45 protein-coding genes (2 of these 45 cut by a window edge) are annotated in these 57,671 nt (G+C 68.0%); 21 read left to right on the forward strand and 24 right to left on the reverse strand.

Annotation, left to right across the window (positions count from 1 at the left end; genetic code table 11):
- The 3 genes from GO592_RS29165 to GO592_RS29175 all read left to right on the forward strand — a co-directional run.
- Positions 1 to 585 carry the 3' portion of a DapH/DapD/GlmU-related protein gene (locus GO592_RS29165; RefSeq protein WP_007298350.1) on the forward strand. 135 nt of this gene lie to the left of the window's left edge, so 585 of the gene's 720 nt are visible here — the last part of the coding sequence; the start codon falls outside the window, past its left edge; its stop codon occupies positions 583 to 585.
- 69 nt (positions 586 to 654) lie between these two features.
- Positions 655 to 1,647 carry a lysylphosphatidylglycerol synthase transmembrane domain-containing protein gene (locus tag GO592_RS29170; RefSeq protein ID WP_007298349.1) on the forward strand — a complete coding sequence of 331 codons (993 nt, stop codon included), beginning with the start codon at positions 655 to 657 and terminating at the stop codon, positions 1,645 to 1,647.
- Positions 1,648 to 1,657: 10 nt separating this feature from the next.
- The gene (locus tag GO592_RS29175; protein WP_007298348.1) at positions 1,658 to 2,449 is read left to right on the forward strand and encodes a class I SAM-dependent methyltransferase; all 792 of its coding nucleotides are present in this window, start codon (positions 1,658 to 1,660) and stop codon (positions 2,447 to 2,449) included.
- On the opposite strand, the gene rfbB is transcribed toward GO592_RS29175, so the two are convergent.
- Positions 2,439 to 3,443, reverse strand: a complete 1,005-nt coding sequence (gene rfbB / locus GO592_RS29180) for a dTDP-glucose 4,6-dehydratase (RefSeq protein WP_039951739.1) — start codon at positions 3,441 to 3,443, stop codon at positions 2,439 to 2,441. The genes GO592_RS29175 and rfbB overlap by 11 nt on opposite strands.
- Before the next feature lie 63 nt (positions 3,444 to 3,506).
- Here rfbB and rfbA point away from each other — a divergent pair, with 63 nt between their 5' ends.
- The 6 genes from rfbA to GO592_RS29210 all read left to right on the forward strand — a co-directional run bounded on the left by rfbA (position 3,507) and on the right by GO592_RS29210 (position 7,963).
- Positions 3,507 to 4,382 carry a glucose-1-phosphate thymidylyltransferase RfbA gene (gene rfbA / locus GO592_RS29185; protein ID WP_007298346.1) on the forward strand — a complete coding sequence of 292 codons (876 nt, stop codon included), beginning with the start codon at positions 3,507 to 3,509 and terminating at the stop codon, positions 4,380 to 4,382.
- A 1-nt stretch (position 4,383) separates the two neighbouring features.
- Positions 4,384 to 4,971, forward strand: a complete 588-nt coding sequence (locus GO592_RS29190) for a dTDP-4-dehydrorhamnose 3,5-epimerase family protein (RefSeq protein WP_007298345.1) — start codon at positions 4,384 to 4,386, stop codon at positions 4,969 to 4,971.
- Positions 4,972 to 5,028: 57 nt separating this feature from the next.
- A complete protein-coding gene (locus GO592_RS29195; RefSeq protein WP_005248804.1) occupies positions 5,029 to 5,535 on the forward strand; it encodes a polyketide cyclase in 507 nt (168 codons plus the stop codon).
- 22 nt (positions 5,536 to 5,557) lie between these two features.
- Positions 5,558 to 6,367, forward strand: a complete 810-nt coding sequence (locus tag GO592_RS29200; RefSeq protein WP_007298344.1) for an enoyl-CoA hydratase — start codon at positions 5,558 to 5,560, stop codon at positions 6,365 to 6,367.
- A gap of 84 nt (positions 6,368 to 6,451) precedes the next feature.
- Positions 6,452 to 6,859 (forward strand): PPOX class F420-dependent oxidoreductase, encoded by a 408-nt coding sequence (locus GO592_RS29205; protein ID WP_007298343.1) that lies wholly within the window; start codon positions 6,452 to 6,454, stop codon positions 6,857 to 6,859.
- Positions 6,860 to 6,886: 27 nt separating this feature from the next.
- On the forward strand, positions 6,887 to 7,963 hold the full coding sequence (locus tag GO592_RS29210; RefSeq protein ID WP_007298342.1) for a S1C family serine protease: 1,077 nt from the start codon (positions 6,887 to 6,889) through the stop codon (positions 7,961 to 7,963).
- Here GO592_RS29210 and GO592_RS29215 read toward each other — a convergent pair whose 3' ends face one another.
- The 3 genes from GO592_RS29215 to GO592_RS29225 all read right to left on the reverse strand — a co-directional run bounded on the left by GO592_RS29215 (position 7,964) and on the right by GO592_RS29225 (position 10,669).
- On the reverse strand, positions 7,964 to 9,001 hold the full coding sequence (locus tag GO592_RS29215) for an alpha/beta hydrolase (RefSeq protein WP_039951738.1): 1,038 nt from the start codon (positions 8,999 to 9,001) through the stop codon (positions 7,964 to 7,966).
- A gap of 170 nt (positions 9,002 to 9,171) precedes the next feature.
- Positions 9,172 to 10,068: a PIN domain-containing protein gene (locus tag GO592_RS29220; protein ID WP_039951737.1), complete on the reverse strand. Its 897-nt coding sequence runs from the start codon at positions 10,066 to 10,068 to the stop codon at positions 9,172 to 9,174.
- A gap of 124 nt (positions 10,069 to 10,192) precedes the next feature.
- Positions 10,193 to 10,669, reverse strand: coding sequence for a GtrA family protein (locus tag GO592_RS29225; protein WP_005253223.1), 477 nt, complete (start codon positions 10,667 to 10,669; stop codon positions 10,193 to 10,195).
- Between the two features lie 98 nt (positions 10,670 to 10,767).
- Here GO592_RS29225 and GO592_RS29230 point away from each other — a divergent pair, with 98 nt between their 5' ends.
- From GO592_RS29230 to GO592_RS29245, 4 genes are all read left to right on the forward strand, one after another.
- Positions 10,768 to 12,201 carry an FAD-binding oxidoreductase gene (locus GO592_RS29230; protein ID WP_005253221.1) on the forward strand — a complete coding sequence of 478 codons (1,434 nt, stop codon included), beginning with the start codon at positions 10,768 to 10,770 and terminating at the stop codon, positions 12,199 to 12,201.
- On the forward strand, positions 12,201 to 12,962 hold the full coding sequence (locus GO592_RS29235) for a decaprenylphospho-beta-D-erythro-pentofuranosid-2-ulose 2-reductase (protein ID WP_005248822.1): 762 nt from the start codon (positions 12,201 to 12,203) through the stop codon (positions 12,960 to 12,962). Before GO592_RS29230 ends, GO592_RS29235 begins: the two co-directional genes overlap by 1 nt.
- Before the next feature lie 11 nt (positions 12,963 to 12,973).
- Complete coding sequence (locus GO592_RS29240; protein WP_172649703.1) at positions 12,974 to 14,866, forward strand: galactan 5-O-arabinofuranosyltransferase; 1,893 nt, start codon at positions 12,974 to 12,976, stop codon at positions 14,864 to 14,866.
- Between the two features lie 112 nt (positions 14,867 to 14,978).
- On the forward strand, positions 14,979 to 15,254 hold the full coding sequence (locus tag GO592_RS29245; protein WP_007298338.1) for a hypothetical protein: 276 nt from the start codon (positions 14,979 to 14,981) through the stop codon (positions 15,252 to 15,254).
- Here GO592_RS29245 and GO592_RS29250 read toward each other — a convergent pair.
- Entirely contained in the window at positions 15,251 to 15,952 is a 702-nt protein-coding gene (locus tag GO592_RS29250) for an MspA family porin (protein WP_039951733.1), read from the reverse strand. The two genes, GO592_RS29245 and GO592_RS29250, sit on opposite strands and share 4 nt — an antisense overlap.
- Positions 15,953 to 16,166: 214 nt before the next feature.
- Here GO592_RS29250 and GO592_RS29255 point away from each other — a divergent pair, with 214 nt between their 5' ends.
- Entirely contained in the window at positions 16,167 to 17,957 is a 1,791-nt protein-coding gene (locus GO592_RS29255) for a hypothetical protein (protein ID WP_007298336.1), read from the forward strand.
- Positions 17,958 to 17,964: 7 nt separating this feature from the next.
- Here GO592_RS29255 and map read toward each other — a convergent pair whose 3' ends face one another.
- Positions 17,965 to 18,729, reverse strand: coding sequence for a type I methionyl aminopeptidase (gene map, locus GO592_RS29260; protein WP_007298335.1), 765 nt, complete (start codon positions 18,727 to 18,729; stop codon positions 17,965 to 17,967).
- Between the two features lie 52 nt (positions 18,730 to 18,781).
- Here map and GO592_RS29265 point away from each other — a divergent pair, with 52 nt between their 5' ends.
- The 4 genes from GO592_RS29265 (at position 18,782) to GO592_RS29280 (ending at position 26,921) form a co-directional block, all read left to right on the forward strand.
- Entirely contained in the window at positions 18,782 to 19,042 is a 261-nt protein-coding gene (locus GO592_RS29265) for a helix-turn-helix domain-containing protein (RefSeq protein WP_005572349.1), read from the forward strand.
- A 58-nt stretch (positions 19,043 to 19,100) separates the two neighbouring features.
- Positions 19,101 to 22,337, forward strand: a complete 3,237-nt coding sequence (locus GO592_RS29270; protein ID WP_007298334.1) for an arabinosyltransferase domain-containing protein — start codon at positions 19,101 to 19,103, stop codon at positions 22,335 to 22,337.
- A 66-nt stretch (positions 22,338 to 22,403) separates the two neighbouring features.
- Positions 22,404 to 25,727 (forward strand): arabinosyltransferase domain-containing protein, encoded by a 3,324-nt coding sequence (locus GO592_RS29275; protein WP_007298333.1) that lies wholly within the window; start codon positions 22,404 to 22,406, stop codon positions 25,725 to 25,727.
- Between the two features lie 219 nt (positions 25,728 to 25,946).
- A complete protein-coding gene (locus GO592_RS29280) occupies positions 25,947 to 26,921 on the forward strand; it encodes a hypothetical protein (protein WP_007298332.1) in 975 nt (324 codons plus the stop codon).
- A 20-nt stretch (positions 26,922 to 26,941) separates the two neighbouring features.
- Here GO592_RS29280 and GO592_RS29285 read toward each other — a convergent pair whose 3' ends face one another.
- The 14 genes from GO592_RS29285 to glf form a co-directional block, all read right to left on the reverse strand.
- Entirely contained in the window at positions 26,942 to 28,486 is a 1,545-nt protein-coding gene (locus tag GO592_RS29285; RefSeq protein WP_007298331.1) for an acyl-CoA carboxylase subunit beta, read from the reverse strand.
- On the reverse strand, positions 28,483 to 33,459 hold the full coding sequence (gene pks13 / locus GO592_RS29290) for a polyketide synthase Pks13 (protein ID WP_007298330.1): 4,977 nt from the start codon (positions 33,457 to 33,459) through the stop codon (positions 28,483 to 28,485). Before pks13 ends, GO592_RS29285 begins: the two co-directional genes overlap by 4 nt.
- Before the next feature lie 73 nt (positions 33,460 to 33,532).
- Positions 33,533 to 35,428, reverse strand: a complete 1,896-nt coding sequence (fadD32, locus tag GO592_RS29295; protein WP_007298329.1) for a long-chain-fatty-acid--AMP ligase FadD32 — start codon at positions 35,426 to 35,428, stop codon at positions 33,533 to 33,535.
- A 187-nt stretch (positions 35,429 to 35,615) separates the two neighbouring features.
- Positions 35,616 to 36,605 carry an LLM class F420-dependent oxidoreductase gene (locus tag GO592_RS29300; RefSeq protein WP_007298328.1) on the reverse strand — a complete coding sequence of 330 codons (990 nt, stop codon included), beginning with the start codon at positions 36,603 to 36,605 and terminating at the stop codon, positions 35,616 to 35,618.
- A 193-nt stretch (positions 36,606 to 36,798) separates the two neighbouring features.
- The gene (locus GO592_RS29305) at positions 36,799 to 37,779 is read right to left on the reverse strand and encodes a cutinase family protein (RefSeq protein ID WP_007298327.1); all 981 of its coding nucleotides are present in this window, start codon (positions 37,777 to 37,779) and stop codon (positions 36,799 to 36,801) included.
- Between the two features lie 6 nt (positions 37,780 to 37,785).
- Positions 37,786 to 38,361 carry a DUF732 domain-containing protein gene (locus GO592_RS29310; protein WP_007298326.1) on the reverse strand — a complete coding sequence of 192 codons (576 nt, stop codon included), beginning with the start codon at positions 38,359 to 38,361 and terminating at the stop codon, positions 37,786 to 37,788.
- 126 nt (positions 38,362 to 38,487) lie between these two features.
- A complete protein-coding gene (locus GO592_RS29315; RefSeq protein WP_039951809.1) occupies positions 38,488 to 40,374 on the reverse strand; it encodes an alpha/beta hydrolase-fold protein in 1,887 nt (628 codons plus the stop codon).
- A 131-nt stretch (positions 40,375 to 40,505) separates the two neighbouring features.
- Positions 40,506 to 41,501, reverse strand: coding sequence for an alpha/beta hydrolase (locus tag GO592_RS29320; protein ID WP_082324944.1), 996 nt, complete (start codon positions 41,499 to 41,501; stop codon positions 40,506 to 40,508).
- 288 nt (positions 41,502 to 41,789) lie between these two features.
- Complete coding sequence (locus GO592_RS29325) at positions 41,790 to 42,800, reverse strand: alpha/beta hydrolase (protein WP_039951731.1); 1,011 nt, start codon at positions 42,798 to 42,800, stop codon at positions 41,790 to 41,792.
- Between the two features lie 337 nt (positions 42,801 to 43,137).
- Positions 43,138 to 45,057, reverse strand: coding sequence for a flagellar motor control protein ZomB (gene zomB, locus GO592_RS29330; RefSeq protein ID WP_039951729.1), 1,920 nt, complete (start codon positions 45,055 to 45,057; stop codon positions 43,138 to 43,140).
- A gap of 1 nt (position 45,058) precedes the next feature.
- Positions 45,059 to 45,964: a decaprenyl-phosphate phosphoribosyltransferase gene (locus GO592_RS29335; protein WP_005248842.1), complete on the reverse strand. Its 906-nt coding sequence runs from the start codon at positions 45,962 to 45,964 to the stop codon at positions 45,059 to 45,061.
- A complete protein-coding gene (locus GO592_RS29340; protein ID WP_005248843.1) occupies positions 45,961 to 46,479 on the reverse strand; it encodes a phosphatase PAP2 family protein in 519 nt (172 codons plus the stop codon). The genes GO592_RS29335 and GO592_RS29340 overlap by 4 nt, the downstream gene beginning before the upstream one ends.
- Positions 46,460 to 48,376, reverse strand: a complete 1,917-nt coding sequence (locus GO592_RS29345; protein ID WP_007298321.1) for a glycosyltransferase — start codon at positions 48,374 to 48,376, stop codon at positions 46,460 to 46,462. Before GO592_RS29345 ends, GO592_RS29340 begins: the two co-directional genes overlap by 20 nt.
- On the reverse strand, positions 48,373 to 49,590 hold the full coding sequence (glf, locus tag GO592_RS29350) for a UDP-galactopyranose mutase (RefSeq protein WP_005260443.1): 1,218 nt from the start codon (positions 49,588 to 49,590) through the stop codon (positions 48,373 to 48,375). The genes GO592_RS29345 and glf overlap by 4 nt, the downstream gene beginning before the upstream one ends.
- A gap of 147 nt (positions 49,591 to 49,737) precedes the next feature.
- Here glf and GO592_RS29355 point away from each other — a divergent pair, with 147 nt between their 5' ends.
- The gene (locus GO592_RS29355) at positions 49,738 to 50,862 is read left to right on the forward strand and encodes a glycosyltransferase (protein ID WP_007298319.1); all 1,125 of its coding nucleotides are present in this window, start codon (positions 49,738 to 49,740) and stop codon (positions 50,860 to 50,862) included.
- On the opposite strand, the gene GO592_RS29360 is transcribed toward GO592_RS29355, so the two are convergent.
- Positions 50,859 to 52,433, reverse strand: coding sequence for a SpoIID/LytB domain-containing protein (locus GO592_RS29360; RefSeq protein ID WP_007298318.1), 1,575 nt, complete (start codon positions 52,431 to 52,433; stop codon positions 50,859 to 50,861). The genes GO592_RS29355 and GO592_RS29360 overlap by 4 nt on opposite strands.
- Positions 52,434 to 52,669: 236 nt before the next feature.
- Here GO592_RS29360 and GO592_RS29365 point away from each other — a divergent pair, with 236 nt between their 5' ends.
- Positions 52,670 to 54,808: an N-acetylmuramoyl-L-alanine amidase gene (locus tag GO592_RS29365; protein WP_039951727.1), complete on the forward strand. Its 2,139-nt coding sequence runs from the start codon at positions 52,670 to 52,672 to the stop codon at positions 54,806 to 54,808.
- Between the two features lie 31 nt (positions 54,809 to 54,839).
- Here GO592_RS29365 and GO592_RS29370 read toward each other — a convergent pair whose 3' ends face one another.
- From GO592_RS29370 to GO592_RS29380, 3 genes are read right to left on the reverse strand one after another with little or no spacing between them, the layout of a single operon-like run.
- Positions 54,840 to 55,661 (reverse strand): Cof-type HAD-IIB family hydrolase, encoded by an 822-nt coding sequence (locus GO592_RS29370; RefSeq protein WP_007298316.1) that lies wholly within the window; start codon positions 55,659 to 55,661, stop codon positions 54,840 to 54,842.
- 44 nt (positions 55,662 to 55,705) lie between these two features.
- Positions 55,706 to 56,437: a lysophospholipid acyltransferase family protein gene (locus GO592_RS29375; RefSeq protein WP_007298315.1), complete on the reverse strand. Its 732-nt coding sequence runs from the start codon at positions 56,435 to 56,437 to the stop codon at positions 55,706 to 55,708.
- A 9-nt stretch (positions 56,438 to 56,446) separates the two neighbouring features.
- The gene (locus GO592_RS29380; RefSeq protein WP_007298314.1) at positions 56,447 to 57,202 is read right to left on the reverse strand and encodes a lysophospholipid acyltransferase family protein; all 756 of its coding nucleotides are present in this window, start codon (positions 57,200 to 57,202) and stop codon (positions 56,447 to 56,449) included.
- Positions 57,203 to 57,291: 89 nt separating this feature from the next.
- On the opposite strand from GO592_RS29380, the gene GO592_RS29385 reads away from it, so the two are divergent.
- A protein-coding gene (locus GO592_RS29385; protein ID WP_007298313.1) for a hypothetical protein crosses the window boundary here: on the forward strand, positions 57,292 to 57,671 show its start. The gene runs 448 nt beyond the window's last position; only the first 380 of its 828 coding nucleotides appear in the window; the start codon lies at positions 57,292 to 57,294; the stop codon falls past the right edge of the window.

Here is a 57,671-nt window from a genome sequence, read left to right on the forward strand (position 1 = left end):
GGCGCCCACGCGACGCTCGGGGCGCCGCCGGAGTGGATAGGGAAGACGCATCCCCGCACGTGGACGGAGATCAGTCCACATCAGGGTGTCGTGATCGGCGCGGGCACCGTGATCCGCGAGATGAGCGCCGTCCAGCAGGGGGCCGAACGGCCGACGACCATCGGGCGCGGCGGATTCGTCATGAACCACACGTCCGTCGAGCACGACGTCCGGATCGGCGACGACTGCGTCCTCTCGCCGTCCAGCACCCTCGGCGGTCACGTGACTCTAGGCGACGGCGTCAACCTCGGTATGAGCGCGGTGGTGCATCAGCGGCGGGTGATCGGTGCGCGGGCGATGGTCGGAATGGGATCGGTCGTCGCCAAGGACATTCCGCCGTTCGCCACGGTGTTCGGCAACCCCGCCGCCCTACGCGGCACCAACCGGGTGGGCATGAGCCGCGCCGGGATCACCGACCGGGACATCGCGGCGGTGGCAAAGGTGTATGCCTCGGGGCGGCTCGACGCCGACGCGGAACTCCCGAAGTCGCTCGCCGACACGTTCGCCTGGTGGCGGGAGCTGGCGGTGAAACCGCTCGTTTCCTGATCCGGCGCCCTCCGATTGCTATCGTCGGAAACGAACGCTGCACTGCCGCAGCGCACTGCCGGTGAGGGGGTGGTCCTCGTGGACGCCGATCCCGAGATCGTCCCGTACCGCGGCGGTCGCGCCGTCCTGATGAACGCGCTGCGGATCCTCGTCACCCTCGTGATCGTCGTCGCCGTCGTGTTCGCCGTGAAATCGCAGTGGGCCGAGGTCAGGGACACGATCACCCAGCTGGACTGGTGGGCGCTCGCCGTCTCCGCGGTCTTCGTCTTCCTCGGCATGGGCGCGGCGGTGCGCGCATGGCAGCACGCGCTCGGCGCCCTCGAACACCCGATTCCCGCCTTCGACGCCGCCCGCTGCTACCTGGTCGGTCAGCTCGGCAAGTATCTGCCGGGCAGTGTGTGGGCGTTCGTTCTCCAGACCGAGCTCGTGCGCCGGGCCGGGGTGTCGCGGGCCAACGGATTCGTCGCCGTCCTCGTCACCGTCGGGCTGAGCATCACGTCGGCGCTGGTCGTCGGGCTGCTGGCGCTGCCCGCCCTGTTCCACATCAGCACCGTCGCGGCGGTCGCGGTGATCGTTCTCGTCCCGATCGCACTCGTCTGCTGCTACCCACCGGTCCTCACCCGGCTGGTGAACCTGGCCCTGCGGATCCTGCGGCGGGCCCCGCTGCAGCGGCAGCTGACCATGCACAAGATCGGGCTGGCCCTCGGCTGGTGCGCCGTCAGCTGGGTCCTCTACGGCGTGCATCTGTGGTTCCTCGCGTCGAGCTCGGCGGGATTCGAGGCGGGCACCCTGGTGCAGTGCATCGGCGCGATCGCCCTCGGCATGTGCGTCGGCGTGCTGGTGGTCGTCGCGCCGTCCGGCATCGGGGTCCGCGAAGCCGTCGTCGTCGCGGCTCTGTCCCCGTTCATGGACAGCGGGGTCGCGCTCGGGCTGGCCCTCGCGTCTCGCCTGGTGTTCACGCTGTGCGAGGTGCTCGCCGGCTTCGTCGCCGCGATCGCCGGTTCGCGTTCGCTGCGCAACGCCCTCGTCCACGAGGATTCCCGGGTACCGCAGCCGTCCTGAGGAGATCGCGATGACGGACGCCTGGGAGATCGATCCCGCGTACGAGCGCTACATCGGCCGCTGGAGCCGGCCGGTCGCGACGCAGTTCCTGCGGTGGCTGGCCGCCGGCCCGGGCGGCGCATGGTGCGACGTGGGTTGCGGGACGGGCGCCCTCGCCCACACCGTTCTCCGCACGGCGGATCCGGCCCGGGTGGTCGGCGTCGAACCGTCGCAGCCCTTCGCGGCGGCGGCTCGGGCGGGCGCGGACGATCCCCGCTTCGACGTCCGGTCGGGCACCGCCGAATCCATCCCCGCCGAGGACGGCGAGTTCGACCGCGTGGTGTCCGGGCTCGTCCTCAATTTCGTTCCCCATCCGATCGACGGGCTCGCCGAGATGCGCCGAGTCACGCGAACCGGCGGGACGGTCGCCGGGTACGTGTGGGACTACGCCGAGGGAATGCAGATGATTCGCGCGTTCTGGGACACCGCCCGCGCACTCGACGATAAGGCCGCGAACCTCGACGAGGGCGTCCGCTTCCCGCTCTGCCGGCCGCAGCCGCTCCGCGATGCACTGTCCACCGCGGGGCTGGCCGGGGCGGAGGTGCACCCGCTCGACGTACCCACCGTGTTCGCCGACTTCGACGATTTCTGGCGGCCGTTTCTGGGCGGGCAGGGACCGGCACCCGGATACTGCGCGTCCCTGTCCGCCGTGCGCCGAGACGAGCTTCGCGACCTGCTCGATGCCCGCTCGAGGCGCGACGAGGCAGGCCGCATCGCACTGACGGCGAGAGCCTGGGCGTTCCGCGGAACCGTCAGCCGATGACGGATTCCGAGGCCGCGTACGCCTTCTCCGCGGATTCCTTCTGCGCCCGCCACCACGACTCGTTGTCGCGGTACCAGCGCACGGTGGCCTCGAGCCCGCTGCGGAAATCCTTGTACTGCGGCGTCCAGCCCAGTTCAGTGCGCAGCCGCGTCGAATCGATCGCATAGCGCAGGTCGTGGCCCGGGCGGTCCGTGACGAAGTCGAGGTCGTCGGCGTCGCGGCCGAACAGTTCGAGCAGCGTTCCGACGACGGTCCGGTTGTCGACCTCGCCGTCCGCGCCGATCAGATACGTCTGACCGAGACTCCCCCTCTCCAGGATCGTCCAGACGGCCGCGTTGTGGTCGTCGACGTGGATCCAGTCGCGCACGTTCTTCCCGCTGCCGTACAGACGGGGGCGCACCCCGTCGATCAGGTTGGTGATCTGACGCGGAATGAACTTCTCGACGTGCTGGTACGGGCCGTAGTTGTTGGAACAGTTCGACAAGGTGGCCCGCACCCCGAACGACCGCGCCCAGGCCCGCACCAACAGGTCGCTGGACGCCTTGGTGGCCGAGTACGGGCTCGACGGGTTGTACGGGGTCGACTCGGTGAAGCGCTCGGGGTCGTCCAGTTCGAGGTCGCCGTACACCTCGTCGGTGGAGATGTGGTGATACCGGACGTCGTGGGCGCGGACGGCCTGCAACAGCGAGAACGTGCCCATCACGTTCGTCTGCACGAACGGCGTCGGATCGGCCAGCGAATTGTCGTTGTGCGATTCCGCGGCGAAGTGGACCACCGCGTCCGAGCCCGCGACCAGACGGTCCACCAGCGCGAAATCCGCCACGTCGCCGTGCACGAACTCGATGCGGTCGGCCACCGGGTCGAGCGACTGCCGGTTGCCGGCGTACGTCAGCGCGTCGAGCACCGTCACCTGCGCGTCCGGGCGCTCGGCGACCGTCTGGTGCACGAAGTTCGCACCGATGAACCCGGCGCCGCCTGTCACGAGAAGCCTCATGTGCACCCACCCTAGTGGCGCGCCCGAGTTTCTATCCGACGCGAACACTGGAACACTGCGCACATGCGCGGAATCATCCTGGCAGGGGGCACCGGGTCCCGATTGCACCCGATCACTCTCGGAGTGAGCAAGCAACTGGTCCCGGTGTACGACAAGCCGATGATCTACTACCCGCTCTCCACCCTGATGCTGGCCAACATCCGGGACATCCTCGTCATCACCACCCCGCACGATGCCGAGCAGTTCCGCCGGCTCCTCGGCGACGGCTCCCAGTTCGGGGTGAACCTCACGTACAAGGTGCAAGAGGAACCGAACGGCCTGGCGCAGGCGTTCGTGCTCGGTGCCGACCACATCGGCGACGAGTCCGTGTCCCTCGTGCTCGGCGACAACATCTTCTACGGCCCCGGTCTCGGTTCCCGGCTGAACCGCTTCGAGAACATCGACGGCGGCGCAGTGTTCGCCTACTGGGTGTCCGATCCCAGTTCGTACGGTGTGGTCGAATTCGACGACACGGGCCGGGCGATGTCCATCGAGGAGAAGCCCGCCACCCCGAAGTCGAACTTCTCGATCCCCGGGCTGTACTTCTACGACAACGACGTCGTCTCGATCGCGCGCGATCTGAAGCCGTCGGACCGCGGCGAGTACGAGATCACCGACGTCAACCAGGCGTACCTGCAGGCCGGACGGCTGCAGGTCGAGGTGCTTCCCCGCGGAACCGCGTGGCTCGACACCGGCACCGTCGATTCACTGCTCGAGGCGTCGAACTTCGTGCGCACGCTCGAACACCGGCAGGGGCTGAAGATCGGCGTCCCGGAAGAGGTCGCGTGGCGCCGCGGTTTCATCACCGACGCCGAATTGTGTGCCCGCGCCGAGACTCTCGGCAAGTCGGGATACGGCGACTATCTCCTCGAACTTCTCGAACGCGGCAAGGACTGGTGACGTGGAGTATCGGGAACTGAAGGTTCCGGGCGCCTGGGAGATCACCCCGCGGCAGTTCGGCGACGACCGCGGCGTGTTCCTCGAATGGTTCAAGGGCTCGGAGTTCGAGGCCGCCGTCGGGCACCGCCTCGAACTCGCGCAGGCCAACTGCTCGGTGTCCGCCGCCGGTGTCCTGCGCGGCATCCACTTCACCGACAACCCGCCCGGGCAGGCGAAATACGTCACGTGCGTCAAGGGTGCGTTCCTCGACGTGATCGTCGACCTTCGGGTCGGGTCGCCGATGTTCGGGCAGTGGGATTCGGTGCTCATCGACGACGTCGACCGCCGTGCCGTCTACCTTCCGGCCGGTGTCGGCCACGCGATCCTGTCCCTCGAGGACGCGTCGACCGTGATGTACCTGTGCTCGATCGAGTACACCCCGGCCCTCGACCACGACCTCCATCCACTCGATCCCGAACTGGGAATCGACTGGCCAACGGTGGGCCGGGACGGCAGCCCGCTGACGTTCCAGCTGTCCGAGAAGGATTCGGCCGCACCGTCGCTGAAGCAGGCCATGGACGCCGGAGTGCTGCCCACCTACCCCATGTGAGTGTTTTTGCGTGCCCGAGCACTCGATGGCACTCACATGGGGTGGCAGGATGCGGACATGACAACTGACACCGGCGAGCGGTTGGAGGTCCGGCGGGCTGTCGCCGCGGACCCGGCGACGATCTTCGGCCTTCTCTGCGATCCCGAGGGACATGTGGCGATCGACAGTTCCGGAATGCTGATGTCCGCGGAAGGGGACCGCGTCACGGCGGCCGGCGACACGTTCGTCGTGCACATGGACCGCGACGCGTTGAACGACTTCGACCTCGGTCTCTACGACGTGACGGTGACGATCGAGACGTTCGTGCCCGACCGGGAGATCTCCTGGAAGGTCCTCGGGCAGATCCGGCCGCAGATCGGGCACGTGTACGGCTACCGACTCGAGCCGATCGACGAGGGAACGATGGTGACGTCGTTCTACGACTGGTCGTCCATCGACCCGGTGTGGCGCGAGTCCGGGATCTTCCCGGTGATTTCCGAGACCGCCCTGCGCGCGACGCTGGGCATCCTCGCGCGCACGGTCGCCCCCGGGCGTCCGCGACCGCAAATCGATCCCGAGAATTGAAACGTGTTCTAGTATCGAGGGCGTGAACTTCGTCGTCGTCGACCATCCACGGCCGGGCATCGCCCTGGTGACGCTCAACCGCCCGGAACGCATGAATGCGATGGCGTTCGACGTGATGATCCCGTTCCGCGACGCACTGGAGGAGATCAGCAACGACAACGCGGTGCGCGCGGTGGTGATCACCGGCGCGGGCCGCGGCTTCTGCTCCGGCGCCGACCAGAGATCCGCGGGCACGCTCCCCCACGTCGACGGCCTCACCCCGCCGACCGTCGCCCTGCGGGCCATGGAGATGCTCGACAACGTGGTGCTCTCGCTGCGCCGGATGCACCAGCCGGTGATCAGCGCCGTCAACGGCGCGGCCATCGGCGGCGGCCTGTGCCTGGCGCTCGCCTCCGACATCCGGATCGCGGCGGACGACGCCTGCTTCCGGGCGGCGGGCATCAACAACGGCCTGACCGCGAGCGAGCTGGGCCTGAGCTACCTGCTGCCCCGGGCGATCGGTTCGTCCCGGGCGTTCGAGATCATGCTGTCCGGGCGGGACGTGCACGCCGACGAGGCCGAGCGGATCGGACTCGTGTCGCGGTGCGTGCCCGGCGAGGACCTCCTGGACGAATGCTTCGACCTCGCCGAGCGCATGTCCAGGTTCTCCCGGCCCGGCCTGGAACTGACGAAGCGCACGCTGTGGTCCGGGCTCGACGCCGCCTCACTCGAAGCCCACATCCACCAGGAGGGTCTCGGGCAGCTGCTCGTGCGGCTGCTGACCGACAATTTCGAGGAGGCCACCGCCGCACGCAAGGACAAGCGCGAACCCCGGTTCCGGGACCGGCGTTAGGCCGCCTGCCCCGTGCGGGGTTGACAAGGGCCTGGACTCGCCAACCACGCACAGGGCCGAAGGTCTCAGGAGTATCTTTCGGACATGTCGAAGCCACCTCTGACACCGAAAGCCGCCGAGATGTTCGCTCGGCCCAATTACGCCACCATCGCCTGCGTCCGACCCGACGGCCAGCCCGTGTCCGTGGCCACCTGGTACCTGTTCGAGGACGGCAAGGTGCTGGTCAACATGGATGCCGGGCGCCGACGCCTGGACTACCTGCGCGGCGACCCCCGCGTCAGCCTCACCGCGATGGACCCCGACGACTGGATCACCCACGTCAGCGTCCAGGGCCGGGTGACCGAATTCGTCGACGACGGCGAACTGGCCGACATCGACCGCCTCGCCACGCACTACACCGGCAAGCCGTACCCCGTCCGAGACCGGAAACGGGTCAGCGCCTGGATCGAGATCGACACCTGGCACGGCTGGGGGTCGCTGAAACAGTCCTGAACCGACTCCGCGACGACGACAACCGGCATGACGACGCCCCGCGCCGCAACGGTCCTCGCCGTGGCCACGGCGGTGATCGGCAGCCTGCTGCTGAGCGCACCACCGGTCCGCGAACCAGGACCGCCGGCGGCGACGGTCGCCCTGCCCGCCGCGCCTCCTCCGCCGCCGCCCGTGGTCCTGACCCCGGCGGAGGTCGAGGCCACGGTGATCCCGGCGATCGTCACGCTCGTCGCGGATTCGGGTCTCGTCGAAACCGCGGGAACGGGGATCGTGCTCACCCCCGACGGTGTCGTCCTCACCAACCATCACGTGATCGACGGCGCCCTCGACATCAGCGCGGTGAGCCCGGGCAACGGCGCGGAGTACGTCGCGGAGGTCCTCGGGTACGACAGTTCGCGCGACGTCGCGGTACTCCGGCTCCAGGGCGCGGGCGACCTCCCGGTGGCGACCCTCGCGAAGGACACCGCCGTCGGCATCGGTGACCCGGTGACCGCGGTGGGTAACGCGGAGGGAGGCGGAGTTCCGGTGGCGGCCCGCGGGTTCGTGACCGACGTCGGGCAGACGATCACCGCCCGCAGTTCCACCGACGGTTCCCGGAACCGGCTGAACGGGCTGATCCAGATCGATGCGGCGGTACGTCCCGGCGACTCCGGCGGACCCCTCGTCGACGCCACCGCCGCCGTCATCGGCGTCAACACCGCGGGCAACGCCGACTCCGACCCCGCGAAACCCGCTCCCGCCCAGCCGAAATCGTATGCGGTGCCCATCGACACCGCGATGACGATCGTCGATCAGGTCCGCGCCGGAACCACGTCCGCCACCGTGCACATCGGCGACACCCCTCTCCTCGGGATCAGCGTCACCGACGACGCTCGGGGCGCCGAGGTGCTCTGGGTCAGCATCGGCACTCCCGCCGACGACGCTGGCATCGAGATCGGGGACGTCATCACCGAATTCGACGGAACACCCGTCCGGTCCTCGGACGATCTCAGCGAACGCATGATCGCGCGGCACCCCGGCGACGAGGTCGCGGTGCGCTGGTTCGACGAGACCGGCCGACAGCGATCGACGACGATCGTGCTCGAGGAAGGCCCGCCGCGGTAGTCAGGCGGTCTTGTCCCGGGCGACACCGTCCTCCGGCCGCACACGCGTCGCGACGAAACGCGCGATACGCCGAAGCACCGCACGGCTTTCCGGCAGACCGGGCCACAACGCCGGGAACGCGTGCACCTGGCCGTCCCAGATCTGCAGTGTCGTCGGAACTCCCGCAGCGCTCAGCCGATACGCCATCAGCTCCGAATCCGATCGCAGCACCTCGCCTTCCGCAGCGACCAGAAGGGCAGGCGGCAGACCCTCGAGATCTCCGTTCACGGGCGACAGCGCGGGGTCGAGCACGCCGTCCACCTCGCCGCCGAGCTTGCCGATGGTGACGAGCGCTTCCACGGGCGCGAACACGTCGCGGGCGGCGTTGGCGTGCACCAGCTTGTCGGCACAATCCAGGTCCAGCAGCGGCGACAGTCCGACCAGGCCCGCGGGCAGATCGACGCCCTCCTCGCGCGCCTTCAGCGCGGTCGCGAAGACGAGGAACCCACCCGCCGAGTCACCGGCGAACACCGTCCCGCCCGCGCGGGCTCCGTTCTCCAGCAACCACTTGTACGCCGTCAGGCAGTCGTCGACCGAACCGCTGATGTTCGTGTCGGGCAGTTGCCGGTAGCCGACGTGCATCACCGGCAGCCGGGTCAGCTTCGCGATCGTCGCGACCACCGGCCGATGCGTGTTCAGCCCGCAGCACAGGAACCCGCCACCGTGCAGGTAGAGGACGACGCCGTCACCGAGATCCGGTGACACCCCGGGCGCGCGCACGATCTCCGCGTCGAATCCGGGCAGTCGCACCTTCTGGCGGCGGATACCGGAAGCCGGACGGATCCCCGCCGCCATGTCCAGCAACGCGGCCCTGCGGATCGCCGATTCGTTGATCGGGGCCATCCGCACCACAGGCCGGAGAAACCACCTGCATGCCTGGTAGAGAACCTGGGATTCGATACTCGGCCCCGCGAGCCTCGCGCCCGAACGGTATTGGACGATCGGTGTCCCGTTCCGCTGCGGCGCGGACGGCTTGCGGTCGTTCGGCACAGATTTCATGCCTTCTCCCCTGGTTGCCGATACCCGTCGCCTTTGACGGATACGTAACTTCAACCTTGGAGTACCCGCCGCGGTCGTGTGTCACTCATGGTGGCTTCGGCCCCAAGTCGTTATCCCCTTTGCCCGAATCGTTATCGCGGGCGTGCCATGTGGGACATCGGGCGGGCGGCTCAGCCGAAATCGAGGTCGTCGAGCTCCTCCACGACGGTGACCTTCCGCTTGCGTCCGCCCATCACCCTGCCGATGCCGCGGCGTCCCCCGGTGTCCGCGTTGCCCGAGGGCAGGATGCGCTGCGGTGCCACCCGGGGTCGCGCCACGTGCACGGGCGGCAGCGCCACCGCCGGAGCCGTAGGTTCTACGGGGTCGAGGGCTGCGAGGGGCGCCCGAGGCGGGAGTGGCGCCTCGACGGCGGCCACGGGCGGCGACGTGACGACCGGCTCGAAGACCCGTTCGCGGCGGGGCTGGCCGGTTCCCCGAACGTCCACGTCGTCCAGGTCGACCACCCACCGCACCCGGTGATCGAGATCACGTTCCTGCAGCTCGGCCCAGATCTCGTCGTGCCACGTCGACGGCTCGCCGCTACCGAACGCCCGGGAGTTCGCACTGACCCACACCACGTCCTCGGACGGGCGGCGATCGGCGATGTCCAGGACCGTCAGCCAGTTCACCGTGGCGGTGTAGCCGTGCCGCTTCTTGTCCACATAGGGGCGGCGACGCTGCAACTCGCGACCGGCGATCTCGAGGTGCGACGCGTGCGCCGGCTCGATCACGTCGCAGCCCATCGCCTCGAGCTGCCGGGCCAGCGAGTCGACGTACCCGTCGGCCTTGGCCCGGGCGGAATCCACGAAGACCGACAGGTCCTCCCGGAGCCCGAGCCGGTCGTACATCCGCGCCTGGACGGTGAGGGCGTCGATCATCGCAACCGATTCCCGCTGGTACCGGTGTGCGACCTCGACGAGGACGAGGCGCGGCACGAGCACCCGGCTCCCGTGGTCGAGGGCGTCGCGGACGAACGTCTCGAAGCGCACGTCTCGTGTGACGGCCGAGGTATCGAGAACAATCAGCATTGATCGATTCTGACCGAACACACCTGCCACGCCAGAGAAGTTGCTGAGTCGTTACCGAAACACCCGAATCGGGGTCATCGCAGCACCCGCCGGGGCATTGCCGCGTGGTTGCCCGGCAGCGGCGCTAGTGGATCTTGAAGATCACCGCGCGCTGCACGACGAAATTGATGACCGTCGCCGTGCCCTGGGCGATGACGAACGCGAGCGGCAGACGCCACCATTCGTCGGGGAATGCGTGGTACATCACCCAGTTGAGGCCCACCTGCACGGCGAACGTGACCGCGTAGAGGACGACGACGGCCACGAAGCGGGCGCGGCTCGGTTCGGCCTTGAACGTCCACCGGCGGTTGATCAGGTACGCGGTGGTGGTGCCCGCGATGAAGCTGATCGACTTCGCCACGTTCACGGGGAGCCCGACCACTTCCAACAGCAGGACGTACAGCCCGAAGTCGACGATGGCCGACAATCCACCGGTCAGGACGAAACGGATGATCTGCGTCTTCAGGTCCAGTGCGTCGTCCGCGATGTTCTCGGTGACGGGGATCTCGACGGGGAGCGGAACGTGCGGTTCGTGCTCGTGACTCGGCTGGGTTTCTGACACGACGACGAGGCTAGCGCCCCGTGAGTACTTGTCGACCGCCCGCGGTGGATAAGTACGCACGGGCCCGCGGGGCCGGCCTCCGGGTACCCTCTACCTCGATGTCCACGACAGCAGAAGAGACGCCCACCCAGGCGCTCCCCACACAGACCCGCACCCTCACCGGCTGGGGACGCACCGCGCCCACCACCGCGCAGGTGCTGTCCACTCCCGACGTGGAAGTGATCGCGCGAGCGGTTGCCCAGGTCGCGGAGCAGAACGAGTCGAAGCCCGCTCACCTGCAGCGTGGGGTGATCGCCCGTGGCCTCGGCCGCTCCTACGGCGACCCGGCGCAGAACGCCGGTGGCCTGGTCATCGACATGAATGCGCTGAACCGGATCCACCGCATCGACCGCGACACCCACCTGGTGGAGGTCGACGCCGGCGTCAATCTGGACCAGCTGATGAAGGCGGCCCTGCCGTTCGGCCTGTGGGTTCCGGTGCTGCCGGGTACCCGGCAGGTCACCATCGGCGGCGCCATCGGCTCCGACATCCACGGCAAGAACCATCACAGCGCCGGCAGCTTCGGCAACCACGTGGTGTCCCTGGACCTGCTCACGGCCGACGGCAAGGTGCGGACGCTGACGCCGAAGGGCGGCCGCAACGACCCCAAGGGCGCGCTGTTCTGGGCGACGATCGGCGGCATGGGCCTGACGGGCATCATCCTCAAGGCCACCATCAAGATGACGCCCACCGAGACGGCGTACTTCATCGCCGACGGCGACGTCACCCAGACGCTCGACGAGACCATCGCGCTGCACAGCGACGGCAGCGAATCCAACTACGAGTACTCGAGCGCCTGGTTCGACGCCATCGCTGCGCCGCCGAAGCTGGGTCGCGCCGCGATCTCCCGCGGTTCGCTCGCGAAGCTCGACCAGTTGCCGGCCAAGCTGCAGAAGAACCCCCTCGCGTTCGACGCCCCGCAGCTGCTGACGTTCCCGGACGTCTTCCCGAACGGCCTCGCCAACAAATTCAACTTCTCGATGATCGGCGAGCTGTGGTTCCGGAAGTCCGGCACGTACCGCGACAAGGTTCAGAACTTGACGCAGTTCTACCACCCGCTCGACATGTTCGGTGAGTGGAACCGCGCCTACGGATCCAACGGATTCCTGCAGTACCAGTTCGTGGTGCCGACCACCGCGGTCGAGGAATTCAAGGCCATCATCCGCGACATCCAGAAGTCGGGGCACTACTCGTTCCTCAACGTGTTCAAGCTGTTCGGCGAGGGCAACCAGGCCCCGCTGAGCTTCCCGATCCCGGGCTGGAACATCTGCGTCGACTTCCGCATCAAGCCCGGCCTGAACGAGTTCGTCACCGAACTCGACAAGCGGGTCCTGAAGTTCGGCGGCCGCCTCTACACGGCCAAGGACTCGCGGACCACCGCCGAGACCTTCCACGCCATGTACCCGCGGATCGACGAGTGGATCGCCACCCGCCGCAAGTACGACCCCACCAATGTCTTCGCCTCCGATATGTCCAGAAGGTTGGAACTCTAGTGATCAACGCTGTCGGGAACCCCCAGACTCTCCTGCTGCTCGGTGGCACCTCCGAGATCGGTCTCGCGATCTGCGAGGAGTACCTGAAGAAGGCGCCGATGCGGGTGATCCTCGCCGCGCTGCCGGGTGATCCCGGTCGCGATGCCGCCGTCGCCCAGCTGAAGGCGGCCGGCGCCAACGCCGTCGACGTCATCGACTTCGACGCCGTCGACACCGAGAGCCACCCGAAGGTCATCGACGAAGCGTGGGCGAAGAGCGACGTCGACGTCGCCATCGTCGCGTTCGGCCTCCTCGGCGATGCCGAGGAACTGTGGCAGAACCAGCGCAAGGCCGTCCAGATCGCCGAGGTCAACTACACGGCCGCGGTGTCGGTGGGCGTGCTCGTGGGCGAGAAGATGAAGGCACAGGGCTTCGGCCAGATCATCGCCATGTCGTCCGCCGCAGGCGAGCGCGTGCGGCGCTCCAACTTCGTGTACGGATCCACCAAGGCCGGACTCGACGGCTTCTACCTCGGACTCGGTGAGGCACTGCGTGAATTCGGTCCGCGCGTCCTCGTCATCCGACCCGGCCAGGTCCGCACCCGCATGTCCGCGGACGTGAAGGAAGCCCCGCTCACCGTGAACAAGGAGGACGTGGCCAAGCTCGCCGTCACGTCGGCGGAGAAGGGCAAGGATCTCGTGTGGGCGCCGGGCGCCTTCCGTTACGTGATGATGATCCTGCGGCACATCCCGCGACCGATCTTCAAGAAGCTGCCCATCTAAGCTTCGCCCTCGTGACGGAAGCAGACGTAGCACCGGCCCGACGGTCCCTGTCGACAGCTGTCGAAATGCTGCTGGGGGCCGTCGTGGCCGCAGTGGTGGCGGCGGTCGGACTGTTCGCGTTCGCGCGGGTGCAATGGCCGGCGTTCAACTCGTCCAACGTGACTCAAGCCGTCACCACGGTCGGCCAGGTCGTGGCCACCGCGGGAATCGCGGTGTCGGTGCTGCTCGTGCGACTGCACCGGGCTCCGCGGTTCGCCCGGCTGCTGTCGTGGGCGAGCCTGTCCGGGTTCGTGACCGTCACCCTCGGCCTGCCTCTCGCGGCCACCAAGCTCTATCTCCACGGCGTCTCCGTCGACCAGGAGTTCCGCACCGAATACCTCACGCGGCTGACCGACTCGGCGGCACTGCGCGACATGACGTACGCCGACCTGCCGCCGTACTACCCCGCCGGATGGTTCTGGGTGGGCGGGCGCGTCGCCAACCTCCTCGGCATGGACGGCTGGGACGCCTTCAAGCCGTACGCCATCGGATCGCTCGCCGTCGCAGCCGTCGTGGCACTGGTGTTGTGGAGCAACCTGATCCGCCACGACCTGGCCATCGTGGTGTCCCTTGCGACCACGGCACTCGTCCTGGCCTACGGGTCACCCGAACCGTACGGCGCCGTCATCACCCTGCTGATCGGTCCCGCACTCGTCCTCGCCTGGGGCGGGCTGCACCGTATCGACGGTCGCGGCGGCTGGGGCGCCGTGATCGGCACCGGACTGTTCCTCGGCCTCGCCGCCACGTTCTACACGCTGTATCTCGGACTCGCCGCCTTCGCGATCACCCTGCTCGCACTGCTGGCCGCGACCCTGCGGATTCGCGCCCAGAAGTCGTGGCGGGCGGCGATCGATCCGCTGGTCCGGCTGATCGTGATCGCCGCCGTGTCCGGCCTTCTCGCGCTGACCGTCTGGTTGCCGTATCTGCTGAAGGTCGTGGGCGGTTCGCCGGCGGCGTCGGGAACAGCGCTGCACTATCTGCCCGAGGCAGGCGCGCATCTGCCGCTGCCGATGATCCACTTCTCCCTCACTGGGGCACTGTGCCTGCTCGGCACCATCTGGCTCGTCGCCCGCGCGTCGACGTCGCGGCGCGCGCAGGCACTCGGCGTCGGAGTGGTGGCCATCTACCTGTGGTCGCTACTGTCGATGGCGTTCACCGTGCTCGGCAGCACCCTCCTCTCGTTCCGGCTCGAGCCTGTGCTGATCGTCCTACTCGGCGCGGCAGGTGTCTTCGGATTCGTCGAATTCGCAGGATGGCTCGTGCTCGCGACCAGCGACAACCCGCGGGTCAAAGGGGCGGTCCTGGTGATCGGGGTGCTGGGCGCGCTGTCGTTCGTCCAGAACATCCCCAAGTTCCTCGACTCCGACATCGCTGTCGCCTACACCGACACCGACGGCAACGGTGAACGCGCCGACCAGCGCCCACCCGGCGCCGCCGCCCACTACGCGGCAGTCGACGAGCTGATCCAGACGCAGGTCCCCCGCGTCCGCGACGACACGGTGGTCCTCACCGCCGACACCAGTTTCCTCAGCTTCTACCCCTACCTCGGGTTCCAGGCGCTGACGTCGCACTACTCGAATCCCCTGGCGGACTTCGCCGGACGCGCCCGGACCATCTCGGAGTGGAGCGAGCTCGAGACGCCCGACCAGCTGGTGACCGCACTCGACACGGCGCCGTGGCGCGCCCCCGACGCGTTCGTGTTCCGCCAGGGCCCCGACGGGTACACGCTGCGGCTCGCCGAGGACGTGTATCCCAACGACCCCAACGTGCGCCGCTACACCGTCACGTTCCCGAAGGAACTGTTCGACGACCCCCGATTCACGGTGTCGGAGACCGGGCCGTTCGTGGTCGTCACAAGAAACTGATCGGTCTGTTCACGTTTATCGCACCCACCTCGCGGGAACCCCGCACCCAATCAGGGAGGCGGGAATTTTCCGCGCCCCGAGGGGAATTGTCGGGACGTCGCGAGGAGCGGTCATGCCGGATGCAGTGGAGCCGCGACGTGCCGGTAGCGGTGCCGAGGACTATCTTCTCGGCACCGCCGGCGGTGAGGTGGTCGTGCATGCCGGACTCGCTGTGACGATCGGAGCGATCGTCGGTGTTTACGTCGGGCACTGGGTGCTTTTCGTGATCGCCTTACTCGGTGCCGCCGTATGGATCACCGGCGACGTCGTCGTCCATGTCAGTCGACAAAGGTCGCCGGACATCAGTCCGGCGACCCCTGTCAGGCACCCTGTCGGGCGGGCTGCCTAGTTGAGCTTCTGCGGCACGCCGTAAGTCATCACGGTGTCACCGTTCTCCGTCACAGCCATGGCGTACGGACGGATGGTGACCGGCCCGATAGCACCGGAGATGGAGCCATGAACTCCCTGCATCCTGACCACAGCCGCCGATCCGTCGAACTCCTGACCCTCGAGGAGCGGAACGGTGGTGATTCCACCGGGCTCCAGGTCGATGTCGAGTTCCTGCGACGGAATGATGTCACCGGCGAGTTCCGCGTTGGTCCCGGCGTTCAAATCCAGCGTGAAGTCCGGGACAAGTCCCAGATTGATTCCGTTGCTCGACCCGATTGCGAACCCGAGGCCGGGCGAATTGAGAACGATAGTCGCGCCGGCCAGGGAGACCGGGTAGCCGATCTGATAACCGACGGTGAGCTGAGTTCCCTTGAACTCCTCCGCGTTCGGCCCGGTGATGGCGACCCCCGCGTAACCGTTGTGGAAGAACTCCACGCTGGTAGGTACGCCGTCCAGCGGCGGTACGACCTGATACTGCGTGTCGCCCTGCACGACTTCGATGCGATTCCCTCGTGCGTCGATCACGGAGCTGGAATTGTCCACGCCGGCCGACGCGGTGCCATTGCCCATGACCATGGCGAGCGCGGCGATGCCTGCGACTGCCACCGAGCGTGTAAACCGTTTGTACCCAAACCGAGATGTGCTGATGTCCGTCATGCCGACCCCATTCAGAGTGCACTGCAACCGATACGAAAAAGCATGCTGAGCGTAACCAGTGGGGCAGGAGAATATCCCTGTATTGATCAGAAGTTCACAAATCAACTTGATGTGATACACGCAACAATCACGCGATCGCAACCCAGGAAGCTCTCAGCGACCTCCGGTACCCTCGGTCGATTGACATCGACCCGAGAACCGGAGGCGCAGCTGCGTGACTGAGATACTCACCCAGGTCGAGACCACTCGGCAGGCAGAGAGCACCAGCACCACTGCTCGCCCTCTCCGCTCCCGTCTCCGGCCGCACCCGGCCGACGTCGCGGCGATCGTCTTCTACGTCGGCCTCGCGGCATTCGTGTTGGCCCGCCAGTGGAAACACCTCGGGACCGGCTATCTGGTGCGCAGCGGCCAGGACCAGACGATGTGGGAATGGTTCTTCGCGGTCGCGGCACGCTCACTGGTCCATCTGGAGAATCCGCTGTCCAGTGACCTGCAGAACTACCCGCTGGGCGTCAACCTCATGGGCAACACGGCAATGTTCGGCATCAGCATTCCGCTGGCGCCGATCACGCTGTTGTTCGGACCGAACGTCACCTTCACTCTCGCGCTCACACTTGGCCTGTCGGGCACGGCAATTGCCTGGTATTGGGTGTTTTCGCGGCATGTCGTGTCGTCGCGACTCGCGGCCGCCGTCGGCGGTGGTCTGTGCGGTTTCGCCCCCGCCCTGATCTCGCACACCAACGGGCACCCCAACTTCGTCGCCCTGTTCCTGCTGCCCTTCATCGCGCTGGCCGTGATCAGGCTCGGCAGCGGGGTGCGCCCGGTTCGCGACGGCATCGTACTGGGCCTGCTGATCGCCTATCAGATCTTCCTCGGCGAAGAACCCCTGCTGATCTACGCTCTGGCGTTCGCGGTCTTCGGTGCCGCGTTCGCGGCGTCGCGCCCGCGAGCGGCAGTCGCGGCGGCCACGCGCAGCATCACGGGATTCGCAATCGCCGGCGGCATCGCGCTGGCCATCGCCGCCGTGCCCCTGTGGTGGCAGTTCTTCGGACCCGACAACTACCGGGCGATCGAACACGGCCCGGTCGGCAACGACACCGAGGCGTTCACCAGCTTTCCGACATCCTCGCTGGCAGGCGAGCCCGGGTCCGCCGAGTTCAGTATGAACGCCACCGAGGAGAACGCGTACTTCGGCTGGCCCCTACTGATCCTCCTCGCCCTGTCGGCCCTGTGGCTGTGGCGCATGCCGCTGGCCCGCGCCGCGACCGCGACCGTCGCCGTGATGGGCGTCCTGTCACTCGGGACGTCGCTGACGATCGGCGGCTGGGACACCGGAATTCCCCTGCCGTGGAAGCTGATCTCACACCTGCCGCTCCTCGAGTCCGTTCTCGAATCGCGCTTCGCGATGGGCTGCCTGCCCGCCGCCGCCCTACTGCTCGCGCTGGGCACCGACCGCGCCCTGGCGTCCGCCCGCGAGGGCCAGCGGACCACCACCCTGCTGTGGGTCGGCTGGCTCGCGGTGGCGCTGCTTCCGCTGGCGCCCACGCCGCTCGCCGTCGTGCAGCGCGACACCGCACCAAGTTTCTTTGCCGACGGCACGTGGCGGGAGTACGTCACCGAGGGCTCGGTCGTCACGGTGCCGCTCCCCTCCCCGGAGAACGCGCGGATGCTGCGCTGGCAGACCGAGCAGGATCTTGCATTCCCCATCGCCGGAGGGTATTTCGTCGGCCCGGCCGGCAGCGAGGACCAGGGAAAGTACGGGCCCGACGATCGCCCCACCGCGCTGCTGCTCGCGTCCGCACAATCGTCCGGCCAGGTGCCTGCCATCGACGAGGCGACGAAAGCCCAGGCACTGACGGACCTGAAATTCTGGAACGCCGACGTCCTGGTCCTGCCGCACACCCAGAACGATCGCGTTCTGCGCGAGACGGTCCAGCAGCTCGTCGGGGCGCCCGCGAAGCCGGTCGACGGCGTGTGGGTGTGGGACGTGCGAGCACTGACGTAGGAAAGACTTACCGCGTCAACACTTCCGGTCCGTCCGTACCGATCGCGACGGTGTGCTCGCTGTGCGCGGCACGGGCGCCCGTCGCCGTGCGGAGCGTCCAGCCGTCTGCCTCGTGCCGGTAGTCGTCGGTGCCGTCGGCGATGAGCATGGGTTCGATCGCGATCACCATCCCCGGACGCAGCAGCATTCCCTTCCCGACACGTCCCTCGTTGGGCACGTGCGGATCTTCGTGCATCTGCCTGCCGATGCCGTGCCCGCCGTGGTCGGCAAGCATCCCGTACCCCGCGCCGCGCGCGAACAACCCGATGGCGGCACCGATGTCTCCCAACCGGTTTCCCGGCCGTGCGGCCGCAATGCCGTGCGCGAGAGCGGCTTCGGTGGCCTCGACGAGTGCCACATCCGCCGGGTCCGCCGTTCCCACGACGAAGCTCACGGCGGCGTCCCCGCACCAGCCGGCGAGCCTGGCGCCACAGTCGATGCTGACGAGGTCACCGTCGCGGAGTCGATACTCGCCAGGAATGCCGTGTACCACAGCATCGTTCACGCTCGCGCAGATGACCCCGGGAAACGGGCTGGGCGCCCAGTTCGGGTGATAGTTCAGGAACACGGGCTCCGCCCCCGCGTCGCGGATCACAGTGGCAGCCACAGCATCGAGGCCCTGGAGCGTCACCCCGATCACTGCCGCCTCGCGCACGGCTGCCAGAGCGTCGGCCACCACCCGGCCGGCCGCGCGCATCGCCTGCACCTCGGCCGCCGTCTTCAACTCGACCACAACACCCTCCACGACTGTTTCCAATTTCTATACCGGTATTACTATATGACACATGGTGCGTGTGCCGTTGACAGCAGAGGAACTCGAACGCGGACAGAGGCTCGGTGAGCTGCTGCGATCCGCGCGCGGAGACATGAGCATGGTCACGGTCGCACTCGACGCGGGTATCTCCGTCGAAACCCTGCGCAAAATCGAGACCGGGCGCATCGCGACACCCGCGTTCTTCACGATCGCTGCGGTCGCCCGGGTTCTCGACCTCTCCCTCGACGACGTCGCCGCGGTCGTGACCTTCGGTCCCGTGAGTACTTCTTAACGTCCGGGCGTTGACAAGTACTCACGGGCGGCGGGCCACCATCGCCTAACATCGTTCTGTGCCGTCCCAACCCCCGCCGCCTGACCTTCGGACCATCCGCACTTCCCGGCTCGTCGCGATCGTCACCGGCCTGATCGGGTTCGTGCTCGCGCTGGCCACCCCGTTCCTGCCGGTGAAGCAGGACGCCGCGTCGATCGACTGGCCGCAGGACGGCACCCTGAACAGCGTCGAGGCGCCGCTGGTCTCGTACACACCGCTGGACATGCAGGTGAACGTGCCGTGCTCGGTGTTCACCCAAGTCGGACCCGACGGCGGCACCGTCGTCTCCACCCTCCCGAATCGCGCGCCCGACTTCGAGAAGAACGGTCTCGTCGTGAAGGGGGGCGCCGGCGGCACGGTCGACGTCACGATTCGCGGCATCTCCCTGATCTCGGCGGACGCCGCGGACCTCCGCGGCTGCACCGCCCTCACCGTCACATCCGACCATCAGCGGACGTCGGCCGAGATCACCGGCACCGCCGAACCCCTCGCCGGTTCCGTCGAGGGCGATCAGCGCCCGCAGATGGTCGGCCTGTTCACCGACCTGCAGGGCGCGGCGCCGGCGGATTTGAACGTGCACGTCCACCCCGACTCCCGATTCTCGTCCAGCCCCACCCTGCTCAAACTGCTGGCGATGATCGTGTGCGTCCTCGCGACACTGACTTCGCTGTACGCGTTGCACCGCGTGGACGGCATCGACGGCCGCCGCGCGCGCCGCTTCCTGCCCGCGCACTGGTGGAAGTTCACCGGTGTCGACGCGGTCGTGATCGGGACGCTGCTGCTGTGGCACGTGGTCGGCGCCAACACCTCCGACGACGGTTACCTCCTCGGCATGGCCCGCGTGTCGGAGCATTCCGGCTACATGGCCAACTACTTCCGCTGGTTCGGCGTCCCCGAGGCACCGTTCGGATGGTCGTACGAACTCCTCGCGGCGCTGGCGAAGGTGAGCACCGCGAGCATGTGGATGCGACTGCCGACGCTCCTCGCCGCCCTCCTCTGCTGGATGGTGATCAGCCGCGAGGTCATTCCCCGCCTCGGTGTGGCCGTGCGCCGCAACAGAACTGCCCTCTGGACCGGCGGACTGGTCTTCCTCGCGTTCTGGTTGCCGTACGACAACGGGCTGCGCCCCGAACCCGTCATCGCGCTCGGCGCCCTCCTTACGTGGTGTTCGATCGAGCGCGCCATCGCCACCGGACGACTCCTCCCCGGCGCCGTCGCCGTGCTCATCGCCGCGTTCTCCCTCGCGGCCGGACCGTCGGGCCTGATCTGTATCGCCGCCCTGATCGCGGGCGCGCGGCCGATCCTGCAGATCGTGATCGCACGGGGCCACCGGGTGGGATTCGCGTCCCAGATCTTCCCGATCCTCGCCGCCGGAACCGTGGTGATGGTGGCGGTCTTCGCGGATCAGACACTCGCGACCGTGCTCGAGTCGACGCGCGTCCGCACCGCCCTCGGCCCCAACGTGGCCTGGTTCGACGAGCGGCTGCGCTGGGATTCACTCATGGGGATCTCGCCGGACGGCTCGCTGGCCCGCCGATTCGGCGTGTTCGTGATGCTGCTGTGCGTCGTGGTCTGCGTGATGCTGATCCTGCGCAAGGGGAAGGTGCCCGGGACCGCGATCGGACCGTCCCGCCGCATCCTCGGCATCGTGTTCGCGTCACTGCTGCTGATGATGTTCACGCCCACCAAGTGGACCCACCACTTCGGTGTGTACGCGGGTCTTGCCGGCTCGGTCGCGGTGCTCGCGGCGGTCGGGGTGGGGGCCGCGAGCATCCGCTCCAAACGGAACCGCACCCTGTTCGCCGCGGGGGTCCTGTTCATCCTCGCGGTCGCGTTCACCAGCTCCAACGGCTGGTGGTACGTGTCCAGCTACGGCGTCCCGTGGTGGGACAAGCCGCCGATGATCGCGGGCAAGGGCTTCTCCACGCTGTTCCTGGGCCTCACGGTGCTCACGCTGCTCCTCGCCGCCTGGTACCACGTCCGCGAACCGTACGAGCACGGCAGGAAACCCAACGGCAAGCGTGCCCGGATGCTGGCGCCGTCGCCGCTGACCGTCGCGGCCGGGGCCGTCGTCCTGTTCGAGGTGCTGTCGCTGCTGAAGGGGGCCGTCGCGCAGTACCCCGGGTACTCCATCGCGAAGGCCAACATCGAGTCGGTGACCGGCAACTCGTGTGCGCTCGCCGACGAGGTCCTCGTCGAGACCGACCCCACCGCCGCCCTGCTGCAGCCGCTCACCCCGGTCACCGACCCGAACGGCGCAGGCGCATTCGGCACGACCGCCGCGGAAGGCTTCACCCCCAACGGCATCGCCGACGACCTCACCGCCGACTCCGAGAAGATCGCCACCGGCGGCGCGAACACCGTCGACACCGAGACCGACGAGACGACGACGGGCACCAGCTCGGGTACCGGTGGCGGCACCGAGGCCACCGCCGGAGTCAACGGCAGCACCGTGACGCTGCCGTTCGGCCTCGACCCCGCCCGGACCCCGGTCCTCGGCAGCTACCAGCAGGGCGGGGAGCAGAAGCCCGCCTCCCTCACCACCGGCTGGTACGGGCTGCCCGACCGCAGCGACGACGCACCGATCCTCACCATCTCGGCCGCCGGACGCATCCGGTCGGTCGACGCGGACGGCGTCGTCACCCCCGGCCAGAGCCTGAAGGTCGAGTACGGCGTCACCGGTCCCGACGGGTCCGTCACCGCGCTCGGCACCGCCGACCCGATCGACATCGGACCGTCCCCGTCGTGGCGCAACCTGCGTGTGCCGCTCGACCAGCTGCCCGCCGAGGCGAACACGGTCCGGCTCGTCGCGGACGACCCGGACACCGACCCGGGCCAGTGGCTGGCGGTCACGCCGCCCCGGGTGCCGACGATGCAGACACTGCAGACCGTCGTCGGCTCCAGCGACCCCGTGCTCCTCGACTGGGCCGTCGGGCTCGCGTTCCCCTGCCAGCGGCCCTTCGACCACCGCTACGGCGTCGCCGAGGTCCCGCAGTGGCGCGTCCTCCCCGACCGCATCGGTGCCGAGTCCACCAATGCCTGGCAGGACAAGTTCGGCGGCGGCCCGCTGGGCTGGACCGACCAGCTGCTGTCGGCGAGCACCCTGGCCACCTACCTGTCGAACGACTGGGACCGCGACTGGGGCTCGCTCGAGCGGTACACATCGCTCGACGAGTCGGCGACGCCCGCGCAGGTCGAATCCGAACAGGTGACCAGGTCGGGTACCTGGTCGCCCGGACCGGTGCGCTACTACTAGACGTGTCCCTACCCTCTGGTAGGCGGCAATATGCCTACTCAGGTTCCTGACATACCATCGACAACCGTGCCCGACGCTCTGACAACTTCCGTCTCCGACGCCGAATCCACTTCGCCACCTGCTCGCCAGGACCGGCGGAGTGAGTACCGGACCGCCCGTCTGATCGCCATCGTCACCGGACTCATCGGGTTCGTGCTGGCAGTGGCCACCCCGTTCATGCCGGTGCAGCAGACCACCGCAGCGGTGAACTGGCCGGAGAACGGCGTCGTCGGCGACCTCGAGGCGCCGCTGATGTCGCAGGTCCCGGTCGACCTGTCGGCGGCGATCCCGTGTTCGGCGGTGGCCGGGCTGCCCCCGCAGGGCGGAATCCTGCTGGCCACGGCCCCCGCGCAGGGCGAGGGTGCGGCACTGAACGCGATGTTCGTGCGGGTGTCGGACAAGTCCGTGGACGTGCTCGACCGCAACGTCACCATCGCGACGGCGCCGCGCGAACAGGTGCAGTCGGGCGCCTGCACCGAGATCCGCATCACGTCGAACATCGACGCGACGTCTGCCGAGTTCGTGGGTCTGACCACTCCGACCGGTGACCCGATCGCCGGTTCCCTCACCGGCGACCTCCGCCCGCAGGTGGTGGGCGTGTTCAGCGACCTCCGTGACGGGGCGGCGCCGGCGGGCCTGTCGTTCACGATGAACGTGGACTCCCGGTTCTCGTCGAGCCCCACGCTGATCAAGCTCGTCGCCATGATCGTGGCCCTCCTCGCCACGGCCATTGCCCTGGTCGCCCTCGGCCGCCTCGACGGCACGGACGGGCGCGGGCACCGCAACTTCCTGCCGTCGCACTGGTGGAAATTCACCGGACTCGACACGATCGTCGTGGGCACGCTGGTGCTGTGGCACTTCATCGGCGCCAACACGTCCGACGACGGCTACCTGCTCACCATGGCCCGGGTCTCCGACCACGCCGGCTACATGGCCAACTACTTCCGCTGGTTCGGTGTCCCCGAGGCGCCGTTCGGCTGGTACTACGACGTCCTCGCCGCGATGGCCAAGATCTCGACGGCCAGCCCGTTCATGCGACTGCCCGCCCTCATCGCCGGCATTCTGTGCTGGATGGTGATCAGCCGGGAGGTCGCTCCCCGCCTCGGCCGGTCCGTCCGGCGCAACAAGGTCGCGCTGTGGACCGGCGGACTCGTCTTCCTCGCGTTCTGGCTGCCCTACAACAACGGCCTGCGGCCCGAGCCCATCGTGGCGCTCGGCGCCCTGCTCACGTGGTGCTCCATCGAGCGTTCCATCGCGACCGGACGTCTCCTCCCCGCGGCTGTTGCCGTGCTGATCGGCGCGTTCACGCTCGCGGCCGCCCCGACGGGACTGATGTGTGTGGCCGCCCTGCTCGCCGGCGCCCGTCCGCTCGTCCGGATCGTCGTCAAGCGCCACCGCCAGGTGGGGACGCTGCCGCTGCTGGCTCCGATCGCGGCCGCGGGCACGATCGTCCTGGTCGTGGTGTTCGCCGACCAGACCGTCGCCGCGGTGATGGAGGCCACCCGGGTCCGCACCCTGATCGGTCCGAACCTCGAGTGGTACAAGGACTTCCTGCGCTACTACTACCTCTTCGTCCCGACCGTCGACGGTTCGGTGGCTCGCCGCTTCGCGTTCCTGACGATGATCCTGTGCCTGCTGACGACGCTGTTCATCCTGTTGCGCCGCAAGCGGATCCCCGGCGCCGCCACCGGCCCGTCGTGGCGTCTGCTCGGTGTCGTATTCGGCACGATCTTCTTCATGATGTTCAACCCCACCAAGTGGACCCACCACTTCGGGGCGTACGCGGGCATCGCCGGTTCCCTGGCCGCACTCACCGCCGTCGCGGTGTCGGCGTCCGCGCTGCGGTCGCGCCGCAACCGCACGATCTTCCTCGCCGGCCTGCTCCTCATGCTGGCCCTGACGTTCGCGGGCATCAACGGCTACTGGTACGTCTCGAGCTACGGCGTGCCGTGGTTCGACAAGACCGTCTCCATCGGCGGCCGCCAGTCCAACACGTTCTTCCTCGTCCTGTTCGGGCTGGCCGTCGCACTGGCCGCCTGGCAGTACCTGCGTGAGGGATTCGCCGCGCCACCCGCCCGCGCCAACACCGAGAAGGGCAGGCGGATCAGGAAATTCGCGGCCGCCCCGCTCACCGTCATCGCCGGCATCATGGTGCTGTTCGAAGTCCTCTCGCTCCTCAAGGGCGCCGTCTCCCAGTACCCGGCGTACTCGCTGGCACGGTCGAACTTCGACTCCCTCACCGGGCAGACGTGCGGACTCGCCGAGGACGTCCTCGTCGAAGGCGACACCAACGGCGGCAACCTCACACCCCTCAACGATCCCGCGCAGCCGCTGGCGAACCCCGCCGACCCGCTCGGCGGCGCCAACCCCGTCGGCTTCTCCCCCAACGGGGTGCCGTCCGACCTGACCGCCGACTACGTCGAGGTCAAGCAGGGCATGGGCAACACCGACAACCAGAGCGTCGGGCCCAGCTTCGAGACCGGATCGAGCGCGGGAACCAGCGGCGGCACCGGCAACGTCGGCGTCAACGGCAGCACCGCCAAGCTGCCGTTCGGACTCGACCCCGGCACGACACCCGTCATGGGCAGCTACCAGGAAGGCGTGCAGGAACCGGCCACGCTGTCGTCCAGCTGGTACGCACTCCCCGAGCGCAGCGACGACGCCCCGCTGATCGTCATGTCCGCCGCGGGCCGCATCTGGTCGGTCGACTCGACCGGCGCCCTCACCTACGGTCAGTCACTGCTCCTCGAATACGGCAAGCGTCAGCCCGACGGCACCGTGCGGGCTCAGGGCACCTACCTGCCCAAGGACATCGGGCCGGCGCCGTCGTGGCGCAACCTGCGCGTCCCGATCAGCGAACTGTCCCCCGACGCCGACTCCGTGCGGATCGTCGCCAACGATCCCAACCTCACCGGCGACCAGTGGCTGGCCTTCACCCCGCCGCGGGTTCCGAAGCTCGAGACCCTCAACTCGACGATCGGCAGCTCGCAGCCGGTGCTGCTGGACTGGGCCGTCGGACTCCAGTTCCCGTGCCAGCGTCCGTTCGACCACCAGTACGGTGTCGCGGAGATGCCGAACTACCGCATCCTCCCCGACCGTCCGCTGGCCGTCAGCTCCACCGACACCTGGCAGTCCCCGGAGAACGGTGGCCCCCTCGGCTTCACCGAACTACTCGCCAGCGCCACCGCCATCCCCACCTACATGCGGGACGACTGGGGCCGCGACTGGGGCTCCCTCGAGCGCTTCGACCGGTACTACCCGGACGCCACCGCGGCCACGGTCGACACCGAGACCGCCACCCGATCCGGACTGTGGAAGCCGGGCACCCTGCGGGTGTACAGCAGCCCGTAGACCTGCCTGTTCGCTTCTGCTCTGCTTGCGTCGCCCGATGTCACACGCGTTCACTCTGACTGAACGAATGTCACATCGGGCGCCGCGCTGGGCGGGCCGACACAGCGAAACGGCTCCGCCGCCCGCGGAGTTGTCCACAACCTTCCGTCCATCCACAGGGCAATTTCCGACGTGGGCTTTCCGGCGACGGTCCGATTCGCCCGCGGCATGCTCTGACCCATGCGACGAGGAACCTGGGCCGAAGATCCCTCTGCGATAGCCGCCGTCAGCCGCGACGGTGTGGTCCGCGCGGCCACCCTGGAACGGCTGGGTGTCGCGAAGGGCACCATCTCCGCACGCTGCGCCGACGGCGGTCCGTGGCAGCGGATCCTCCCCGGCGTCGTCCTGCTGCACAACGGGCCGCCGACGACGCTGCAGCGCAATCTGGCGGCGCTCGAATACGGCGGTCCGGACGCGTTGCTGTCCGGTCACGCCGCGCTCGCCGCGTTCGGCTACACCTCGTCGGCGTCCCGGAACGACGTGCTGCTGCTCATCCCGTCCACCCGGCACCGCCGGGACTGGGCGTACGTGAAGGTCGAGCGGACGTGGCGCATGCCCGCACCGGTCCACCGGGGGCTCCTGCGCCTCGCTCCCCCGGCACGCAGCCTCCTGGACGCCGGACGCCGCACGCTTCAGGCCGACAGCTGTCGGGCGCTCCTCGCCGGCGGGATCCAGCGCGGCGACGTGACTGTCGACGACCTCGTGCGTGAACTCGAGCACGGCAGCGACCGCGGAAGCCGCCTGCCCCGCGCGGTCTTGCGTGAACTGAGCGACGATGCGCATTCCGTCGCCGAGGTCCACGCGCAGAAGGTGTATGCGACGAGCGGTCTTCCGCCGATGCGGCACAACGTGGACGTCCTGTCCGCCGCCGGGCTGTGGATCGCCCGTCCCGACGGCTGGCTGGACGACGTCGCCGTCGCCTGGGAGATCGACTCGCTGAAGTACCACTTCTCGCCGGAACTCCACGAGGCGACGATGAGGCGGCGGGCGCGTATGCAGCGCGAGGGCATCATCGTCGTGACGCACCTGCCGAAGCAGATTCAGGCCGACCCGGCGACAGTGCTCGCCGACCTCCACGCGGCGCACACGCGGGCGGCGTCGCGCCCCCGGCCGCCGGTGTTCGTCCACACCGAACCGAAGCTGCGGTCGGCATGAGTTACTGCCGCGATGGCGACCTACAGAGGCATCAGATCGTGCTTGCGCGGGTTGCGCTGCACCTTCTTGTCGCGCAGCATCGTCAGCGCCTTGCGGATCTCGAGCCGAGTGGTGGCGGGCTCGATGACGGCGTCGATGTAGCCACGCTCTGCCGCGATGTACGGCGTCGCGATGTTCTCGTTGTAGAAGTTGATCAGCTGCCTGCGAACCGCGGGAGCGTTCTCACCCGCGGCCTCGATCTGCCTACGCCCGATGAGGTCGACAGCACCCTCCGCACCCATCACCGCGATGCGGGCGGTCGGCCACGCGAAGTTGATGTCGGCGCCCAGCTGCTTCGAGCCCATGACGGCGTACGCGCCGCCGTACGCCTTGCGGATCACGACGGTCACCTTCGGGACCGTCGCCGTCACGAACGCGAAGATGAACCGGCCACCACGCTTGATGACGCCGATCCGCTCCTGCTCGAGGCCGGGAAGGAACCCGGGCGTGTCGACCGCGAACACCAGCGGGATGTCGAAGGCGTCGCAGATACGGATGAAATGTGCGGCCTTGTCCGAGGCCTGGGCGTCCAGCGCGCCCGCCGCGACCAGCGGCTGGTTCGCGATCACCCCGACCGTACGCCCGTCCACGCGGGCGAAGCCGGTGATGATGTTCAGCGCCACCTGCCCGCCGATCTCGTGGAACTCGCCGTCGTCGAAGATCCGCAGCAGGATGTCGTGCATGTCGTAGCCGGCGTTGTCGGCGTCCGGGATGAACGTGTCGAGGTCGCGGTCGGAGTCCGTGATCTCCGGTTCGAGACCCGGGTTGATCACCGGCGGCTTCTCCATGCAACTCGACGGCAGGAAGCTGAGGTACTTGCGCACCCACTCGAACGCGGCCTTCTCGTCGGCCGCCACATGGTGCAGGTTGCCGTACTGCGCCTGGTTCCGGGCGCCACCGAGTTCCTCCAGGCTGACGTCCTCACCGGTGATCTTCCGGACCACGTCGGGCCCGGTGACGAACATGTACGACTCCTCGGTGGCCACCAGGACGTCGGTGTTGATCGGCGCGTAGACCGCGCCGCCCGCGCACTTGCCCAGGATCATCGAGATCTGCGGGCACATCCCCGACAGCGGTTCCTGCCGACGGCCGAGCTCCGCGTACCAGGCCAGCGACGTCACCGCGTCCTGCACCCGGGCACCACCCGAGTCGTTGATGCCGACGCAGGGGCAGCCGATCTTGGCGGCGAACTCCATGATCGCGGCGACCTTGCGGCCGAACATCTCGCCGACGGAACCGCCGAACACGGTCTGATCGTGCGAGAACACCGCGACCGGTCGTCCCTCGACGGTCCCGTGGCCCGTGACGACGCCGTCGCTGTACAGGGCACCCGGATCACCGGGCTGGCGCATCAGGCCGCCGACCTCGATGAAACTTCCCGGGTCGAGCAGCATGTCGATGCGTTCGCGCGCGCTCGGAATACCCTTCTTCGCGCGCTTGGCGATAGCCTGTTCGCCCGCGGGTTCCTTCGCCGTTTCGAGCTTTTCGCGCAGTTCGGCAAGCTTCTCTGCGGTCGTGGTGGTCACTGATGCGCTCCGGTTCCGGCGGCCTGGATCGCCGCCAGCTTCTTGGTGAGGTCGGCACCGACCTTCGCGATGTACGGCTCGTCGACGATCTGGATGTGATCGCCGCCCACGTGGATGATCTCCAGGTTCTTCACCGCGTCGCCCCAGCCGCCGTCCGGCTTCCGGGTCTTGAACGCGGGCTCCAGGTTCATCACGTCGTCGTGGTAGCGGTCGGCCATGTACAGGACGACGTCGCCGTCGTACTGCTCCAGCTCGGCGGTCTGGATGGCCCGGTTGTCGAGCCACGACGTGCGCTGGTGCTCGATGATTCCACCCGGAATCTTCGTACCACTCAGCTTGAGCAGTTCCGTCAGGATCTTGATCTGCTCTTCGTCGCTCTCCGCCGCAGCGAGCTTGTCGTACGGCAGCGGGTAGTCCACGTTGTACGTCTTCTTCGCGAACGCGGCGTACCGCTGCCAGCGCTTACGGATCTCGTCGGGGGTGTCCTCGACCTTCTCCCCGGCCATCACCGTGTCGATCAGGCCGACGATCCGGACGTCCGCGCCCGACTCGCGCAGCAGCTTCGCCACCGCGTAGGCCAGCACACCGCCCAGCGACCAGCCGTACAGCACATACGGTCCGTCACCCTGGATCTCACGGATCAGCGGCAGGTACTCCGCCGCGCGGACCTCGATCGGACCCTCGGTGCGCTCGAACCCGTACATCGGCGTGCCCTCGGGCAGACGCTTCAGCAACGGCTCGTACGCGACCGTCGAACCACCGGCCGGGTGGAACACGAACACGGGGACGGCATCCGATCCTTCCGGGCGGGCCCGCAGCGCACGGACCAGTCCGTCGATCTTGCCGGAATCCTCGAGGAATCCGCGCACCACATTGGCGAGTTCCTCGATGGTGGTGGAGTCGAGAACGTCGTCGAACGTGATCTCACCGTTCGCGCGTTCCGACAACCGAGCCGCCAGCTTCTCCGCCGTCTCGTCGTTCAGGATCGGCAGCGTGTTGAAGATGCCCTTCGCGGACTCGCCGGTGACGACGGCCCACGTGGCGAACGTCAGACGCTCGGCGGCGTCGCGGGGCGGAACGTCGGAACCGGTCGCGTCGGCGAACGCTTCCTTGCTGTCCACGGCGGCCGCCTCAGGAGCAGCGGCCGTCTCCGGCACCGGCGTCGCGGCGAGGATCGCCTCGGCCTCGGCCTCCACGGACGTGTTTTCGGCGTCGAGCGGAGACGCGGCGCCCTCGGATTCACGAGCGGCCTCCGAGTCACGGTCGGCCTCCGCGGCCTCCGCGGCCGCCTCCGCTTCCTTCTCGGCCTTCTGCTTGTCCGCCAGCGCCTGCACCTCTTCGCGGTTCTCGACCGCGTAACGCAGGTACTTGCCGACCTCCATCAGATTCGCGTCCCGGACCGCCTGCAACTGCAACTGCGGGATGTCGAACTCGTACTCGACGCGGTTCTTGATGCGGACAGCCATCAGCGAGTCGAGGCCCAGCTCGATGAGCGGGATCTCGGCGGGCAGGTCTTCCGGGGCGTAGCCCATGGACTCGGCGACGATCAGAGCGAGACGGTCTTCGAGGGTCTGCGAACCGTTCGGGTCCCACTTCTCGCCGATGTCCTCGACGACCTCGGGCAGCTCCTCCACCGGGGAGGTCGACTGCACCGGCGGCGCGACGACCGGCTCGGGCAACGCCGCACCGGACGTGACGGCGGCATCGAACAGCAGCGTGAAACTCGGGCCGCTCTTCGCGTGCACCTGCAGCGACGCTCCACCCGGATGCGGGTTGAGCGTGGTGGTGAGCGTGCCCTCCGCGGGAGCGTGGGCGTGCAGGACGGACGCGGCGAGCGTCACGTCCGACAGCACCTGCGACGCGGCGGCGGTGACCAGTGCGGGCAGGTCGGTGACCGCGCCGGCCTGGACCTCCCACACGTGGCGGCCGTCGGGCAGCGACACGTGCGCACCCGGGACACGGGTGTTGCCGCTGGAGTCGATGCGGGTCTCCACCCAGTACGGCTTGCGGATCCACGCGGTACGCGGAACGGACGCGAAGTCGCCCTCGGGGAGCAGCGACGACAGGTCGACGGCGTGCCCGTGCACGTACAGCTGCGCGAGCGCGGCGAGGACACCGAGCGGCTCGTCCTCCTTGCGCTTGAGCGTCTGGATGAGCTGCATGTCGTGCAGGCCGGCATCGAACGCGGTGGCGGCCACCGACATCAGGGCCACCGGGTTGGGCGCCAGCTCCACGAACGTGGTGTGCCCGTTGCCCACGGCGAGGCGCACGGCGTTGGTGAAGTACACACTGTGGCGCAGACCCTTGGTCCAGTACTCCTCGCGGTGGATCGGCTCGTGGCCGGCGCGGTAGTACGTGTCCTGGTCGACCGAGGAGTACACGCCCAGCTTCAGCTTGGTCGGCTCGATCCCCGCCAGTTCCGCGGCCAGCTCGCCCAGCAGCGGATCCACCTGGGAGGTGTGGCTGGCGCCCTTCGTCTTGAGGACGCGGGCCATTTTCTCCTCGCCCTCGGCGCGCGCGACGATCGCGTTGACCTCGGGCTCGGGGCCACCGATCACGGTGTGCGTCGGGGCCGCGTACACGCAGACCTCGAGGTGCGGGAAGTCGGTGAGGACGGTCTCGATCTCGGACGCGCTGTACTCGACGAGCGCCATCAGACGGATGTCGTCGCCCTCGAGCGTGGCCTCGGCCTCGCCCATGAGGCGGGACCGGGCGCAGATCACCCGCACCGCGTCCTCGAGAGGCAGACCACCCGAGATGTACGCGGCGGCAGCCTCGCCCATCGAGTGCCCGACCACGGCCTCGGGCTCGGCGCCGTGGTGACGCAGCAGGGCCGCCAGACCGATCTGGATGGTGAAGATACCGACCTGGGAGGTCTCGACGTCGTAGTCGATCGCGTCGTCGAGGAACTTCTCCTTCATGGAGTAGCCGGCCTCGTCCTCGATCAGCGCGTCGACCTCGTCGATGGCGGCGGCGAAGACCGGGTTCTCCAGGTAGAGCTGCTTGGCCATCTTGCGGTGCTGCGAACCGAAGCCCGACAGGACCCAGACGGCGCCCTTCGACGACGGCGAATCCGCCGAGAACACACCCTGCCCGGGCTTCCCGGCGGCGATGGCGCGCAGCCCGGTGACAGCCTCGGAGCGGGTCTTCGCCAGGACGACGGCGCGCGAGCGGCCGTGGTTGCGGCGGGCGAGAGCACGCGCGACATCGGCGAGCGGAGTGGTGCTGCCCTCTTCGGTCTCCAGCCAGTCGGCCAGATCCGCGGCGGCCCGGCGGCGACGCGACGGCAGCGCACCGGACACCGCGAGCACGACCGTCGGCTCGACGTCCTCGGACACCGATTCCTCGATGGGAACAGCGGGCTCGGTGACCTCGGCCGCGTCGTCCGCGGCGGGTCCGGTGTACTCACGCACGACGACGTGCGCGTTGGTGCCACCGAAACCGAACCCGGACACACCGGCGACGGCCGTGCCCGTGTAGCGCGGCCACGCCGCACCCTCGGGAATGACCTGCAGGTGCGCCTTGTCGAACGCGATGTACGGGTTGGGTCCGGCGAAGTTCAGCGTCGGCGGAAGTGTGTCCTCCCGCATCGACAGCACGACCTTGATCAGGCCCGCCGCACCTGCGGCGGCCTCGAGGTGACCGAAGTTGGTCTTGGCCGAGCCGAGCAGCGCGGGCTTGTCGTCGGCGCGGCCACGACCGACGACGCGTCCGAGCGCATCTGCCTCGATGGGGTCGCCGAGGATGGTGCCGGTGCCGTGCGCCTCGATGTAGTCGACGCCGGCCGGGTTGATGCCCGCGTCCCGGTACGCGTGCCGCAGGACGTCGGCCTGCGCGTCGGGGTTCGGGGCCGCGAGACCGTTGGAGCGGCCGTCCTGGTTGACCGCGCTACCGGCGATGACGGCGAGGACCTCGTCGCCGTCACGCTCGGCGTCCTCGAGACGCTTGAGGACGACGAGGCCGCCGCCCTCGGCGCGGATCATGCCGTCGGCGTCGGAGGAGAACGCCTTGATGCGGCCGTTGGGGGCCATCACACCCAGCTGGTCGAAGCCCAGCGTGGCGGGCGGCGCGACGAGCATGTTGACGCCACCGGCGAGCGCGAGATCCGACTCACCGGACCGCAGCGAGCGCACCGCCTGGTGCACCGCGACGAGCGACGACGAGCACGCCGTGTCGAGGGCGATGGACGGTCCGCGGAAGTCGTAGAAGTAGGAAACCCGGTTGGCGACGATGGACGTCGACGTACCGGTCAGCGCATACGGGTGCGCGTGGACGGGGTCGCTGACCGCGAGCAACTGGTAGTCGTTGGCCGAGCTGCCGATGAACACACCGACCTGCTCACCCTTGAGGTCGCTGGCCGGGATGCGGGCGTGCTCGAGGGCCTCCCACGTCAGTTCCATCGCGAGGCGCTGCTGCGGGTCGACGTTCGCGACCTCCAGCGGGGACATCGCGAAGAACTCCGCGTCGAAGGTCTTCACGTCGTCGAGGTAGCCGCCCTGCGTGTTGGCCTTCTCGACGGCCGCCTTGATCTGCGGGTCGGAGGTGAACTCCTCCCATCGACCCTCGGGCAGGTCGGAGATGCCGTCGCGGCCCTCCGCGAGCATCTGCCACATCTCGGCGGGAGTCTTACCCGCGCCGGGGAAGCGGGAGGCCAGACCCACGATCGCGATGTCGTGCGCGTCCGACGTCGGCACCGACGCGTAGTACGCGGCGTCGGCGGAGTCGTCGGGCTGCTCGGGTTCGCCCTCGATGATGCGGGTGGCCAGCGACGCGATGGTGGGGTGCTGGTAGGCGACCGTCGCGGTGAGCGTGACGCCGACCAGTTCCTCGATCTCGCCGCTGAGCGCGACGGCGTCGCGAGACGACAGACCGAACTCTTCCATCGGGCGGTCGTCGGTGATCTGACCGACCGGTTGCCCGGTTGCGTCGGCAATCCAGTTGCGCAGCCACTCGCGCAGCTGCGCGACCGTCATGTCACCTGTGCTGCTGGTCCGGTCATCATCTTTTTCAGCCATCAACTCACCAAGCTACCCGTCAGGAAGTGGACTATTCGGAAACGCTATCGGGGAAGGCCGTCTGCGTGTATCCGCCGCGCAGGGTGCCTTCGATGTAGCTCGCCTTGCACGCGCGGCGGGCGATCTTGCCGCTCGACGTACGAGGAATCGAGCCCGCGGGCACCAGCAGGATGTCGCGCGCGGTGACCCCGTGCCTGCTCGACAACGCCGCCCGCACCGTGTCGGCGATCGGCTGGGGGTCGGCCTTGCCCGCACCCGGTGCGCGCTCGGCCACGATCACGAGCTGCTCGGACGAGTCGCCCGCGTCGTAGTTCAGACCCGAGTGTGTGTTCTCGAACACGACGGCGGGCAGCTGGTTGGCCGGGACCGCGAACGCGGCGACGAAGCCGGGGCGGAGCGCGGTGCTCGCCTCCTGCGCCGAGTACTCGAGGTCCTGCGGGTAATGGTTGCGGCCGTCGACGATCACGAGGTCCTTGACGCGGCCCGTGATGAACAGCTCGCCGTCGATGTAGACGCCGTAGTCGCCGGTCCGCATCCAGTTGGCGTCCTCGGGCGTGCCCTCCGCGTGGCTGCCCTCGGCGAGCCGGTTGGTGAGCTTGTTGTGGAACGTCTCGGCGGTCTCGTCGGTGCGACCCCAGTAGCCGATGCCGATGTTCTCGCCGTGCAGCCAGATCTCTCCGACCCGGTCGTCGGGCTGCTCGATGCGCGACTCCGGGTCGACGATGGCGGCCCACTGGCTGCGCGCGACGTAACCGCAGGACACCTGTGGGATGGCGTTCTCGGCGTCCTGGTCCACCTTCACGACGCGACCTGCGTTGAGCTCGTCGCGATCGACGTAGATGACGCGGGCCTCGTCCGAGTGCCGGGTGGAGGACACGAACAGGGTGGCCTCGGCCATGCCGTACGAGGGCTTGATCGCCGTCTTCGGCAGGCCGTACGGCGCGAATGCCTCGTTGAACTTGCGCATCGACGAGGTGGTGACCGGCTCGCTGCCGTTGATGAGACCGATCACGTTGCTCAGATCGAGGCTCTCACCGTTCTTCGGCAGACCGCGGGCGGCCGCGTGCTCGAACGCGAAGTTCGGTGCGGCCGCGAACGTGCCCGCACCGTCGGACACCGCTGCCAGTTCCTTGATCCACCGGTACGGCCGCTGCACGAACGCGCGCGGGCTCATGATGGTGATGTATTTGCCGCCCAGGGCGGGCAGGATGACGGTCAGCAGGCCCATGTCGTGGAACAGCGGCAGCCACGTGACGCCACGCGAGTTCTCGTTGAGCTCGATGGAGTCGACCATCTGCAGCGCGTTCGTGCCGACGGCGCGGTGCGTGATCTCCACACCGGCGGGCACACGGGTGGAACCGGACGTGTACTGCAGGTACGCGATGTCGTCGAGATCGATCTCGGGGCGCACCCAGGACTCGCCGACGCTGTCGGGGATGGCGTCGACGGCGATGATGCGGGGGCGTTCGGCGGCGGGGAGGGACCGGAAGAACTGTCGAACACCCGCGGCGGAGGAGGTGGCCGTGAGGATGGCGGCAGGCTTGCAGTCACCGAGGACGGCGTGCAGACGGTCGGTGTGGCCGGGTTCGTCGGGGTCGAACAGCGGCACCGAGATCGTTCCGGCGTGGATGGCGGCGAAGAAGGAGATGACGTAGTCGAGACCCTGCGGCGCCAGGACGGCGACACGGTCGCCGGGCTTGGTGACCTGCTGGAGGCGCGCAGCGACGGCGCGCAGGCGGTGGCCGAACTGTTCCCAGGTCAGCTCTTGCGCTTCGCCGTCTCTGTCCCGCGAATAGTCGATGTAGCGGTATGCCAGCTCGTCCGAGTTCTCCCGGGTGTGCCGCTGGACGTAGTCGACCAGCGTGCTTCCCGAGTCGAGCCTGATTTGGCCCTTCTCGTCGATAAAATCATCGAACTTCGCGTTCATTCCATCTCCTCCGAAGCGATCACACAGGCATGCCACCGGCATGACTGCGCCCCAGACTTCCTTCGCCGAATCGGATCTTGTACAACTCGTGGGGAATGACGTAACACGCCACTCACCCGAATAAGTTCATCGATTCCAAACCATCGATATGTTACAGATTGGCATCGCCGCCCTCGGTACGCTGCGTCTACTCGCCCTTCAGTTGCGAGATGATCGGCGCGAACGCATCCATCTGTGTGGGGAACACACCGACGTAAGACATTGTCGTCTTTTCTCGCACCATGCGTATCTGATCGGCGATCTCCTCGAAGCTTCCGATCGCGAGATACGGCGAGCTCAGGATGTCTTCGACGGACAGCTTGGTGTCGACCTCGATGTTGGGCGGGAAGCCCTGATCGAGTGCGGCGAGCGCCATCTCGGCGGTCTGCTCACGGTCGTCGGTGATGACGATGGTGGTGATCGTCCAGTTCAGTTCGATGTCGTCGAATCGGTCACCGGCAGCTTCCCGGATCCGGTCGACGCGCTCCATCGTCTTCTCGAGCGTGACACCCGAGAGCAGGAGCTTGCCTTCGTTGCTGGTGGGCGTCGCCACGGAGATGATGTCGGCGTACTTGGCCGCGAGCGCCAGCATCTTGGGGCCGCCGCCGCCGACGGCGATCGGGGGACGCGGGCCCTGCCGCGGCCGCGGGCTGCCGGTCAGGCCCTTGATCTGGTAGTACTTGCCGTCGAAGTTGCACTCCTGGCCGCGCAGCAGCACGTCGAGGATCTGCAGGGTCTCCTCGAGCTTGGCGATCCGGATGCCCGGGCGCTCGTAGTCGATGCCGCCCTTGTCGAACTCTTCCTTCATCCAGCCGGCGCCGATGCCGAGTTCGAGGCGGCCCCCCGACAGCACGTCGATGGTGGCGGCGTCCTTGGCGAGGATCGCCGGGTGCCGGAAGCCGTTTGCGAGGACGGCGGTGCCGAGCCGGATCTTGTCCGTGGCGATCGCGAGTGCGCCGAGAGCGGCGATCGGTCCCACCTGGTTACCCAGGTGGTCGGGGATCATGAAGCTGTCGAACCCGAGTTCCTCGGCCTTCTGCGCGAGCTTGACGAACCGACGCGCGCCGCCCTCGTCCGCGTTGCCCTCTCCGCCTGCTGCGAATCGGAACTTACGCAACGAGCTGGCGTCGGAACTCATGAATAGCTTCTCCTGTGGTGAAACGCCCGCGTTTCAGGACGTGAACATCGGTGGGGTCGGGCACCGGTGATGCCGCAACAGTGCAGCACTCTACCGGTGACGGAAACGCACACTACCGGCCAGTACGCGTCTCGCCTATCTGTTTGGGACGTTTCACGGCTCACCGACCACGGTGAACCCACCCGCCACAAAATCAACTGTGTGCCGGGGTCGGGGCGGCCTCTATCTTCTCGGCAGCCCATCCGGCGATCCACTGCGTGGCCGTCGTGCCGGAGTCGTCGACGACGTACGAGTTGTACATCGCGTGGACCGGGTTGTTGTTGTACTCGAGTAGACGCAGTCCGCTTCCGATCCAGTTGCTCGGTTTCAACGCCTGCGCCGGGGCGTCGCAGATTCCGTCCGTCGGGGCGCAGATCTCGACCGCCCGGTCCGTGAGATCACCGAAACCGCCGGGGCGCGGGCCGGTCATTGTGATACCCGGGATCTGCAGACCGGCCAACGACAGTTCGGCTCCGACCCCCGTGACGGGCTGGCCGACATTCGTGGCGGCGGCCGGGTCGCGGCGGCCGTCGGCGATGAGCCCGACACCCAGCACGAGATCTGCCGGAACAGGACCGTCACCTGCACCGATGCTCGACGCGACGTCGCCGGCGATGACGGCGCCCTGGGAGAAGCCGGTGAGCAGGAAGCTGGTCAGCGGGCACTCGGCGTGACGACGGATCAGGATGTCGTTGGTGGCGGCCGTGCCTGCGCCGCGGCTGTTGTTGTACGACTGCTGCCCGTCCGGCGGGAAGGCGATCGGGTTGGAGAACTGGGCGACGTAGGGAACCGTGTACACGTCGGCGCGCGACGGCTCGAACTGCTCCTGCAGCGGCCGCGACACGTTGAGCATCAGCGACGCCGGATTGGCAGTCGGGTTGTACGGGTCGTCCGTCGGGCTGGACTCCCACGTGCCCGGGACGACCACCACCTGGACGTCGGGGCAGCTCGCCGGCTGGGCGTTGGGACGCTCGGGACCGGGCGGGGTCGGGATCGGCTTGGGCAGCCGCCCTGCGAGGAGATACCAGAGCGCGATCACTGCGAGGAGAATCACCAGCAGGATCACGATCAGCACCATCAGCTTGCGCAGGAGGCTGCTCTTCTTCTTCCGCGTTCCGCGCCCGGTCAACGACATCGGCGTCTACTTGCAGTAGGTCGCGTGGGCGACATCCATGTAGGTCTGGGCGTTGGCCGTCGCCTGCTCCTGGGTCAGTTCCTGACCCGCAGCCGACGCCTCGGTGCCGACCATCGCTGTGACGAACACCATCGCTTCGGCGTCGCTCTTGCCTTCGGCCTTGGCCTGGCAGATGAAGTCGGCGGTGCTCACGGCCATGGTGCCGTCGGCGGCCGGCTCGATGCCCTTGGCCTTCAGCGCGTCGAGGAACTTCTGACCTTCGGCGCTGACCGGGACCTCGCTGGGGCCGGGGAAGTCGCCCGGAACTTCCTCGGGCTGCTCCGGCGGCGCCGTCGCCGCCTCACCCGGGCTCGTCACCGGCGCGGAGGCCGAGGCCGAGGCGCTCGCGCTGGGCGCGGCGGACGCCGAGCTCTCGGCGGAACTGGACGCCGCAGCCGACGTCGTGGCGCTGGTGGACGGGTTCGACGTCGCCGTGGAATCGTCGCTACCGCACCCGACCAACAATCCGCTCGCTGCGACGGCGAGCGCGCCTACTGCGATCGCCCGTCGGAAGGTGGTGCTGATACGTGAGTGCTGCGGCATCTATTTCCGTCCTTGCTTTCCAAGTCGTTGTCTCTCGACAGGGTACAGACGCAGATCGGGCGGAACCCTGGTCCGCCGGACCCGGCCCCGCCCGCTGCGAGTGAGATTTCTACTGCGATCCGGCCATCAGTGAATCTCGGCCTTGTTGTCGATCACTGTGACGTAACCGGTCTGGAAATTCTGCTGGACGCCGCCGGGGATGGCGAACTTGTCGCTGATCGGGAAGCCGAGCCGGCCGCCCTCGTAGCCGGCGCTCTTCCAGGCGTCGAAGATCGGTCCGTTCTCGACAGCCCACGCACCCGACAGCGGGCTCCAGTAGATGTTGCCGCCCTCGAACTGGTTGAACCGGCCGCCGTCCTTGACGGCGATCTCACTGGTCTTCGGGAAGCCGAGCCACCCGCCCTCGTAACCGAGTTCGGCATACTTGCCCATGATCATTCCCTGCACGCGGTGTGTTCCGTTCGCGGGACTGAAGTACATGGCGCCGATCTCGAAGCCCTGCACCGCGCCGTCCTTGCCGGGCGTGGGAACTTCCTCGGCCACCGGGTATCCGAGCGGTCCGCCCTCCCAGCCCTGACGTGCCCACTCGTCGCGGATCGCGCCGCGGACGGCGTGCGCCCCGGTCTGCGGCGACCAGTAGACGGACCCGTGCTCGAAGTGGTTGAAGCGACCGCGACCGTCGGGGGTGGCCAGTTCGGGCGTCGTCGGGTAGCCGAGCGGCCCACCCGGCCCACCGGTCGCCTGGTAGACGCCGCCGATGGCGCCGGCCACCGGCTGCGCGCCGGTGTCGGACTTGGCGAAGATCCGGCCGTTGCGGAAGTCCTGGACCGTGCCGCCCGCGAGGCTGTACTCGGGGGTGAGGCAGTCGCCGATCCACGGGTTCGCGCCGGCCACCCCGGCGATGGAACCGCCTGTGGCGCATACCGGCTTGTCGGGTTCGACGTCGACGGCGCTGGCGAGCTGCGGCCACAGCTGGTGGAGCTCGAACTGCCAGTACGGCCACGAGTGCGTGCCGGACGGCCGGTAGTTGACCTGGGCCGGGATGCCCAGCTTGTTCAGCTTGGTCGCGAAGGTCTGGGACGTGAGCCGAGAGAGGATCTCGAGGCCCATACCCGCGTAATTGGTGCTGACGCCCGGAATTCCGGACGGCTGGTCGTACGGGCCGGTGGTTCCGCTACCGCTGGAGATGTACAGGCTGACGCCCTTGAGCTTGTCGGCCAGCAGGTAGGGGTCGTGCTCCTCCCACGCCGAACTGGTCGGGGGTCCCCACATCGCGTCCGCGTCGAATCCGCCTGCGTCGCTCATCGCGTACGCGACGGCCTGCGGCATCCCGAGCGCGGTGGTGGTGAGCATGCCCGACAGCGACGCGGCGAACGTGAAGAAACCCTGGTTGCGGGCCGCAAGGAACATCGCGGACGTGCCGCCCATCGAGAGTCCGATGACGCCGCGTGTCTGCGTGGTGCGCCAGTCGCTTTCGAGGATCGGGGGCAGTTCCTTCGTGAGGAATGTCTCCCACTGATAGTTCTGACCGTTGTCCTGGGCCACCCAGTCGGAGTAGAAGCTGGACTGGCCGCCGACCGGGAGGACGACGTTGATGTTCTTGTCGGCGAAGAACGACTCGGCGTCGGTCTCGAGCGTCCAGCCGTTCTCGTTGTCCTGCGCGCGGAGACCGTCGAGCATGTAGACGGACGGGAACTTCTCCGTGGGCTTCGAGTTCCAGTCGCGCGCAAGCAGCATCTGCACCTGGATCGGCACGCCCATCGACGGAGAGTTGATCCAGATCGCCACGCGACGGTCGGTGAGCCAGTCGACGTGATGGATCGTCGCGCCGCCCGGAGCCTGCGTGGCCACGGGAGCCTGCGCGGCGACCGGCGCAGCCGAGACGGTGGCGGTCTGGGTGAACCCGACCGCCACCGGCACCACGAGCACAGCGGCAAGCGAGGCCAGCGTCCGCCTTCGAACATTTCCGGCCGACGAACGCTGACGTTCTGCCTTGAACAGGCCTACTCGCATGACGTTCACTCTCTCTCTGCGCGTCGAGGCCAACACGGAGCACGGCCTCGCGTTCCGGTTCTTTCTACACGCAAACGACAGACGAGTGGGAGTGCCGCGCTGTTACAGCTGGTGCAATTGTTACTTCCGAGCTACCCGATCGTGTTGCCGAGGTCGCCCGCCAGATCGTGGATCTGCTGCTGCCAGTAACGCCACGTGTGGATGCCGCGGGGCGGGAAGCTGTAGGTGACGTTCTTCGCGCCGAGGGTCGCCATCTTGACCTGGAAGGCACGGGTGTTCGCCAACGACAGCGCCTCGAGGCTCGCACCGGTGCTCGCGTTGAAGACGTCCATGAATCCGGTCGGTGCGGCTCCGCCGGGGGCGGGGATGCCGTTGGCGGCCGACACCCACAGGCGGGTGTTGTTGTCGCGAAGCTTGTTCGCGAACACGAACGGGTCGTTACGCAGCCACGCCGGGTTCCACGGCGGGCCCCACATCGCGTCGACGTTGTAGCGGCCGGCGTCGAGCATCGCGACGCGGATCGCCTCACGCATGCCGGGAGCCGAGATGTTCAGGTACCCGGACAGCGAGCCCGCGTAGTTGAACTGATCGGGGTGGTAGGCGGCGAGGGTCAGGGCGGCGCTGCCACCCATCGACAGGCCGATGACGCCGTTACGGGTGGACTGGAACCCGAGGCGGTTCGCCAGTGCGTCGCGAAGTTCCTGCGTGAGGAACGTCTCCCACTTGTACGGGGTCTTCTGGCCGTTGAGGTTCGAGTTCGAAATCCAGTCGGAGTAGAAGCTGGACTGCCCGCCGACCGGCTGGACGACGTTGATGTTCTGCGAGGCGAGGAACGGGCCCGCGTCGGTGTTGACCTCCCAGCCGCTCAGGTCGTCCTGCGCGCGCAGACCGTCGAGCAGGTAGACCACCCGGTTGGTGTTGCCGTCGGCGGCCCGCCAGATGCGGCTCTTGATCGGGCCCATGGCGGAATCGACCCAGAAGTCCTGCGCGGCGGGGTCGAAGGCGGCGGATGCGGTTGCGCCGCCGCCCACCATGGTCACGCCCAGCGGCAGTGCGACCGCCAGAGCAATTGCGGCGGCAGTACGCCTGGCCCATCCGCTTGTTCTCGTCGAACCCCCAACACGCATGAACTCGTCTTCCCTCCGCTTGATCCGTCTCGCGCCGCGGCCGCGGCAACCTCTCGATAACTCTCGTGAAAATCTCACGTACAGACGCCACCCGCGCAGCGCTCGCTGCGCGGGTGGCGTCTCGACGGGATCACCTTACTGACAAAACGTTCCGTTGTGCACTCTCGGGGGAAGGGAATCCTGGGTTTGCCCTCACGTCCCCTCCGGCCGAGGACGCGCATTCCGGAGCGCACGACTGCCGCCCCGCCGGTGAGGCGGGGCGGCAGTCGTCACGAGGGTGGTGTCAGATCACCAGGCACCCAGGGTGTCCAGGATCTGGCCGCGTGCCTTCCACAGCTCGGCACCCCAGTACGGCCACGAGTGCGTGCCGTTGGCGGGGAAGTCGAAGGTGGCCGGCACACCGAGGGTGGCCAGACGCACCTGGAAGGCGCGGGTGTTGGCCAGGGCGAGAGCCTCGAGGCCCATGCCGTTGGCGGTGTTGTAGTAGTCGATCGGAGCGCGCGGGTGGTCGAACTCGCCGGGCAGACCGCTGGCAGCCGAGATGAACATCGACAGGCCGTTCAGACGCGGGGCGAACACGAACGGGTCGTTACGCAGCCACGCCGGGTTCCACGGCGGGCCCCACATCGCGTCGACGTTGTAGCGGCCGGCGTCGATCATCGCGACGCGGATCGCCTCACGCATGCCGGGAGCCGAGATGTTCAGGTACCCGGACAGCGAACCGGCGAACTTGAACTGGTCGCGGTGGTACGCGGCGAGGGTCAGGGCGGCACTACCACCCATCGACAGGCCGAGGACGGCGTTGTTGGTGCGCGAGACACCGTAGTTGGCCAGGAAGTCGGGCAGTTCCTGCGTCAGGAACGTCTCCCACTTGTACGTGACGGGCTGACCGTTGAAGTTGCTCGCCGAGTACCAGTCGGAGTAGAAGCTGGACTCGCCACCGACGGGCATGACCAGGGTCACGTTGTCGTTGCGGTACTGGTCGAACGCGTTGGTCTCGAAACTCCACGCGTTGCGGTCGTTGCGGGCGCGCAGTCCGTCGAGCAGGTACAGCGCGGCGCTACCGCCGCGGGCTGCCCACTGGACCTGGACCTTGATCGGTCCCATGGAAGAGGGAACCCACAGTTCCTCGTAGCCACCGGCCGGCGCGGTCTTGGCGGGACCCGCGTGCGTTGGTGCTGCTGCGGCGACGGCTCCACCAGCGATTCCTGCGCCCATAGGCAGTACCAGTGCGACGGCTCCGATGGCCATCGCACGCTGCTTGAGGCGCTGAGACAACCTCGGTCTGGCAAAACGCATGAATACTGCTCACTCTCTTCGTCTGCGGACTCCGCCACTGGGCGGCTCCGGCGGATTCCGTCGGGGAACAGGCGACCTGCCGGCCCGGGCATGAAGCCGGGTCGGCAGCGGACCTCTTCCAAGTCACACTGCGCTCGGTGGACTGTATGTCACACGAACTTCCCTGACAAACGCTCACGGAGCGCTTTCCAGGGAACTTCCCAGACCACCGTCACGATGACTCATCATCGACGTACATCGTCGCCGACAGTTCCAGCGTTACACAAACGAGATCTGATGTTCCGACATCGAGATCTACCCGGGACGCCCTGGTGACCCACGCCCCGCCCGGTTCGCCCTATTTGGCTGGTTCCGGGAACGGCGGCTCGAGATTGCACCGCTGAATTTCATATGCGGGCACTCGTTCGAATCGATAACTCGCGAAATGCAGCGCATCCTTGAAATTCTGCTTGAATCGCGGCCACGTCAGTTCCGACCGATACGACGTCAGCAGGTCCTGCGTCTCGGGGCACGTGAGCGCGACCCGCGCCTCGGTCACCCATTCCTCATCGAGGAATCCGGGCATCCACGGGTGCTTGTCGATCATTCCCGTGTCCACCACGACCCAGTCGGGGTACAGGTTCTTGTCGTGCCCGATACGGCCGTCGTCCAACCGCTCGGTGTGCGCCGCGAGCGGGTAGGCGAGACCCATCTGGTCCAGCACTCGCACGTCGAGACCGACGTTCATGCTCGTCATGCCGAGGTTCAGGAAGTACACCGTGTGGCCTGCGCCGCCGTCCGGGATCGGAAGGGGCGGAGGAACGACGAACCAGTACGTGTAATCGGCGGACGGGATGAGCAGGCCGCCGTCCGGGGTGTCCGAGATGGTCTGCACCATGGCGCGCATCCGCGGGTAGTCCAGATAATCGTCCGCGCGAATCGGGTGCGCATGACCGGTGTTGAGAACGTAGAAGGCGCGTTCGTCGACAATTCCGGAACGTCCGATAACGACACCTTCCGGCATTCCCGTCGTGTTCGACGCGAAAAACGCCCACACGACGGTGCCGGCCCACAGGAAAGCCATTGCGAGGAAAATCGACGATTCCCTATTACGCCCCCACGCCGCCCGGTCCGGAATTCGCACCGGAATTACGGCGACGGGAACGATGAAACAGAACAGAACGGGGAGAAGAACGCGGCCGTGCATGAAGTCGCCGCCGACGCGCAACGAGTACAGACCGAGGATCAGCCCGCTCGCGAGAATGAACACGACGACGGCATTCTGCGTCCGCAGCCATCCGCGCAGGCGCGTCAGTCGATTTCCTTCTGTGTGACGAACACCATCTTCGATGGACTTGTCCCGGCCGCGCCAGGCGATCACGGCGCCGGCGAACAGGAAGACCAGCGGTAGCCACAGCAGGTACGGGCCGAGCAAATTCCAGAGGTAGGCGAAACCCTGCGACCACTTGGCGCCGCCTGCGTCCTTCGACACCGCGGTGTTGGGGTACGGGAGGGCGTAGTAGCCCATGCGCCAGATCTGGTAGCCCACCGGAACGATGCCGGCGACGAACACCATCGCCACCCGCACCACCCAGGTGAGACCGGGAGCGAGGAAGATCATGGCCAGCGACAGCACACCCAGGATCGCCAGCTCGGGGCGCACGAGGGGCCCCATGCCCGCGATGAACGAGAGAACGAGCACCGAGGTGGTGGACGGAGCGGTGGCCTGACTCCATCGGACCAGCAGCAGCCAGAGCAGCGCGATCCAGAAGATGACCAGGCAGCTTTCGAGACCCGACGTCGCGAAGTCGCGGGCCGGGGGCACCGCGATGTACACGAGCACACCGGCGGGCATCAGCAACAGCGTGCCGCCGCCGGCGAAGGACCCACCGCGGTACAGGCGCGCGGTGCCGAACATGGCGAGCACGATCGCCGCCGTGGACAGGATCAGCGCGATCGTCAGGACGACGTATTCGAGCCGGGCCTGGGAGAGCCAGCTGAACGCGTAGACGATGTACGTCCACGCGGTGCTGGTGTTGGCCTCGACACGCTCACCCGAGTTGAAGACCGGACCGTTGCCTGCGAGGAGGTTGCGGACCGTGCGCAGCACGATCAAACCGTCGTCGGCAATCCATCGCCGTTCCCAGGCACCCCAGAACATCAGGAGAGCCGAGATGGCCACACCCCCGAGGAAGACCACCCTCGAGAGGATGGCCTTCCGGTGGCGTTCGGTGGTCCGCTCCGCGGCGGCGTCCGAGTCCTCGGCGCCTCCTACCAAGTCAGACGAGGTAGACAGCGACACCCACCACTCCGATCCAGGCAATCGCGAGGAGTTGGAGCACGCGGTCGCCCAGCGCGATCTCCTCGGGCTCCCCCGCCTCGCCGCCGTCGACGTCCACGGCGTAACGCAGGATCGCGATGGTGAACGGCACCATGGAGATGGCGTACCAGTTGGTGGCCTTCAGGTCGTCCTGCTGGAACGCCCACAGTCCGTAGCAGAGCACGACCGCGGTGGCGCTGAGCGTCCACACGAAACGCAGATACGTCGTGGTGTAGTTCTCCAGGGACTTGCGGATCTTCGCGCCGGTGCGCTCGGCGAGCTGCAGTTCGGCGTATCGCTTACCGGCCGCCATGAACAGCGAACCGAATGCCATGACCAGCAGGAACCACTGCGACAGCGCGATCTCGGCGGCCACACCGCCTGCGATGGCGCGCAGCAGGAACCCGGACGAGACGATGCAGATGTCGAGGACGGCCTGATGTTTGAGACCGAAGCAGTAGGCCAGCTGGATGCCGATGTAGACGGCCATCACGACCGCCAGCTGCCAGTTGGCGAGGAACGACAGGGCGATGGACCCGCCGAGCAGCACGACCGCCATGCCGAACGCCAGGTTGACGGGCAGCACACCGGCCGCGATAGGGCGGAATCGCTTGGTGGGGTGCGCGCGGTCCGCCTCGACGTCCATCGCGTCGTTGACGAGGTAGATGCCGGACGCTGCCATGCAGAACACCACGAAGGCGAGTGCGACGGGAAGCAGGACGTCGGATTCCGTCGCCGTGCCCGCGGCGACGGGAGCTGCGAGGACCAGGACGTTCTTGACCCACTGACGCGGGCGGACGGCCTTGACGATGCCTGCCGCCAGGGATGTCGGGGGTCCGGTGACGACGGCCGGTTCCTCGCTCATTTCTCTCCAAACTTCTGCTCGGCCTTCAGCACCGCGACCGCAGAGGCGGCCCCCAGGGCAGATCCGGCGAGCACATCGGTCGGGTAGTGCACTCCCAGAACGAGCCGGGAGAGCAGCATCGGCGGTACCAACAACGCAGGCAAGGGTAGCCCGGTGAGACGGCCGAGCAGCACGGCAGCCGCTGTCGTGGACGTCGCGTGCGACGACGGGAAGCTCAATTTGCTGGGCGTCGACACGTTGACCTGGATCGACGGGTCATTCGGCCGGGGGCGGCGGACGATGCGTTTGATCACGATCGAGGCCGCGTGGGCGCCGACCGCACCCACCGCGACTCCCGCCCACTGCCGGCGGCGAGGCTTGTCGAGTGCCGCGCCGATGCCGGCGACGGCCACCCACCCGAGGGCGTGCTCACCGAAGTGCGACATACCCCGGGCGGTCGAGACGACGCCGGGACGGCTCGCGATCGTCGACTGGACGGTGTGCAGGATCTGGATCTCACTGGATGCCGAAGACACGTTCCCACCTCTCTTTGCTGGTCAGGGCAGGAACGGCGTCCTGGTACTCGCGCTTGAGCTCGGGGAACCGCTGGGCCAGTTCACGGCGCAGCCGGATCGCTTCCTTCAGCAGCGCGAGCGCCAGCTTGGGGTTGCGCTTGCGGTAGACGACTCCTCGCCCGTCCGCGGTGGTGACGGTGACGCCGTCCACCTGGGACAGCAGGAACCACCGCGCGTCGATGGTGGGCACGTTGAGCTGGGGGCGCTCGTGGTGCTGCTCGTGCGCGGGCTTCACGTTGTGGACAAGGCCCTTGCCGAGACGCACGATCTTCGCGAGCGGGTTCGTCGGCAGGCCGACCGCGCCGACTTCCTCACCGGAGGGCAGCGGCAGGCTCGTCGACGACGGCAGCACGACGGCGTCCGGGTACTCCTTGCGCATCGCGTGGACGTTGCCGAGCGCGGTGGGGAGCAGTTCGAAGATGTGCTCGGGGCCCTGCAGGAAGTCGGCGATGGCCTGGTTCTGGATCGCGACAGTCGAGTACTCGAGGCACAGCAGGTGCTTGATCGTAGCCTTGACGGTGTTGATCACGAGTCCGCGGCCGTTGCCCGGCATGTGCAGGGCCGCGACGACGAGCCGGTTACGGAGGTGGAAGTACGCCTGCCAGTCGATGGCGTCGTCCTTGTCGCTCCACGCCATGTGCCAGATCGCGGCACCGGGCATGGTCACGGTCGGGTAGCCGGCATCCCGGGCACGCAGGCCGTATTCGGCGTCGTCCCATTTGATGAACAGCGGCAGCGGCTGACCGAGTTCCTCGGCGGCCTGCCGCGGGATCATGCACATCCACCAGCCGTTGTAGTCGACGTCGATCCGGCGGTGCAGCAGCCGGGAGTTCTCGCGGTCGCTGAGCGGGTAGCGGGAGAAGTCGTGGTCGTACTCGACGTTCGGGGCGGCCGTCCACATGAAGATGCTGCGGTCGACGACCTCGCCCATCGAGTGCAGGTGACTGCGCTCCTGGAGGTTCAACATCTGCCCGCCGACGAGCATCGGCGTCTTCGCGAACCGCGACATCGCGAGCGCGCGCAGGATCGAGTCGGGTTCGATCTCGATGTCGTCGTCCATGAACAGGATGTGCTGGCAATCGGTGGTCTTCAGCGCCTCGTACATGATCCGGCTGTAGCCGCCGGACCCGCCGAGGTTCGCTTGGTCGTGGATGGCCAGCCGGTCGCCGAGCGCTTCGGCCGCCTCCGTGAAGCCGGGCTCGTCCTTGACCTTGCGGGTGCCCTGGTCCGGGATGATGACGGCCTTGACCACGTCCATGACGAGTTCGTCGGACGCCAGCGCCGTCAGCGCCTTGACGCAGTCGGTGGGCCGGTTGAACGTGGGGATGCCGACGGCGACGGTGGCCTCACCGGGGGCGTCGACCGGCGCGTACCAGCCGGCGCTCTCGAGCACGACCTCGGTGTCGGTGGTGATGTCGAACCAGATCCAGCCGCCGTCCTCGAACGGGGCGAGTTCGATCTCGAACTCCAGCGCGGCGTCACCGTCCTGGAACTCGCGGCCTTCGACGTGGATGCGCGACGAGTCGGCCTTCGAGCGGTACACGTCGATGCGGCAGTGCCCCGACAGCTCGAGACGCAGCACCACGGAGTTCAGGGTGCTCCACCGGCGCCAGTAGCTGGCCGGGAACGCGTTGAAGTAGGTGCAGAACGACGCCTCCGCCTCGGCGCCGACCGACAGCGAGGTGCGCGAGAGCGAATGCGCGCGACGACTGTTGGTCTTCGCCTCCTCCAGGTAGAGGGTGCGGACGTCGAGCGGCTCGCCGGCACGCGGCAGGATCACCCGCTGCAGCAGCGACTTGCCCAGTAGCGGGGCGTCCTCGGTGACCTTCTCGGATTCGAGCAGATGTCGGGCGCTCATTCGGCATCCCCCACCAGGGCCGCACCGGATTCGAAGTGCGGACGCAGGGAGTTGTCGAACATCGACAGCGCGCTGGCGATCGCCATGTGCATGTCCAGGTACTGGTAGGTGCCGAGACGGCCGCCGAACAGAACCTGGTTCGACGCCATCTCCTCCTTCGCGCGGTCGCGGTAGGCGGCGAGCATCGCGCGGTCGTCGGGAGTGTTGATCGGGTAGTACGGCTCGTCCTTGCTCTCCGCGAACCGCGAGAACTCCCGCATGATGACCGTCTTGTCCTTCGGGTAGTCCCGCTCCGGGTGGAAGTGGCGGAACTCGTGGATCCGGGTGAAGGGCACGTCGGCGTCGTTGTAGTTCATGACCGGGGTTCCCTGGAAGTCGCCGGTCTCGAGCACCTCGGTTTCGAAGTCGAGGGTGCGCCAGCCCAGCTCGCCCTCGGAGTAGTCGAAGTAACGGTCGAGGGGGCCGGTGTAGACGACGGGGGCGTCGGGGCTCTCGGCGCGCAGGTCGTCGCGGACGTCGAACCAGTCGGTCTCGAGCCGGACCTCGATCTTCGGGTCCTTCGCCATGTTCTCGAGCCACGCGGTGTAGCCGTCGACGGGCAGGCCCTCGTACGTGTCGTTGAAGTAGCGGTTGTCGAACGTGTACCGCACCGGCAGGCGGGTGATGTTGCCCGCGGGCAGGTTCTTGGGGTCCGTCTGCCACTGCTTGGCGGTGTAGTCGCGCACGAACGCCTCGTACAGCGGCCGCCCGATCAGGGAGATCGCCTTCTCCTCCAAGTTGGACGCGGACGCCGAGTCGATCTCGCTGGACTGCTCGGCGATCAGCTTCCGCGCCTCGTCCGGGGTGAAGTAGCGCCCGAAGAACTGCGACACCAGGCCCAGCCCCATCGGGAATTGGTACGCCTGCCCCTTGTGCAGCGCGAACACGCGGTGCTGGTAGTTCGTGAATTCGGTGAACTGGGTGACGTAGTCCCACACCCTCTTGTTCGAGGTGTGGAACAGGTGCGCTCCGTACTTGTGGATCTCGATGCCGGTCTCGGGCTCGGCCTCCGAATAGGCGTTTCCGCCCAGGTGATGACGACGGTCGAGCACCAGCACACGCTTACCCAGCTGTGTTGCTGCACGCTCGGCGACGGTCAGTCCGAAAAATCCGGAGCCGACGACGATGAGGTCGTACCGGCCAGGGGCGGTTGTCTCTGGGGTTGCAGCGGTCACGATGAACCAGGGTAAGCGACTCCGCCGCCCGTGCGCGGCCAAGGGGGGCAAGGACCTCCTCGGCACGCACGAGGAGTTCTCCCTGTATTCACCGGTTCTGCAGACCTCGTTGTTCCCGCCGACGCGGCGATCGCGCTTCATGAGCGGGTGCGCATCGTCCAGCTGGCGAACTTCTACGGACCGCGGTCGGGTGGGCTACGCACCGCCCTCCACAACTGGGGTCAGGGGTACGTCGAACGCGGGCACGAGGTGGTCCTCGTCGTCCCAGGTCAGCGCGACTGCGAGGAGCTGCTGCCGAGTGGGGTCCTGCGGATCACGCGGTCTGCTCCCACCATCCCCGCGACCGGGGGTTATCGCGTGGTCAATCCGCGGCGGGTGGCCGACGTCGTCAGCGGTCTGCGACCCGACGTCCTGGAGGTGTCCGACCGGCTCACTCTGCGCGGTTTCGGGGGCTGGGCCCGCACCCGTGGGGTGCGCAGTGTGGTCGTGTCACACGAACGCCTCGACCGGCTGCTCGGCCAACTCGCTCCGCGCCGCGTGGCCCGCGGCTGGGCCGATGTCGCGAACCGCCGGATGGCCCGCAATTACGACGCCGTCGTCTGCACGACGGACTTCGCGAGCGAGGAGTTCACCCGGATCGGGGCCCCCAATCTGCACCGGGTCCCGCTCGGTGTGGACCTCACGATGTTCCATCCCGGCAAACACGACCAGGTGATGCGCGACTCGTTCGCCGACCCGGCGCAACGTTTCCTTCTGCACTGCGGCCGGCTGTCGGTGGAGAAACAGGTGGAACGGAGCATCGACGCCGTCCGGCTGCTGCGGCGGCAGGGCCACGACGCCCGGCTGGTCATTGCCGGCGACGGCCCGCGGCGTGAGGCGCTGCAGCACCGGGCCCGCGGGCTCCCCGTGCACTTCACCGGGTTCATCAGCGACAAGGGCCGCCTGGCGTCGCTGTTCGCGTCGGCTGACGTGTCGCTGGCGCCCGGACCGCACGAGACGTTCTGCCTGTCGGCGCTCGAGTCGCTCGCGGCGGGCACCCCGGTGGTCGCGTCACAGTCGTCGGCGCTCGCCGAGATCATCACACCCGGCTGCGGCGCCCTGGCCAGGGACCGGGGTCCCGCGTTCGCCGAAGCGGTGAGCGGCATACTCGCGATCCCCTCACGCACGCGCCGGGCGTCGGCCCGGCGGCGGGCCGAGGACTTCGGCTGGGGCGAGTCCGTCGACGGGATGCTCGCCGTGCTCGAGGGAACCGGTCCGCTCTGCCCGGCCTAACTGCCGCCCGTCGGTAACCACTCGCGCAGCACGCTGGCGTCGATCACCTGCGCGCCCAGCTTCTTGGTCCAGATGATGGTTCCGTTGGTGTACATCCGGAACTTCCCCGCCTCCGACGGCAGCATCATCTCGGGACCGATCGGCGCTCCCAGCGTGCTGTTGACGCCGCCGAGTTCCTTGTACTTCTCGGCGATCGGCGAACCCTCGGTGGTGCCGACGGTGTCCTCGTCCTCACCCGCGGACGCGAGGGTGGACTCGGGTTCGGGGGCGGAAGGCGGTGCGGGGACGCCGAGCCCGTCACCGACCGTGAACCAGTCGGACTTGAGTTTCAGCTTCGACCGCGCCTCGGCGCCCGTCGCCTCGGCGGTGCCCGAAGATCCGACCACCTTCACACCGGTGACGCGTCCGCCGTCGACTCCGAAGTTGTTGCGGGTGACCACCTCGAACGATTCGAGGTCTCCGACGTTGAACGCGGACGCGATGTCGCCCGCGGTGAGGGTCACCGTCCAGTCGTGGTTCGGTGACACGGTGTCGCCCTGGTCCTCGACGGCCGGGAACTCGCCGCCCGCGGTGTATCCGCCTGTGGACGAGGAGAATTCGGCGGCGACGGGCTTGTTGTCCTTCGCCAGGATGGTGCCCTTGGTGGAACGGACGGCGTCGGTGGTCCGCGGGTCTTCCTTCGCGGAACCCCCGTACACCTGGCAGCTCTGGGTGTCGCAGGTCTTCGCGTACTCTTCCCGGTTCTCGGCGGCAGCGTAGGAACGGGCCGCGACGGCCTGCGCCCGAAGCGCCTCGGCCCCACCGGTGTCGGCCCAGCCGGCTTTCGCCTCGGCGGGCACGACGCCCAGGAGGTAGTCGTCCATGTCGAGGACGTTGACGGTGCGGACGGCGGCGCCGTCGAGCGCGACCCCGAGCGCGCCGCGGTAGGGGGTGTCACCGGCGCACAGCTTCAAGTGCTCGTTCGCGGGACGGTCCGGGGTCAGGTCGACCGGGTCCACCCACGGATGGTCGGTGGCGTCCTGCCACAGGACCTCGCCGGCACATCCGCGCGTCACCACGACGTTGGCGCCGCCGTCGGCGGTCGGTGTGAGGTGGACGGCTTCTCCCGGTCCGACGGGCTTGCCGGCGACGACGGCGCCGGCGTCGGAGTAGACGTCGAGCGGCTGATCGTCACGTGCCTGCAGCCGGACGCTGATCTGTGCGTCGGCGAGGGTGCCGAGTGTGGTGCCGCCGTAGTAGTGGCCGAGGATGCGCTCGGCCGCCCATCCCTGATCTTTCGCGTATCCGTAGGCGCCCCACTGGCCCATCCCGCGGCCGTGGCCGTTGCCGTGCCCGGAGAGCGTGTACGGCGTGTCGGAGGCGACGGTTTCCCGGACGTCCTGGCCGGAGGAGCGCACGTGCACGACGACGCCGGTGACGGCTCCGACGACGAGGACGGGTGCGATGCCGAGCGCCGACGCGCGCAGAAGTCTGGCCGTGAATCCGCGCGGGGCTGGAGGGCCCGCGATGTACCGCCTCCTGCGGGTCCAGGCAGGTCTACCTGCACGAACCCCGAATTCGGTCTTCGCCATCACTGCACTCCTCATCGCTGAACAACGAGCGCTGAGACGGGGCGTGCACCTCGTCTCAGCGGGTCCGAGAAATTCGGGATAAAGTCTCAATGTAAGGTTGAGCGTTATGGACCTGTGTGACTAGTGTGGCAAGAGTGGTTGGAGTTAGCAACAACAGTCTCTTCAGTCACATGAGCATCACGAGTTGCAGACACGCGAGGTCGCTCGCAGGAAACTACAACTGAGGAGAGTCCCCCTTGCCGCACCGTCGACCGAAGCCCTCGATTGTCCTCGGGGCTGTCGCCGCTCTGGCTGTCGCAAGTCCCGTTGCGGTCTACGGCATCAGTAGCGCACCCTCCGACGTCAAATCCACGAACGAAACCTCCAACTCGGCAGTGTCCACCGAGATCGCGCAGGTCGTGCTGTCGCAGATTCCCGACATCGTGATTCCGATGAAGGAACTGACCGGGCTGAACCTGCCCGACGTCAACATCGGCGACCTCCGGAACCTGAAGATCCCGCCGTACCTCCACATCCCCAGCAACGTGCAGCTCCCGGGCGGATTCCAGATCCCGAACCTGCAGATCCCGCTGAAGCTCCCCGCCCCGGGCGACGTCTCCGACCCCGCGATCCTGCCCCCGGCCGATCAGCAGCCCGGCACGATCGTCAAGGAACTGTCCCGCGACACCCCGTTCAGCATGGTGGCGCTCACCTCCGAGACCCTCGCGTCCGCGGAGTCGAAGGTCCGGGCGCTGCAGGCCGACGGAACGTGGGGACAGTGGGTCTCCCCCGACATGATCGACACGCGTCGCACGGACAAGACGGCGTCGGACGGCAAGGTCGCCACCGAACCCGTCTACGTCGGGCTGACGAAGGCGATCCAGATCCTGACCCCCACCTCGATCCCGGCACCGGCAGGCGCACCCGCGCCCGACGCGGTGCCCGCTCCCGCCCCGGCACCCGCAGCCCCTGCTCCCGCCGCGGACGGGGCCGCACCGCTCGGTTACACCCCTGCCGCCGTCAACACGCCGTTGCGGCAGCAGCCGGCACGCGCGGGCGCCGACGACGTCACGGCCGTGCTCATCGAACCGGGCAGTGGTCCCGGCGACGCGACGCTCGGCGACATCGCGAGCCCCCTCGACAGCGGCGGTCCCAAGGTCATCAGCCGCCAGCAGTGGGGCGCCGACGAGTCCATCCGGTGCCAGGACCCCGATTACGACGACTTCATCGGCGGCGCCACCGTGCACCACACCGCGGGAGCCAACGACTACTCGAAGGCCGAATCGGCCGAGATCGTCCGGGCGATCTACGCGTACCACGCGCAGACGCTCGGCTGGTGCGACATCGGATACAACGCACTGGTCGACAAATACGGCCAGATCTTCGAGGGTCGCGCAGGCGGTCTCGACCGTCCGGTCCAGGGCGCGCACGCCGGCGGGTTCAACGAGAACACCACCGGAGTCGCGATGATGGGCGACTTCTCGTCCGAGGATCCGCCGCAGGTCACCCTCGACGCCGTCGGCAAGTTCCTGGGCTGGAAGCTCGGCAAGGCCGGACTCGACCCACTCGGTGAGACGACGATGTACTCCGAGGGCACCGAATTCACGCCCTACGCGGAGGGTGAGGCCGTCGATCTCCCGGTGATCTTCGCGCACCGCGACGTCGGCAACACGTCCTGCCCCGGAGACGCGGCGTACTCACATATGGACGAGATCCGGCAGATCGCGGCGGCCAACCTCGGCGGCGGCAACGCGTCGCTGGCTTCGGACGCACCCTCGGGTGAGGCTCCGGCGCCGTCCGGCGGTCCCGGCACGGACGCCAGCGCCGGCCTCGGCGCCGGAATCCCCGCCCTGGTCAACGAACTGCTGCGGCTCACCGACCCGTCGCCGGTCGCCCAGAAGTGGGTGGCGGAAGGCGGCGATACCGGCCGGCTCGGCCAGGCCATCACCGGACTGCTGCAGGCCAAGGCCGGTAACTCGGGCGCACAGTTCGCCAACGGCGCCATCTTCACCTCGCCAAACGGCGGTGTGTGGGCGGTCCTCGGACAGATCTTCAAGACGTGGCAGAACCTCGGAGCCGACAACGGCGAACTGGGCCTGCCGACCAGTGACGAGTACCCGATCCCGGGCGGTCTGCGCACCGACTTCGAGAACGGTTCGCTGATCTTCAACGAGATCACCGGCATAGTCACCAAGGTGTTGAAGACCTACAACGACACCTACGCGGAGGCCTACAAGAACGGTGCCCGGGTCGATGCCGCGGCCCCCGTCGCACCGCCCGCGGACCCGGCTCAGGTTCCGCCCGCTCCGGCCGAGCCCGCTCCGGCTCCGGCACCCGAACCGGCTCCCGCGCCCGCTCCCGCTCCCGTCGAACCGGCACCGGTTCCGGCCGGCTGATCGGGTTTCACCCTCCCGGGCGCTGGTGGTCTCAGGACCACCAGCGCTCGAGTACTTTCGCGACCCCGTCGTCCCAGTTGGTGGCCGTCACCTCGTCGGCGGCGGCCTTGGCGTCGGGGTGCGCGTTCTCGACGGCGATACCCCGGCCCGCGAGGTTCAACATCGGAATGTCGTTGGGCATGTCACCGAAGGCCACGATGTGCGACGCCGTCACGCCGAGTCGTTCCGCCACCAGCGCGAGACCCGACGCCTTCGTGATTCCCGACGCCGACAGTTCGATCAGCCCGTTGTCGGTGGAGAACGTGACGTCCGCGCGGCGACCGATGTGCGGCGCCAGCGCGTCGACCATCGCCTGACTGGACATTTCCGGCACCCGGATCAGCAGCTTCACCGCGGGGGCCGCGACGACCTCGTTCTCGGACATCTCGGTGTTGTCGGGGTTGAGCCAGGCGTGCTGGTAGCCGGGGGAACTCACGAACTGCGGTGTCGCGGCGTCGTGGGCGCTCACCCCGACACGCTCCGCCGCGAGCCCGGCGCCGGGCAGCACGCGGAGCGCGATCTCCGACAGCCACGTGAGGGTGTCGACGTCGAGGGTCGCGGCGCTGAGCACGCGGTCGCTGTCGCTGTCGTAGATGACGGCGCCGTTCGCGCAGACGGCGAGCGGCGCGTAGCCGAGGCCCTCGACCACGGGATGGATCCAGCGCGGGGGCCGGCCGGTGGCCAGCACGAATGGGGTTCCCGACGCGACCACCGACGCGACGGCGTCGCGGGTGCGGGCACTGATGCGCTCGTCCTCCCCAATCAGGGTGCCGTCGACATCGGACGCTACAAGGCTGGGTCGGTCTGGGCTCACCCAGCTATTCTGCCTGCCGAGTCCGCGGCGCCGCCGGGCGGCCGTTACCGGGCCCGCCGTTCCTCGGCTTCGCGGCGGTCCATCTCGGTGGCCTCCTCGATGGTCGGCGCGCTGCCGCCGAGTCGCCGGGGCACCCAGTACGCTCCCGCCGGATGGTCGAATCCGTCCTGCACCCGGCGCAGGATGGCGTCCATCTCCGTGTGCAGGGTCTCGGTGAGGGCCTCCGCCGGTTCCCGCGGCTCGATCGGCCTGCCGACCTCGACGGTCACCGGGAACCGATGCCGCCCAAGTTGTCTCGGCTGCCCCTTGGTGGCGATCCGCTGAGCGCCCCACACGATGACGGGCACGAGCGGCACCCGGGCGTCGATCGCCATGCGCGCCGCACCCGACTTCAGTTCCTTGATCTCGAAGCTCCGGCTGATGGTCGCCTCCGGGTACACACCCACCAGTTCGCCCTCGCGCAGCCGCTCCACCGCAGCGAGGTAGGCGCCCGCGCCGGCGGTCCGGTCGACCGGGATGACCCCGCACCCCCGCATCAGGAACGCCATCACCTTGTTGTGCGCGAGTTCGGCCTTGGCCATGAGCCGCAGTTTGCGGTCCACCGCACCGACCGCGAGTGCCAGCTGGACGAAGTCCAGGTAGCCGGTGTGATTGACGGCGAGAACCGCCCCACCCTCGGTGGGGATGTTGTCCAGGCCGACTCGCGTCATCCTCAACCCCTGGAAAAGGGACAACGCCTTGGCCGTCGACTCGACAGCCGTGTAGACAGGCTCCACCGCCACCTTCTAGCTACCGGTCTCCCGGGCCCGACGGGACTGTGCCTTCGCCTCGGCGTCGGCGGCGTCCATCTTGTTCGCTTCGTCGAGTGTCGGCGCGCTGCCACCGAGGCGCGCGGGCACCCAGTACTCGCCCGCCGGGTGGTCGTAGCCCTGCTGGAGGTCGGCGAGCATCGTCGTCATCGTGGCATGCAGCTTCGCGGTCAGCTCGGCCGCGGGTTCGAACGGCTGGATCGGCTCACCGACGGCGATCGAGATGGGAGTGTTCGTGCGGCCCAGCCGCTTCGGGAACCCCTTGGTCCACACCCGCTGCGCCCCCCAGATGACCACCGGGATGATCGGCACATTCGCCTCGATCGCCATGCGCGCGGCACCCGACTTGAATTCCTTGATCTCGAAGCTCCGGCTGATGGTGGCCTCCGGGTACACACCCACCAATTCGCCGCGGCGCAGGAAGTCGACGGCCGCCTTGTACGAATCCGCGCCGGCGGCCCGGTCGACCGGAATGTGCTTGAGCGCGCGCATGATCGGGCCCGAGATCTTGTTGTCGAACACTTCCTTCTTCGCCATGAAGCGGACGTACCGCTTCACCCGGCGGGCCGGAAGTCCGGCGTAGGTGAAGTCCATGTAGCCGGTGTGATTGATCGCGATCACCGCCCCACCCGTCGACGGAATGTGCTGATCGCCCTCGACCGTGAACTTCAGGCCCTCGAGGGCGAATACGGTGCGGGCGATGCCGATGACGGTTCGGTAGACGGGTTCCACAATCGGCTAGCGTAGCCGGGTATCCGCGATCTGGCCCGCCGTCGGGGACGGACTTTCGGTGGGGAGTCGAGAGAAAGGGCGCGCTGGAGATGGCTGACAGGGGCAGGAGGGCGCTCATCGCGCCGGTCGTCGCGGTGATCCTCGGCGCGGGGGTGGCGTGCGATTCGCAGTCCGGCATCCCGACGGAGGAACCTCCGGCCGATACCGTTTCCGCGCCCACATCCGCCGCCGGGCCCACGACCACCACGCCGCCTGCCCCGGTGCCGCAGGTGATCGTCGGCGACGTGCCCGGCAACCCCGCAGCGGTCGACGCCGTCCGCGCCTGGGCCACCGACCTGGTCACCCGACCCGACACCGTCCCCGCGAAATGCTGGACGCTGCCGCCCGCCCAGGCCGCCGACCAGTACGCCGACACGTCCGCGATCCTCGGGGCCCTCGCGCAACCCGGCGTCGACGGACAGTTCGCGGT

Origin of the sequence: Rhodococcus sp. 21391, assembly GCF_016772255.1 — a bacterium.
Classification (GTDB): domain Bacteria; phylum Actinomycetota; class Actinomycetes; order Mycobacteriales; family Mycobacteriaceae; genus Rhodococcus_F; species Rhodococcus_F opacus.

Excerpts from the sequence above, each read along its gene's own strand:
- GO592_RS29175 (WP_007298348.1), top strand. The coding sequence starts at position 1,658 with ATGACGGACGCCTGGGAGATCGATCCCGCGTACGAGCGCTACATCGGC.
- rfbB (WP_039951739.1), bottom strand. The coding sequence starts at position 3,443 with ATGAGGCTTCTCGTGACAGGCGGCGCCGGGTTCATCGGTGCGAACTTC.
- rfbA (WP_007298346.1), top strand. The coding sequence starts at position 3,507 with ATGCGCGGAATCATCCTGGCAGGGGGCACCGGGTCCCGATTGCACCCG.
- GO592_RS29195 (WP_005248804.1), top strand. The coding sequence starts at position 5,029 with ATGACAACTGACACCGGCGAGCGGTTGGAGGTCCGGCGGGCTGTCGCC.
- GO592_RS29205 (WP_007298343.1), top strand. The coding sequence starts at position 6,452 with ATGTCGAAGCCACCTCTGACACCGAAAGCCGCCGAGATGTTCGCTCGG.
- GO592_RS29210 (WP_007298342.1), top strand. The coding sequence starts at position 6,887 with ATGACGACGCCCCGCGCCGCAACGGTCCTCGCCGTGGCCACGGCGGTG.
- GO592_RS29215 (WP_039951738.1), bottom strand. The coding sequence starts at position 9,001 with ATGAAATCTGTGCCGAACGACCGCAAGCCGTCCGCGCCGCAGCGGAAC.
- GO592_RS29220 (WP_039951737.1), bottom strand. The coding sequence starts at position 10,068 with ATGCTGATTGTTCTCGATACCTCGGCCGTCACACGAGACGTGCGCTTC.
- GO592_RS29230 (WP_005253221.1), top strand. The coding sequence starts at position 10,768 with ATGTCCACGACAGCAGAAGAGACGCCCACCCAGGCGCTCCCCACACAG.
- GO592_RS29245 (WP_007298338.1), top strand. The coding sequence starts at position 14,979 with ATGCCGGATGCAGTGGAGCCGCGACGTGCCGGTAGCGGTGCCGAGGAC.
- GO592_RS29250 (WP_039951733.1), bottom strand. The coding sequence starts at position 15,952 with ATGACGGACATCAGCACATCTCGGTTTGGGTACAAACGGTTTACACGC.
- GO592_RS29265 (WP_005572349.1), top strand. The coding sequence starts at position 18,782 with ATGGTGCGTGTGCCGTTGACAGCAGAGGAACTCGAACGCGGACAGAGG.
- GO592_RS29280 (WP_007298332.1), top strand. The coding sequence starts at position 25,947 with ATGCGACGAGGAACCTGGGCCGAAGATCCCTCTGCGATAGCCGCCGTC.
- pks13 (WP_007298330.1), bottom strand. The coding sequence starts at position 33,459 with ATGACGGTCGCGCAGCTGCGCGAGTGGCTGCGCAACTGGATTGCCGAC.
- fadD32 (WP_007298329.1), bottom strand. The coding sequence starts at position 35,428 with ATGAACGCGAAGTTCGATGATTTTATCGACGAGAAGGGCCAAATCAGG.
- GO592_RS29300 (WP_007298328.1), bottom strand. The coding sequence starts at position 36,605 with ATGAGTTCCGACGCCAGCTCGTTGCGTAAGTTCCGATTCGCAGCAGGC.
- GO592_RS29305 (WP_007298327.1), bottom strand. The coding sequence starts at position 37,779 with ATGTCGTTGACCGGGCGCGGAACGCGGAAGAAGAAGAGCAGCCTCCTG.
- GO592_RS29310 (WP_007298326.1), bottom strand. The coding sequence starts at position 38,361 with ATGCCGCAGCACTCACGTATCAGCACCACCTTCCGACGGGCGATCGCA.
- GO592_RS29315 (WP_039951809.1), bottom strand. The coding sequence starts at position 40,374 with ATGCGAGTAGGCCTGTTCAAGGCAGAACGTCAGCGTTCGTCGGCCGGA.
- GO592_RS29320 (WP_082324944.1), bottom strand. The coding sequence starts at position 41,501 with ATGCGTGTTGGGGGTTCGACGAGAACAAGCGGATGGGCCAGGCGTACT.
- GO592_RS29325 (WP_039951731.1), bottom strand. The coding sequence starts at position 42,800 with ATGCGTTTTGCCAGACCGAGGTTGTCTCAGCGCCTCAAGCAGCGTGCG.
- GO592_RS29335 (WP_005248842.1), bottom strand. The coding sequence starts at position 45,964 with ATGAGCGAGGAACCGGCCGTCGTCACCGGACCCCCGACATCCCTGGCG.
- GO592_RS29345 (WP_007298321.1), bottom strand. The coding sequence starts at position 48,376 with ATGAGCGCCCGACATCTGCTCGAATCCGAGAAGGTCACCGAGGACGCC.
- GO592_RS29360 (WP_007298318.1), bottom strand. The coding sequence starts at position 52,433 with ATGGCGAAGACCGAATTCGGGGTTCGTGCAGGTAGACCTGCCTGGACC.